Origin of the sequence: uncultured Clostridium sp. (assembly GCF_963527835.1) — a bacterium.
Taxonomy (GTDB): domain Bacteria; phylum Bacillota; class Clostridia; order Clostridiales; family Clostridiaceae; genus Clostridium.
Genome location: NZ_CAURTC010000001.1, coordinates 115,344 through 173,014, shown reverse-complemented (window position 1 = coordinate 173,014; position 57,671 = coordinate 115,344). Strand labels below are relative to the sequence as shown.

General features: G+C 26.4%; 52 protein-coding genes (2 of these 52 cut by a window edge). 38 read left to right on the top strand and 14 right to left on the bottom strand.

Going from position 1 to position 57,671, the window contains the following annotated elements; translation table 11 throughout:
* Nucleotides 1-415: the 3' portion of a LacI family DNA-binding transcriptional regulator gene (locus RYM86_RS00935; RefSeq protein ID WP_315076587.1), read on the top strand. Its footprint begins 581 nt before the window's first position; only the last 415 of its 996 coding nucleotides appear in the window; its start codon lies beyond the left edge, outside the window; it ends in the stop codon at nt 413-415.
* Between the two features lie 105 nt (nt 416-520).
* On the opposite strand, the gene RYM86_RS00930 is transcribed toward RYM86_RS00935, so the two are convergent.
* The 4 genes from RYM86_RS00930 to RYM86_RS00915 all read right to left on the bottom strand — a co-directional run bounded on the left by RYM86_RS00930 (nt 521) and on the right by RYM86_RS00915 (nt 3,680).
* Nucleotides 521-949: a gamma-glutamylcyclotransferase family protein gene (locus RYM86_RS00930; RefSeq protein ID WP_315076584.1), complete on the bottom strand. Its 429-nt coding sequence runs from the start codon at nt 947-949 to the stop codon at nt 521-523.
* Nucleotides 949-1,590 (bottom strand): pyroglutamyl-peptidase I, encoded by a 642-nt coding sequence (pcp, locus tag RYM86_RS00925; protein WP_315076582.1) that lies wholly within the window; start codon nt 1,588-1,590, stop codon nt 949-951. The genes RYM86_RS00930 and pcp overlap by 1 nt, the downstream gene beginning before the upstream one ends.
* Nucleotides 1,591-2,060: 470 nt before the next feature.
* Complete coding sequence (locus tag RYM86_RS00920; protein ID WP_315076580.1) at nt 2,061-2,990, bottom strand: DUF979 domain-containing protein; 930 nt, start codon at nt 2,988-2,990, stop codon at nt 2,061-2,063.
* Nucleotides 2,991-3,008: 18 nt separating this feature from the next.
* Nucleotides 3,009-3,680, bottom strand: a complete 672-nt coding sequence (locus tag RYM86_RS00915; RefSeq protein ID WP_315076578.1) for a DUF969 domain-containing protein — start codon at nt 3,678-3,680, stop codon at nt 3,009-3,011.
* A 383-nt stretch (nt 3,681-4,063) separates the two neighbouring features.
* Between RYM86_RS00915 and RYM86_RS00910 the strand changes: the two genes are divergently transcribed.
* Complete coding sequence (locus RYM86_RS00910; RefSeq protein ID WP_315076575.1) at nt 4,064-4,588, top strand: GNAT family N-acetyltransferase; 525 nt, start codon at nt 4,064-4,066, stop codon at nt 4,586-4,588.
* 84 nt (nt 4,589-4,672) lie between these two features.
* On the opposite strand, the gene RYM86_RS00905 is transcribed toward RYM86_RS00910, so the two are convergent.
* Together RYM86_RS00905 and RYM86_RS00900 are read right to left on the bottom strand one after the other, a co-directional pair.
* Entirely contained in the window at nt 4,673-5,128 is a 456-nt protein-coding gene (locus RYM86_RS00905; RefSeq protein ID WP_315076573.1) for a DMT family transporter, read from the bottom strand.
* Nucleotides 5,129-5,148: 20 nt separating this feature from the next.
* Complete coding sequence (locus RYM86_RS00900) at nt 5,149-5,571, bottom strand: DMT family transporter (protein WP_315076570.1); 423 nt, start codon at nt 5,569-5,571, stop codon at nt 5,149-5,151.
* Nucleotides 5,572-5,698: 127 nt separating this feature from the next.
* Between RYM86_RS00900 and RYM86_RS00895 the strand changes: the two genes are divergently transcribed.
* Nucleotides 5,699-6,385 carry a cyclic nucleotide-binding domain-containing protein gene (locus RYM86_RS00895; protein WP_315076568.1) on the top strand — a complete coding sequence of 229 codons (687 nt, stop codon included), beginning with the start codon at nt 5,699-5,701 and terminating at the stop codon, nt 6,383-6,385.
* Nucleotides 6,386-6,449: 64 nt separating this feature from the next.
* On the opposite strand, the gene RYM86_RS00890 is transcribed toward RYM86_RS00895, so the two are convergent.
* Nucleotides 6,450-7,409 (bottom strand): cation transporter, encoded by a 960-nt coding sequence (locus RYM86_RS00890; protein WP_315076566.1) that lies wholly within the window; start codon nt 7,407-7,409, stop codon nt 6,450-6,452.
* 573 nt (nt 7,410-7,982) lie between these two features.
* On the opposite strand from RYM86_RS00890, the gene RYM86_RS00885 reads away from it, so the two are divergent.
* The 4 genes from RYM86_RS00885 (at nt 7,983) to RYM86_RS00870 (ending at nt 12,151) form a co-directional block, all read left to right on the top strand.
* Nucleotides 7,983-8,849, top strand: coding sequence for a radical SAM protein (locus RYM86_RS00885; RefSeq protein ID WP_315076563.1), 867 nt, complete (start codon nt 7,983-7,985; stop codon nt 8,847-8,849).
* Between the two features lie 245 nt (nt 8,850-9,094).
* A complete protein-coding gene (locus RYM86_RS00880; RefSeq protein ID WP_315076561.1) occupies nt 9,095-9,997 on the top strand; it encodes a chemotaxis protein in 903 nt (300 codons plus the stop codon).
* 253 nt (nt 9,998-10,250) lie between these two features.
* Nucleotides 10,251-11,435, top strand: coding sequence for an SAM-dependent methyltransferase (locus tag RYM86_RS00875; RefSeq protein WP_315076558.1), 1,185 nt, complete (start codon nt 10,251-10,253; stop codon nt 11,433-11,435).
* Nucleotides 11,436-11,620: 185 nt separating this feature from the next.
* Complete coding sequence (locus tag RYM86_RS00870) at nt 11,621-12,151, top strand: DUF5662 family protein (RefSeq protein WP_315076555.1); 531 nt, start codon at nt 11,621-11,623, stop codon at nt 12,149-12,151.
* 122 nt (nt 12,152-12,273) lie between these two features.
* Here the strand turns inward: RYM86_RS00870 and RYM86_RS00865 are convergent, their stop codons facing one another.
* On the bottom strand, nt 12,274-12,420 hold the full coding sequence (locus RYM86_RS00865) for a hypothetical protein (protein ID WP_315076552.1): 147 nt from the start codon (nt 12,418-12,420) through the stop codon (nt 12,274-12,276).
* A 99-nt stretch (nt 12,421-12,519) separates the two neighbouring features.
* Complete coding sequence (locus RYM86_RS00860; protein ID WP_315076549.1) at nt 12,520-13,368, bottom strand: AraC family transcriptional regulator; 849 nt, start codon at nt 13,366-13,368, stop codon at nt 12,520-12,522.
* A gap of 199 nt (nt 13,369-13,567) precedes the next feature.
* On the opposite strand from RYM86_RS00860, the gene RYM86_RS00855 reads away from it, so the two are divergent.
* The 5 genes from RYM86_RS00855 (at nt 13,568) to RYM86_RS00835 (ending at nt 18,204) form a co-directional block, all read left to right on the top strand.
* Nucleotides 13,568-14,800, top strand: coding sequence for a dicarboxylate/amino acid:cation symporter (locus RYM86_RS00855; RefSeq protein WP_315076547.1), 1,233 nt, complete (start codon nt 13,568-13,570; stop codon nt 14,798-14,800).
* Nucleotides 14,801-14,930: 130 nt separating this feature from the next.
* Complete coding sequence (locus tag RYM86_RS00850) at nt 14,931-15,746, top strand: RelA/SpoT domain-containing protein (protein ID WP_315076545.1); 816 nt, start codon at nt 14,931-14,933, stop codon at nt 15,744-15,746.
* A gap of 242 nt (nt 15,747-15,988) precedes the next feature.
* Complete coding sequence (locus RYM86_RS00845; protein ID WP_315076542.1) at nt 15,989-17,074, top strand: HD-GYP domain-containing protein; 1,086 nt, start codon at nt 15,989-15,991, stop codon at nt 17,072-17,074.
* Nucleotides 17,075-17,096: 22 nt separating this feature from the next.
* Entirely contained in the window at nt 17,097-17,312 is a 216-nt protein-coding gene (locus RYM86_RS00840; protein WP_315076540.1) for a hypothetical protein, read from the top strand.
* A gap of 19 nt (nt 17,313-17,331) precedes the next feature.
* The gene (locus RYM86_RS00835; RefSeq protein ID WP_315076537.1) at nt 17,332-18,204 is read left to right on the top strand and encodes an NAD(P)-dependent oxidoreductase; all 873 of its coding nucleotides are present in this window, start codon (nt 17,332-17,334) and stop codon (nt 18,202-18,204) included.
* Nucleotides 18,205-18,364: 160 nt separating this feature from the next.
* Here RYM86_RS00835 and RYM86_RS00830 read toward each other — a convergent pair whose 3' ends face one another.
* Nucleotides 18,365-19,372, bottom strand: a complete 1,008-nt coding sequence (locus RYM86_RS00830; protein ID WP_315076534.1) for a PLP-dependent cysteine synthase family protein — start codon at nt 19,370-19,372, stop codon at nt 18,365-18,367.
* A gap of 489 nt (nt 19,373-19,861) precedes the next feature.
* On the opposite strand from RYM86_RS00830, the gene RYM86_RS00825 reads away from it, so the two are divergent.
* Nucleotides 19,862-21,250: a L,D-transpeptidase family protein gene (locus RYM86_RS00825; RefSeq protein WP_315076531.1), complete on the top strand. Its 1,389-nt coding sequence runs from the start codon at nt 19,862-19,864 to the stop codon at nt 21,248-21,250.
* Between the two features lie 218 nt (nt 21,251-21,468).
* On the opposite strand, the gene alr is transcribed toward RYM86_RS00825, so the two are convergent.
* Together alr and RYM86_RS00815 are read right to left on the bottom strand one after the other, a co-directional pair.
* Entirely contained in the window at nt 21,469-22,629 is a 1,161-nt protein-coding gene (alr, locus tag RYM86_RS00820) for an alanine racemase (protein ID WP_315076529.1), read from the bottom strand.
* Between the two features lie 126 nt (nt 22,630-22,755).
* Nucleotides 22,756-24,216 carry a PLP-dependent aminotransferase family protein gene (locus tag RYM86_RS00815; protein ID WP_315076527.1) on the bottom strand — a complete coding sequence of 487 codons (1,461 nt, stop codon included), beginning with the start codon at nt 24,214-24,216 and terminating at the stop codon, nt 22,756-22,758.
* A gap of 238 nt (nt 24,217-24,454) precedes the next feature.
* Here RYM86_RS00815 and RYM86_RS00810 point away from each other — a divergent pair, with 238 nt between their 5' ends.
* The 3 genes from RYM86_RS00810 (at nt 24,455) to RYM86_RS00800 (ending at nt 27,230) form a co-directional block, all read left to right on the top strand.
* A complete protein-coding gene (locus RYM86_RS00810; RefSeq protein WP_315076524.1) occupies nt 24,455-25,837 on the top strand; it encodes a L,D-transpeptidase family protein in 1,383 nt (460 codons plus the stop codon).
* A gap of 133 nt (nt 25,838-25,970) precedes the next feature.
* Nucleotides 25,971-26,258 carry a DUF503 domain-containing protein gene (locus RYM86_RS00805; RefSeq protein ID WP_315076522.1) on the top strand — a complete coding sequence of 96 codons (288 nt, stop codon included), beginning with the start codon at nt 25,971-25,973 and terminating at the stop codon, nt 26,256-26,258.
* Nucleotides 26,259-26,273: 15 nt separating this feature from the next.
* Complete coding sequence (locus RYM86_RS00800; RefSeq protein ID WP_315076520.1) at nt 26,274-27,230, top strand: aromatic acid exporter family protein; 957 nt, start codon at nt 26,274-26,276, stop codon at nt 27,228-27,230.
* A 243-nt stretch (nt 27,231-27,473) separates the two neighbouring features.
* On the opposite strand, the gene RYM86_RS00795 is transcribed toward RYM86_RS00800, so the two are convergent.
* Nucleotides 27,474-28,208, bottom strand: a complete 735-nt coding sequence (locus RYM86_RS00795) for a GntR family transcriptional regulator (protein WP_315076518.1) — start codon at nt 28,206-28,208, stop codon at nt 27,474-27,476.
* Between the two features lie 686 nt (nt 28,209-28,894).
* Between RYM86_RS00795 and udp the strand changes: the two genes are divergently transcribed.
* The 8 genes from udp to RYM86_RS00755 all read left to right on the top strand — a co-directional run bounded on the left by udp (nt 28,895) and on the right by RYM86_RS00755 (nt 36,899).
* Nucleotides 28,895-29,677: a uridine phosphorylase gene (udp, locus tag RYM86_RS00790; RefSeq protein WP_315076515.1), complete on the top strand. Its 783-nt coding sequence runs from the start codon at nt 28,895-28,897 to the stop codon at nt 29,675-29,677.
* A 187-nt stretch (nt 29,678-29,864) separates the two neighbouring features.
* Nucleotides 29,865-31,067 carry a nucleoside transporter C-terminal domain-containing protein gene (locus RYM86_RS00785; protein WP_315076511.1) on the top strand — a complete coding sequence of 401 codons (1,203 nt, stop codon included), beginning with the start codon at nt 29,865-29,867 and terminating at the stop codon, nt 31,065-31,067.
* A 183-nt stretch (nt 31,068-31,250) separates the two neighbouring features.
* Nucleotides 31,251-32,441 carry a phosphopentomutase gene (locus RYM86_RS00780; protein ID WP_315076508.1) on the top strand — a complete coding sequence of 397 codons (1,191 nt, stop codon included), beginning with the start codon at nt 31,251-31,253 and terminating at the stop codon, nt 32,439-32,441.
* 229 nt (nt 32,442-32,670) lie between these two features.
* The gene (locus RYM86_RS00775) at nt 32,671-33,486 is read left to right on the top strand and encodes a transketolase (RefSeq protein WP_315076505.1); all 816 of its coding nucleotides are present in this window, start codon (nt 32,671-32,673) and stop codon (nt 33,484-33,486) included.
* Nucleotides 33,487-33,499: 13 nt separating this feature from the next.
* Entirely contained in the window at nt 33,500-34,426 is a 927-nt protein-coding gene (locus tag RYM86_RS00770) for a transketolase family protein (RefSeq protein ID WP_315076503.1), read from the top strand.
* 73 nt (nt 34,427-34,499) lie between these two features.
* The gene (gene deoD / locus RYM86_RS00765) at nt 34,500-35,207 is read left to right on the top strand and encodes a purine-nucleoside phosphorylase (protein ID WP_315076500.1); all 708 of its coding nucleotides are present in this window, start codon (nt 34,500-34,502) and stop codon (nt 35,205-35,207) included.
* 175 nt (nt 35,208-35,382) lie between these two features.
* Complete coding sequence (gene fsa / locus RYM86_RS00760) at nt 35,383-36,027, top strand: fructose-6-phosphate aldolase (protein ID WP_315076497.1); 645 nt, start codon at nt 35,383-35,385, stop codon at nt 36,025-36,027.
* Between the two features lie 557 nt (nt 36,028-36,584).
* The gene (locus tag RYM86_RS00755) at nt 36,585-36,899 is read left to right on the top strand and encodes a hypothetical protein (protein WP_315076494.1); all 315 of its coding nucleotides are present in this window, start codon (nt 36,585-36,587) and stop codon (nt 36,897-36,899) included.
* A 266-nt stretch (nt 36,900-37,165) separates the two neighbouring features.
* Here RYM86_RS00755 and RYM86_RS00750 read toward each other — a convergent pair whose 3' ends face one another.
* Nucleotides 37,166-38,539: an MATE family efflux transporter gene (locus RYM86_RS00750; RefSeq protein ID WP_315076491.1), complete on the bottom strand. Its 1,374-nt coding sequence runs from the start codon at nt 38,537-38,539 to the stop codon at nt 37,166-37,168.
* 435 nt (nt 38,540-38,974) lie between these two features.
* On the opposite strand from RYM86_RS00750, the gene RYM86_RS00745 reads away from it, so the two are divergent.
* The 14 genes from RYM86_RS00745 to RYM86_RS00680 all read left to right on the top strand — a co-directional run.
* Nucleotides 38,975-40,639, top strand: coding sequence for a ribonuclease J (locus RYM86_RS00745; protein WP_315076748.1), 1,665 nt, complete (start codon nt 38,975-38,977; stop codon nt 40,637-40,639).
* Nucleotides 40,640-41,006: 367 nt separating this feature from the next.
* Nucleotides 41,007-43,514: a dynamin family protein gene (locus RYM86_RS00740; RefSeq protein ID WP_315076487.1), complete on the top strand. Its 2,508-nt coding sequence runs from the start codon at nt 41,007-41,009 to the stop codon at nt 43,512-43,514.
* 26 nt (nt 43,515-43,540) lie between these two features.
* Nucleotides 43,541-44,299 (top strand): viral A-type inclusion protein, encoded by a 759-nt coding sequence (locus tag RYM86_RS00735; protein ID WP_315076485.1) that lies wholly within the window; start codon nt 43,541-43,543, stop codon nt 44,297-44,299.
* Between the two features lie 6 nt (nt 44,300-44,305).
* On the top strand, nt 44,306-46,075 hold the full coding sequence (locus RYM86_RS00730) for a dynamin family protein (protein ID WP_315076482.1): 1,770 nt from the start codon (nt 44,306-44,308) through the stop codon (nt 46,073-46,075).
* 250 nt (nt 46,076-46,325) lie between these two features.
* A complete protein-coding gene (locus tag RYM86_RS00725) occupies nt 46,326-48,128 on the top strand; it encodes a dynamin family protein (protein WP_315076480.1) in 1,803 nt (600 codons plus the stop codon).
* Nucleotides 48,129-48,693: 565 nt separating this feature from the next.
* Nucleotides 48,694-49,878, top strand: a complete 1,185-nt coding sequence (locus RYM86_RS00720) for a DegT/DnrJ/EryC1/StrS aminotransferase family protein (RefSeq protein WP_315076478.1) — start codon at nt 48,694-48,696, stop codon at nt 49,876-49,878.
* Nucleotides 49,879-50,348: 470 nt separating this feature from the next.
* Nucleotides 50,349-51,509 (top strand): methyltransferase domain-containing protein, encoded by a 1,161-nt coding sequence (locus RYM86_RS00715; protein ID WP_315076475.1) that lies wholly within the window; start codon nt 50,349-50,351, stop codon nt 51,507-51,509.
* Nucleotides 51,510-51,916: 407 nt separating this feature from the next.
* On the top strand, nt 51,917-54,082 hold the full coding sequence (locus tag RYM86_RS00710) for a transcriptional regulator (protein WP_315076470.1): 2,166 nt from the start codon (nt 51,917-51,919) through the stop codon (nt 54,080-54,082).
* A 66-nt stretch (nt 54,083-54,148) separates the two neighbouring features.
* Nucleotides 54,149-54,577: a membrane-associated protease 1 gene (locus RYM86_RS00705; protein WP_315076467.1), complete on the top strand. Its 429-nt coding sequence runs from the start codon at nt 54,149-54,151 to the stop codon at nt 54,575-54,577.
* Nucleotides 54,578-54,590: 13 nt separating this feature from the next.
* Nucleotides 54,591-55,016, top strand: coding sequence for a membrane-associated protease 1 (locus RYM86_RS00700; RefSeq protein ID WP_315076465.1), 426 nt, complete (start codon nt 54,591-54,593; stop codon nt 55,014-55,016).
* A 354-nt stretch (nt 55,017-55,370) separates the two neighbouring features.
* Nucleotides 55,371-55,817 carry a DnaJ domain-containing protein gene (locus RYM86_RS00695; protein WP_315076463.1) on the top strand — a complete coding sequence of 149 codons (447 nt, stop codon included), beginning with the start codon at nt 55,371-55,373 and terminating at the stop codon, nt 55,815-55,817.
* Nucleotides 55,818-55,865: 48 nt separating this feature from the next.
* The gene (locus RYM86_RS00690) at nt 55,866-56,423 is read left to right on the top strand and encodes an FHA domain-containing protein (protein WP_315076461.1); all 558 of its coding nucleotides are present in this window, start codon (nt 55,866-55,868) and stop codon (nt 56,421-56,423) included.
* A gap of 14 nt (nt 56,424-56,437) precedes the next feature.
* The gene (locus RYM86_RS00685) at nt 56,438-56,947 is read left to right on the top strand and encodes an FHA domain-containing protein (protein WP_315076459.1); all 510 of its coding nucleotides are present in this window, start codon (nt 56,438-56,440) and stop codon (nt 56,945-56,947) included.
* A gap of 14 nt (nt 56,948-56,961) precedes the next feature.
* A protein-coding gene (locus RYM86_RS00680) for a protein phosphatase 2C domain-containing protein (RefSeq protein WP_315076457.1) crosses the window boundary here: on the top strand, nt 56,962-57,671 show its 5' portion. It continues 121 nt past the right edge of the window; the window shows 710 of its 831 coding nt (coding positions 1-710); its start codon is at nt 56,962-56,964; the stop codon falls past the right edge of the window.

The following is a 57,671-nucleotide window of genomic DNA, read 5'->3' as shown; positions in this document are numbered from 1 at the left end:
TACACGTATTGATTATTTTAAAGAACTTGCATCAGATTTAGAAATTTTAAATGAAGATATTATTGAAGAAGAGAACTTTTCCATGAATGGAGGAATAAGAGCTACTGAAAATATAATTAAGAAAAATAGAAATGTTGATTGTATTTTTTATAGTAGTGATGTAATGGCCATAGGGGGAATAAAGTATCTAATTAGAAATGGATATAAGATTCCCGAAGATATAAGTATATTAGGTTATGATAATATACACATATGTTCATTCATAGAGCCAGAGCTTACAACTATTGCTCAACCAATATATAAAATGGGGGAAGAATCATTTAAATTGTTACTTAAATCAATAAATAGTGATGAAAGTATAAAAGAGAATATAAGTTTAGCACCTTATTTGGTAGATAGAGAAACTGTAAAATAGAAAATAGTCATATTGGAATGAATAAGTGATATGAAAAAGAGACTTCATTATATTACATATTGCGAAGTCTCTTTTTACTATAGCTAGAATTAAATTTAATTCTAGCTATTTGTCATTTATCATATAATTTTTCCAATTACCATCTGGAATATGTACAGCTTTTTTATGGAATATTGAATCTATATCTTTATTGTAAAAATAAACATAACAGTTTTCTTTATTTTTAGTATTTGAATTTTCTACTTCTAAAAGAATTTTATTATATTCATTATTAGGGTTATCTGTGCTTATAAAGCCTTCCATATCATCAATAGCTTTAATTGTATTATCATAATCTTTAACGCTGATTATTTCTCCAATTACTTCACCATCACCAGGTAATATAGCAGGATAACCTTTATAAGGCATATGATATAAATGCATTCCTTTAAGTATAGCAGGTTTAACTTCAATTACTTTACCATCTAAATACTTGTTGTAGTTAAAAAAGCCTTCTCTTAAACTACCGTAAACGAAGATATTAATATTGCTCATTAGCAAATTTCTCCTTGAGTAGTTCTTATATCTGTGTTATTTTCAACTGCTGCTTTAACACTTAATTCTAATCCTTTAGAAATATCTTCAATTGACATAGAAGGCATATTTGCTTTATTAACCACTTGAGATGGTATATAAGGAACATGTATAAAGCCACCTTTTATATTAGGATATTTTTTATTTATCATATATAATACTCCGTACATAACGTGGTTACATACAAAAGTTCCAGCACTATTTGAAACTGAACTAGGAATTCCAGCGTCTTGCATTTCTTTAACCATAGCTTTTATTGGAAGAGTAGTAAAATATGCATTTTCTCCATCTTCAAATACTTTTACATCTATTGGTTGATTTTTCTCATTATCTTCAATTCTAGCATCATCAATATTAATGGCAACTCTTTCTGGAGTTATTCCAAAACGACCACCAGCTTGACCTATTGAGATTACTATATCAGGTTTATGAGCTAATATATTTTCTTCTATTTTTTCTAATGATTTTTTAAAAACAGTAGGGATTTCTAATTTTATTATTTCAGCATTGCTTATTGTATTTGGTAATTGTTTTACAGCTTCTAATGCTGGGTTTATACTTTCTCCACCAAATGGGTCAAAGCCAGTTATTAAAACTTTCATTTAAATTCACGTCCTTTTAATATAATGTTAATTTGTAGCTGTGTTTTAGTAGCGTGTTGATATATGCAATGTTATTTTTGCATATATCAACACATATTTAAAACACAGCATAATTTATAAATAGTTAAGCTTATATATAGAATGTAAAATACAATCTATATATAAGCTTATAAACACTTTAGTATTAAGAAACTTATAATAAAAAATTGTATTTTAAAGTTTCTTAAATTTATTTAATAACTAATTATAAAAAATAAATATTTTTATATAATATATTTTTAGCATAAGTAATTAGTTTTATTATTAAAATTTAAAAAGTGCAAATATTATTTATACTATAAAGTGTAATTATAATAAAACTTAGATTATTTTACAATACGAAAATAATTAAAAAGAGTATATAGTATGTTAAATTACTTTATATATTGTACTTATAAAGATATCAATATCATGTAAAAAATAACCATTATTTAAAACCCTAATGTATACATAAGAACTATATGTACTAATAATAAAATTAAAGCTAGTGGTGCTTGAGATTTTATTACTGCATTTTTATCTTTTATTTCTAATAATGCAGCTGGCAACATATTAAAGTTAGCAGCCATTGGAGTTAATAATGTTCCACAAAATCCAGCTGTTAAAGCTAGTGCTGAACATATTACAGGGTCTCCACCTTGAGCGAATACAAAAGGAACACCAATTCCAACAGTTATAACTGAAAATGCTGCAAATGCATTTCCCATTATTGCTGTAAATATAGCCATACCTAAGCAATAAGCAACAACTCCAGCTAAAGGATTACTTTGAGGTATAACCCCAGAAATAATGCTAGATATTCTATCACCAACTCCAGCAACAGTAAATAAAGCACCTAAAGAAGCTAAAAGTTGAGGTAATATTGCAAACACACCTACTGATTGGAACATTCTATTACTATCTTCAACAAATTCAATAGGCTTAGCTTTAGTAAGAATAAATGTAATAAGTAAAGCAGAAGTAGCTGATATACCTATAGCAACTGTTCCTGATAAAGGAGTAAATGAAGCAATAATCATTGCAATTATAGCTATTGTTAATGATGGTACAAATATCTTTAATCCTAATTGTTCTGCTTTTAAATTAGTAAATGTACTATCTAATTGTTTTAATGTACCCATATTAATTTGCTTGAATGCTGATAATAAAGCAATTACCACAATAAGAATACCAGTAACAATAGATGGTATTATTTTACCGAATATAAAAATTACAGATATTATTCCCCAAAACAATGCAGTACCAATTCTAGTTTTATGATTTTTGTCTTTTAAAGTAAATATCATTGTAATAGCCATATATAGACCTAGCATGATATAAAATACTTCTAGTAATATATTAGAAATTTGTTTAATATCCATTTAGCATTTCCTCCATAATTATTGATTTTTAGAACTATATTTTCTCTTTAGGTTTCTATCTAAAAGATAGTTTTGTACTATACACAAAATAAATGCAACTATTGCAACTGGTATAGATGCTTTAGCAATTTGAAGTGTATCAACATTTAAACCTAGAGTTTCTAAAGTACTAGCTATTAAAAGTACTCCGGGATTAGCCATGAATACATTTTGTCCAAAGAAATTCCCAATATTATCAGCAGCTGCTGAATAAGCTTTAATTTCATCTAAATCTTTTTCATCTAAATCTTTATATTTAGCAATTGAAGCACCTTCGGCCATTGGGCTAATAAGTGGTCTAACAAATTGAGGATGCCCACCAAGCGTAACTCCCATTGCAATTGTTGCTTCTCTTATAAAAGTATATCCACTTAAAAGAATTCCAGTTGATAGTCCTTTTGCCTCTTGAATAAGCATTATAGCCTTTGCTTTCAATCCATATCTTTCACATAAACCTATTACAGGTATAGTAAGCATAAATAGACAAGTTGTTCTATTGTTTATAAACGCATCACCTAAAGTAGTAAGTATTTCTGTAATATTCATTCCAGAAACTAACCCAGTTATAACACCAGCTGAAACTACTACAGCTATTGTGTCTAGTTTTAGTGCGAAACCTACTATAATTATTAAAATTCCTATTAATTCCATAAATATTTTGTCCTTTCAAATTATGTTTTTTTATTATTATACAGAAGTTCTTTATAAAAATCCATTAAAAAAATTAACCAAATTTAAAAAACAGTTAACAAAACAGTGTATTTAATTAAAAAAATATCAAAATAGAGCGTAAAATATCAAAAAACACCATTAAGTTTAATAAGAAGGAATTATATTCTTATTAAGTAATATTTAAGTTCATTTTTGGCAGTTTTAACAATGAATTGCAAGATATTATAATGTCAAAAATTACTATAATTTAAGTATAATTAAGGCGTTTCAATATCATTTTTAATAAATACAATTATTGTATAAATACATATTGCTATGGTATAATATGTAAAATTATATATAGAATTAAGGGGGAAGATATTATGAATAGGATTGAACTTATTTTACCAAGCAAAGAATTAAAAGAAAAAATTATGGATTACAAAAAGGAATTTATCATAAATAGAGATAATATGGATGGTACTGCAGGCTTAAAAAATGCTCCGAATTTTGAATCTTGGTTAGATGCAATTAAGGATAATTCAACAGAAGAAACAGTGAGAGAGGGATTTGTTCCATCCTCTACATATTTAGCCATAAGAAAATCAGATAAAAAAATTGTTGGAATGATAGATATTCGTCATAGTTTAAATGATTATTTATTAAACTTTGGAGGTAATATAGGATATAGTATTAGAAAATCTGAACGTAGAAAAGGATATGCAAAGGAAATGTTAAGTTTGGCATTAGATGAATGTAGAAAATTTAACATAGATAGAGTGCTAATTACATGTTATAAAGATAATATAGCATCAGCTAAGACAATTATTTCAAATGATGGGATATTAGAAAATGAAGTTTTAGAGAAAGATAAAATTACTCAAAGATATTGGATTGATTTATTATAAGTGAATATTAGTTATATGAATATAAAAAATATTAATATTTGTATATATAAAGTAGTAAAAGCCTTTGAAAATTTTTCAAAGGTTTTAATTTGTTTCACTTTCATTTACTTTGCTATCACTAAAATCTACATGCATATTATAAGCTAAGCCTGCAACTACTATTAATCCACCTATTATTTTGCTAAGAGGAAACTGTCTAGAAATCAACCAATCTAAGGCTATTCCAGTAAAAAGTTGGGCTACAAATATAAGCAATGTAACATAAAAAGCTGACATCTTTGGTGTTACTACACTGTTAAGGATAACAATAGCTACACCTAAAAGACCTCCTAAATAAGCATAAAATGGAACGTTATTTAATAAGGTAAATATAAATTTTTCTCTCATAATAAAAAAGAATAATATTGAAGTTATTGATCCTGTAAAATAATTAAAATAACTTGATTCTATAAGACCTATTTCTTTAGAAAGTTTTGTATTTAAAATTCTAGAAACTACTATAATTACGCCTGCTAATATAGACATTAATATATATATCATAAATTATCCTCCCTTTAATTCTAGAAGAAAGTCATAATACAGACACCAATTGTTATTATTGTAATGCCGATTATTTTTTTCTTATTAAATTTAATTTTTTGCATTCCTAGTAGTCCATATTGATCAAATACTATTGAGGTTAATGTTTGACCCAAAAGCCCAAGTGCCACTGGTAATGCTACTCCAATAACAGAAAAAGTTATATTGTTAAATAATATTGTAAAAATTCCAAGAGCACCAGCACTATAAAGATATAATGGTAAATGCATTTTAAAAGGTATTTTTATTTTTTTATAAAGCATAATTATAACTAAAGCAAAATAACCTAAAATGTGAATCACCATTAAAGAGGAATAATTTCCAATACCAGAAGATAAATCTCCATTACAAACAATCATAACTGCAATAAGTACACCGATTAATAAAGATAATAAATTATACATAGTCTCTCCTTATAAAAATATAATTCTTGATTTCTAAATTTAGTTTAAGCTATTATAAAGGAAATGGTATAGGACATATGTCATATTATAATGAAAATTATTAATGTCACAAAAAGGGGAGAAATTTTTGATTAAAGTAAATGATTTTGAAAAAATGCAAGGGTATATAGAAAAACACAAAATAAATGATATGTTTAGCAGAGATATGAGAGAATATATGTCTTTATATATGTTTGGTAAGAATGAGCATATATGTAAAGAAGAAGAGATTTTAAATAAAATGTTCTTTGTGGTTGATGGTAAAGCCAAGGTATATAAAAATTTAGAAAATGGTAAATCTGTATTATTATCATTTTATAATCCATTTACTGTAGTTGGAGATATTGAATTTTTAGATAATAATAGTGTAGATTGTAGTGTCCAAGCCATAAAAGATACATATTGCATTGGTATTGAATTTTCGATAATTAAAGATAAACTAATGGATGATTGTAAGTTTTTAAGAAATAGATGTAAACATTTAGGGGAAAAGCTAAGATGTAATAGTAAGAATAGCTCAATAAATTTGCTTTATCCTCTTGAAAATAGATTAGCAAGCTATATTTTAGCATTTGTAAATGGAGATAATAATCTAAGCTTTACATTTGAAGGTGGGTATAATGAAACAGCAGAATTATTAGGTACTAGTTATAGACATTTAAATAGAACACTAAATAAATTTTGCAGTGAAGAAATTATAAAAAAAGATGATAAGTCATACATAGTAAATGATATTGATAAACTTAAATATTTATCAGGTGATTTATATAGATAATTAAATACTTTAATAAATGAAAAGATAGCTTTATGCTACCTTTTTATCTGTTAAAAATAATAAATTATAAAATTAAAAATAATAAATAACAAGTAATTATACCTATTGAGGATATTATATAAGTAAAATTCTTTTTTCCTTTCAATAAGAAAAGCATAAGGGGAGTACCAATTGTCCCACATATAAGTAGATTTACTGTTTTAGGATCATTAAATAAATAAAGATTTCCCTTCATATAAATAACATCTGCAATAAATAAAACTAAAAAGTTAAATATATTACTACCTAAGATATTTCCAACTGCAATATTAAAATTACCTATTTTAGTAAGAGAAATACATGAAGTAACTTCAGGAAGGGAAGTAGCTATTCCTAAAAATAAAGCTCCAGCAAATCCAGTTCCTAAATTTAATCTTGCAGATATAATATCAGTGATATAAGTTATAAGTACACTAAATACAACTAATCCAATGCTTGTAAAAATGAATCTAATAATAATTTGCTTTAAAGTTAAATCAATAGAAGCAGCAACTTCATCAGCCTCTTTTTCTTTATATTCACTGTTATCATTAGCCATTTCTCTTAATCCAAAGCCATATAAGATAAGTATCAGTATAGATGTAAAGCTAATTGTTAAAATTTCAAAATTAAGTATATTAAGCATATTTAAAACAATTACTATGTAAATAAGGCATAAAAATATAGTAGTCATAAAATGACTCTTAGATATTTTAGATTTTTTAAATGAATTAATTCCAAATAAAATTAGCGCTGCGAGTATTGTTAAGTTAAAAAGGTTACTTCCTAGAATATTTCCAAGTGAAAGTCCAGGATTATCTAGCAACACAGTTGCAGATATACTAGTTAAAAGTTCTGGCAATGATGTTACTGTTGATAATAATATACCACCTATAAATGCTCCGGATAAACTTGTTGTTTTATCAATTAAATCAACATATTTTGCTGCTTTAATTGATAAGAATACAACAATTGATGCTACAATAGCATAAGATAAATAAATCATAAAAATCCTCCTAAGTATAATATTTTTTATGTATCTGCCATGAAATAAGTGTATGAAAAAATTTATAAGATGAATACATCCTCTTTTCATTCTTTGAGTTTATTACTTAAAACACAGCCTTATTTTATTACAATTTTAATTAAGCATTATATAATTTCCTAAAGAATAAAAAATGAGACCCATAGATAACATATTATTAATAAATATGCTATCTATGAGTCTCGTTTATTAAGATAATACCAGGCTTTATAGTCCATTATGTTGATATTATCACAACTTCATTGTTGCAAACTACTCCCCCATAGGATAAAGTACTAAGTCAGTATATCATCATATTTAAAGTAATGCAATTACAAAATAATATAATATTATTTAAATTTAATTAAGATAAAACGTTAGTTTAAGAATTTCACTATGCTTTAGCAGAATGTTGATGTATAAGTAAGTAAAGTGGGCTTCGTAACTATATTAATACTATTTTTAAATATAAAGTTATATTAAAATAGTAGTATAAATAAAACAGAATGTAGTTTAGAGATTTAAAACATAAAATATTAAGAGGAGGATATAGGCATGTATGATTATCCATTATATAGACCACCAAGTGAAAGTAACAGTCTTATAATACAAGCTACTTTAGGCTGCTCTCACAACAAATGTAGTTTTTGTAGTATGTATAAATCTAAAAAGTTTACTATAAAATCTGTAGAAAAGATGAAAATGGAGATTGATTATTTTAGGCAAATCTATGGTTATGCAGAAAAAATATTTTTAGCTGATGGAGATGCCTTGATTATTCCTATAAATGATTTAAAAGAAATATTGAAATACATCAAAAAAGTATTTCCTGAATGTATTAGAGTAACTTTGTATGGTTCTCCAAAATCAATTTTATTAAAAAGTATCCAAGAATTAAAAGAGTTAAAAAGTTTAGGATTGTATATGATTTATATGGGGATTGAAAGTGGTGATGATGAGGTTTTACTTGATATAAATAAAGGAGTTAGTAGTAAAGAATTAGTTGAAGCCACTAAGAAAGTAAAGGAATCAAACGTATTACTATCAGTAACTGTAATAGCAGGTATAGGTGGAAAAGAAAAGACCATGAATCATGCTATAAATACTGGTAAAATAATAAGTGAAATAGAGCCTGACTATTTAGGCGTACTTACTCTTATGCTAGAAAAAGGAACTGAGTTATACAATAAAATATTAAATAAGGAATTTAATATTTTGAATGATAAAGATATATTAGATGAAACAAAACTATTAATAGAGAATATAAATGTAAATACCCCAGTTGTATTTAGATGTAATCATGCGTCAAACTACATTTCATTAAAAGGAACATTGCCTATAGATAAAGAAAGGCTATTAAATGAAATTGTGTATTATCAAAATACAAATAATTTAAAACAAGAAGAATATAGAAGATTATGATTATATAGATAATGGAGGAATTAAGTATGATAACAATAGTAGCTAAATTAATAATAAAAAATAATAAAACGTAAAAATATGTTAATATAAATATATAATGTTTTGTACAAACGTAACTTTATTTTCAATATTCGATAAACTTAGATTAACTTTATACGAAAATTAAATAGAGACAATGGAATTTAATAATATTAAAAATAAATTATATTGGTTTCAATATTAGTTAAAAAAAAGGGGATGACAATGTGAAGAGTAATATACTATTAGAATCAGGTACAGGAGAATTAGAGATTATTGATTTTGTTGTTAATGGAACTCATTATGCAATAAATGTAGTAAAAGTTAAAGAAATAATTAAAATGCCAAATGAAAGTTTAACTAAATTACCAGATCCTAAACCTGAAGTAGCAGGACTTATATTATGTAGAGATGAAATTCTTACTTTAATTGATTTAAAATATACATTAACAAAACAAAGAAATCATGAATTAGGATCTAAAGTTATAATTTGTGAATTTAATAAAATTAAAGTTGCCTTTAATATTGATGATGTAGTAGGTGTACATCGTATTAAATGGGGAGACATAAGAAAGCCAGATGATTTATCTGAAAATTCATTATCTGTTGGAAATATATTATTAAACGATAAGGTTTTAATTATGTTAGATTTTGAAAAGATAGTAACAGATCTTTGTCCAAGCGTTGGAATAAGTGAAGATAGACTTGTAAAAGTAAAATATCAAGATAGATCTGATATAAAATTAGTATTAGCTGATGATTCTGCTTTAATAAGAAAGCTTTTAAAAGAAACGCTTACAAAAGCAGGATTTGCTAACTTAAGATTATTTAATGATGGGCAACAAGCATTAGCTTTTTTGAAAAATATAGCGGAAAACCGAGGAGAAAACTTTAGAGAAGATGTAGATCTTCTTATTACTGATATAGAAATGCCACAAATGGATGGTCTTACTCTTACAAGAAGAGTAAAAGAAGATGAAATTTTATATAAATTACCAGTAGTAATATTCTCATCATTAATTACTGATGAATTGAGACATAAAGGTAAATCTGTTAAAGCAGATGCACAATTAAGTAAACCTGAGATAGAAGAACTTGTTCTTGTTATAGACAAATTATTAAGCAAGTAGTTTGACGAAATAAAGGCAGAAAAGATTTAAATCATCTTTTCTGTCTTTTTATATTCACAAATTTTGAGGATTTTAAATAGAGCATAGAAGAAATCGCATAAGTCTTTAGCTTCCAGGTAATTCAAAACTATAAGATTTCATGAAATCTTAAGTAAAAGAGATTTTGTTCTATATCTTGTGTAAGGCGTATTTTTATAATATTATTAACTGTATATAATTTAAAGTTAAAATAAATGATAAGGTGTGTAACGATATGGAAGAATTTAAAAAAGTTATTAATGAGATTTTACAAGAAGAGATTATAAAATTAGTTGTTAGTAATAAAATGAACAAAGATGTTAAATACAATAAAATAACGTTTATTCTTAAAGAAAATGATAAGAGTAAGTATTATCAAATAGAGAAGTTTACTGATAAACAAGTTTTTCATGAAAATATAAATATAGATGATTTAGATAATAAAATCATGGAATATGTTGAAAATAATTATAAGCAACTTTCAGCATGGTCAAATGCAACTACATTTGATTTAAAGATATCTAAAAAAGGTAAGATATTTTTAGGAAAGAAAAAATCTGATAATAAAAGCCTTGCAAACAAATCTCATAATAAAGAGAAAAATTATATTTTAAAAGAAGGACTGATAATAGAGCCACTTATAGATTTAGGGGTATTTACTAAAGAGGGAAAAGTAGTTAACTCTAAATATGATAAGTATAAGCAAATAAATAAATTTGTAGAGATTATTGATGATGAAATTAAAAAGAATGACTATAAAGAACTTACAATTCTAGATTTTGGATGTGGAAAATCATATTTGACATTTGTACTTTACTATTACTTTGTAAAAATTAAAAATATTAATGTGAAAATGATAGGATTAGATCTTAAAGAAGATGTCATTAAAAAATGTAATGAAATTGCTAAAAGGTATAAATATGATAATTTACATTTTGAACTTGGAGACATAAATGGATTTAAGTATAATAATAAAGTAGATATGGTTATAACACTGCATGCTTGTGATACAGCAACTGATTATGCTTTATATAATGCAATAAAATGGAATAGTAAAATGATTTTTTCAGTTCCATGCTGTCAACATGAATTCAATAGTCAAATAAAAACAGAGTCTTTATCTATATTAACTAAGTATGGAATAATTCAAGAGAGAGTTTCAGCACTTATGACAGATAGTGTTAGAGCTAACCTTTTAGAATGCGTAGGATATAAAACTCAATTATTAGAATTTATAGATATAGCTCATTCGCCTAAGAATATATTAATTAGAGCTTCAAAAGCTAATATATCTGATAATAAAAAAGAAAAGTCTTTATCAGAAGTTAAGAATTTAATGAAACAATTTAATGTTAATCCAACATTGTTTAATTTACTAAAAAATGATAAATTAATATGCACAGAAACAAATGAAGCTTAATATAATAAATTAGAATGATTTAATGCTATAATATCAATACTCATTAAAATATAATTATTAAAAATAGAAAGCAGGCTTTTTAAGTTTGCTTTCTATTTTGGTTGTTTGTTTATTATAAAAAATGTTATGATTTATAAAAAGGACAAATAAAAATTAGTTAGACAATTTTATAGGATGTGGGAATAATGAATTCAATTAATCATTTTAGAACAATAACAAATCATAAATTGTTAGTTATGAAATATTGCTTTAAAGTTGGTTTATATAAACAAGGACTATTACATGATTTATCTAAATATTCTTGGGTGGAATTTTCAGCTGGAATAAAATATTATAGAGGTGATGTTAGCCCTAATGGAATACAAAAGATAAAAGAAGGGTACTCAAAAGCATGGCTTCATCATAAAGGACGCAATAAACACCATTTAGAGTATTGGATAGATTATGGAGTAAACATAAAAGAAGGTCTTGTTGGAATGAAAATGCCAACAAAATATGTAGTGGAGATGTTTATTGATAGAATGTGTGCTTCAATGAATTATCAAAAAGAAAGATATAGTGATAGAAGTGCATTAGATTACTATAATTTAGGCAAAGACCATTATATTTTACATGAAGAAACAAAAAAAATATTAGAATTCTTACTTAATAAACTTGCAAATGAAGGAGAAGAGACAACACTTTATTATATAAAAAATAACCTATTAAAAAAATGAGGTTATGTTTTAGTAGAATGTTGATATATTAATTATGATAAAGTTAGTGCTAAATTCATTTAATTTAACACTAACTTTAAAACTATTAACTAAAAATAGTTTTAAATATAAGGTTAGATACTTTAAAAATGAGTATCTATTTCTTTTCTTCTAATCTTTTTTAAGTCTTTTAATCTTAAATTAGTTTTTTCCATGATTGTATCAAAAGAATCTCCTGCAATCATCATTTCTTTAGCTTTTTCACGAGCCAATAGTTTATCATTACTCATATTTTAAATTCCTTCCTATAATAATTTAATCAGTATTTATCTTTTCCTTAGAAAAATAATATATACATTACATTAAATGGGGTTTTATGTATGGAGAATTTATTTCAGAAGTTCTCTTGGTGATTTGTTAAATAGTTTTTTAAAAGAACGCAGAAAACTAGAATAGTCATTAAAGCCGCATTTAATAGATGCTTTTAAAACAGCTTCACCATTTTCTATAAGGTCTTTTACTATTAATAATCGTTTTTGCAATATATAATTATGAAGAGTATAGCCGGTTTCTTTTTTGAATTTATGCATTAAATAATATTTACTTATAAAAAATTCCTTCGCTAAAAATTCAATAGAAAGATCTTTTGAGATATTAGTATTTATATATTTTAATATTTCTTCAATTTGTTTATCATATTTAAGAGATGATTCATCACTTATAAACATGTCTTCTAAGTAAATCCTATTTAAATAAATTAAGAACTGAATAAATAATGCATTATTTAAAAGTTTACTTCCAAAATCATTTGAATTTAATGAAGAATCTAATGAGCTGATAATGCTTTTTAATGAACTTTGCAATTTAATATCAAGTCTAATAAGATTAAAACTTTTTTTATTAGCCAATTTAAAACAAGTCATCAAATCACAATTATTATAATTGTGAGATTCTATGAAATTTGAATTAACCCAAATTACGATTCTTTCATAAGCTTCTGATGAATCTATTAGTGGTTTATGCACATCATGGTTATTCACAAGAAGTATATCCCAAGGCTTTAAAAAATAAGCTTTTCCTTCTATAAGGTAAGTTACCTTTCCAGATAAAAATATAATTATTTTGTTAAATTCATGATAGTGAAATTCAAATTCTTGATTTTTTTTATCCTTTATATGAAATAATTTAAAATCACTATGTAAATATCCAGATTTATTTCCATAATCAATTGTATTCATTCAAATGACAACCTTTCAAATAAGATATATAAATCATAGAGCACTTTTTACAATATTTCAAGCAATATATGCACTATTTATAGTTAAAATTTTGTATATAATAAAATTAATAAAGATATATTTTATGTAAAGAAATTAAAGGAATTATATTTTATTAAGAAAAGCAAAAAATAAAAATTCAATTAAGGAGGAATACACTTTGAAGTTTATAAAAAACTATAAATATTCAATAATTTTATTACTATCAATTTTACTTGGTGGTGTTATAGGACTTATAATGGGGGAAAATGCAAAAATATTTGAACCATTAGGAAAATTATTTTTAAATTTGATATTTACAGCATTAATACCAATTGTATTTTTCAGTATATCTTCATCAATAGCTAATATGGAGAGCTCTAAGAAGCTAGGTAAACTACTGGGGACAACTGTTATAGTATTTGGAGCAACTGCTCTCATTTCAGGAATATTAGGCGTGGCTAGTTTCAAATTATTTGATCCCACAAAAGGACTAGATTTATCTACATTTGGGAACTTAATTAATTCCAATCAAAATGAAACTATGAATTCAGTTGGAATATTAGAAAAGATTGTATCTAGTGTCAGTGTTGGTGATTTTTCAGAACTTTTAACAAGAAGTAACTTGCTTGCATTAATTTTATTTTCAATAATAGTAGGATTTGCCACAATGCTTTGCAAAGAAGAAGGCAAAGTGTTTGCAAAATTTTTAAATAGTGGTGCAGCAGTTACTATGAAAATTGTAAGTATAATTATGTATTATGCACCAATAGGACTTGGAGCATATTTTGCAAGCGTGATAGGAGAATTAGGTGGTCAAATTTTAACAGGATATTTGAAAGTATTTGTGCTATATACTGTTCTTTCAATATTATATTTCGGAGTATTTTTTACAATATATGCATATATAGCAGGTGGGAAAAGAGGAATTAAAAGTTTTTGGAAGAATTCAGTTGAACCATCAGTAACAGCAGTAGCAACATGTTCAAGTGCAGCCTGCATACCTGTCAATATAAAAGCAGCTAAAAAGATGGGAGTACCAGATAGTATAGCAAAGATAATAATGCCAATAGGGGTTAATATTCATAAAGATGGCTCAGTTATAGGTGGAGTATATAAAATTATGTTTTTATTTGGAATATTCGGACGTGATATGGAAAGTATGAGCTCATTACTAATTATATTAATTTTAGGGTTATTAATTGGAGCTGTTGTAGGAGCTGTTCCAGGAGGTGGAGCAATAGGAGAAATGCTTATATTAAGTATGTTTAACTTTCCACAAGAAGCACTTGCAATAATGCTTGTAATAGCTACAATAATTGATATTCCAGCTACACTATTGAATTCATCTGGCAATACTGTTTGTACAATGATGATTTCAAAATTTATGGGTAATAAACAAAATGAAATATAAATTCTATAATAGAATTTACTTAAATAGAGATATTTAGATAATAAAATGTTTAAATATCTCTATTTATATTATGAGAAAATTAGTGTAGTATTAACTTATAAGAAATTTTTTGGATAAGGGGAGTGTATTTATGAAAAAGGATTTTAATATAGATGAATTTTTATTAGAGTATCCACATATAAACAAAACAATAGAGAAATATAATATTAATATTGAAAACATGAAAGCAATATATAATGATTATATTGAGTATAAAGATTCTTATGAAAATCAAGCAGGATTTATAGCTAATATATTACGTTCTCAAGAGGTTATACATTCAGTAAAATCAAGAGTTAAAGAACCTATTAGACTTATAGAAAAAATTATAAGAAAAACTGAAGATAGAAAAGAAAAATATGGCGATGATTTTGAATTTACGGTAGATAATTATAAACAAGAAATAAATGATTTAATAGGAATAAGGGTTATACATATATTTAAGGAGCAGTGGAGAGAAATACATGAGTATATAATAAACACATGGAAAGTAGTAGAAATAACTGCTAATATTAGAGATGGAGATAATATTGAGGTCTTTGAGGAATTAGATATAAAAGTGAGATCAAGAGCTTCGGGATATCGTTCAGTACATTACTTAGTTGAATTCTGTCCAACAAATGAAAAAGTAGTTGCAGAAATTCAAGTTAGAACAATATTTGAAGAAGGATATGGAGAGATAGATCATATTTTAAGATACTCACACAATGAAATTCCAGAAATTTTAAAATCAAATTTATTATTATTTAACAGAATAGTTGGAAGTGCAGATGAAATGGCATCATTAGTTAATAATTTAAGTAAAGAATGGTGTGAAAAAGAGAAAAACTATATAAAAATGATAGAAGAACAAGATGCTGAAATAAATAGACTGAAAAATAAAATGACATGGATAGATGTAGAATAAAATTAAAAAAACATGGAGATTCAAAATAAAAAGTTTTAAATAAATGTAAAATATAAAAATTAAAATTTTGAGAATATATTGAGGAAAATACTATGGCTACATAAATGTACCAATAGTATTTTTCTTTTTTATTCTTTAGTATTTTTTCTGATAATTATTAGTAAAAAATATGTTAAATTTTACTTTAAAATGATAGAATATTAAAGTAAAAAGAAAAGTAAACTGGTTTAGGAGTGATTTAATTGATATTTGTACCTTATTACGAATTGAAAGCTGGAATGAAATTATCTAGCAATATACATCTAGGTAACAATAAAAAATCAAAAGCTTTTTTATTAAAGAAAGGTATGATACTAACAAATGAAAAAATAAAGAAAATAATGAATTTTAATGTTTTAGGTGCATACATTGATGATGGCAGAAAAAATCCAATATTAGATGATAACTTAAGAAAAAAATCTGTAGCAGCAATTAAAAATATTTTTGATATGTGTGAAAACAAGTATAAAATTATAGAAGAAAGTACTATAAAAGAAATAGAAGATATATCTGTAAAGCTTGTTAACAATATGTGCAAAAATGAAAAAACATCTATAGGTATAGCAGATTTACAATCATATGATGTCAATACATATCTTCATTCTTTAAGTGTTACAGTGATATCGATTGCAATAGGAAGTGCATTAGATTTAAGTAAGAAAGAATTATGCGATTTAGGTGTTTGTGGTTTGTTACATGATATTGGAAAAGTAAAAATACCAATAGAAATAATAGCTAAGCCATCAAAACTTACGGCAGAAGAGTTTAATGTTGTTAAAACGCATGCAGCATTAGGTGGGAATTACATTGAATCAAATAAATATATAGATAAGGACATATATTTAGGCGTTATAAGTCACCATGAAAAATTTGATGGGACAGGTTATCCTAATAAGCTAGAAAAAGAAGATATACCTTTGTTTGGGAGAATAATAGCTGTAGCAGATGTATATGACGCTTTAACAGGAAATAGACCATATAGAAATCCTATAAAACCTTTAGAAGCCATAGAATATATTATGGCAGGTGTTGGCAATAGCTTTGATTATAATGTTGTAAAGGCATTTTTAAAAAAAATAGAACCATATCCTATTGGATCATGCATAAAATTAAGTGATAACAGGCGTGCTACAGTTATTGGAGATAATATTACTAATCCATTAAGACCAATTATAAAAATATTACAAGAAAATGGAGATGAAGGAGAAGTAATAGATCTTCAAAATGATTTAAATGCAAGGAATGTTATAATTTTAGATATAGATTATAATTATCTTATTAAGAAATAAGAAAGGATTTATATAACTATTAATGGAAGATAAAGAATATATAAAAAAAGAAGCACAAATCTTATATAATTATATTTTAAATGATGGAGAAATTTTTGATAATAAAAAGCAGATATATGCAAGGATTTTTAATAATATAAAAGATACTGTTAAATGTCAAATTGGAGGATTAGAGTATTTAGATATATCTATAAGTGAAATTAAAGATATAATTAAAGAAGTAGTTAACAAATATTAAATTTAGGAGGCTATATAATATGAAAAAAATTGGATTTATTGGTGTTGGAGTAATGGGGAAATCTATGGTTAGAAATTTAATGAAAAAAGGTCTTGAAGTTTCTATCTATACGCGTACAAAGAGTAAAGTACTTGATGTTATTGAAGAGGGTGCTAAATGGTGTGATGACGTAAAAACGTGTGTACAAAATAAGGATTTTATAATAACCATAGTTGGATATCCTAAAGATGTAGAAGAAGTTTATTTTAATGAAAATGGTATTTTAGAAAATGCTAAGGAAGGTGCTTGTATTATAGACATGACAACTACAAGTCCTAAACTTTCAGTGAAAATATATAATGAAGCTAAAAAAAGAAATATACAAGCATTAGATGCTCCAGTATCAGGTGGAGATACAGGGGCTAAAAATGCAACATTAGCCATAATGGTAGGTGGAGATTTAGAAACCTTTAATAAATGTCATGATGTATTAGCTAGTATGGGAAACAATATTATATATGAAGGAAAAGCTGGAAGTGGTCAACATACTAAGATGGCAAATCAAATAGCTATTGCAGGGGCTATTTCTGGAGTTTGTGAAGCAATTACATATGCTAAAGGTGCTAATTTAGATGTTCAAAAGATGTTAGATAGTATAAGTACAGGAGCAGCGGGAAGTTGGCAAATGAGTAATATGGCACCTCGTATGTTAAAAGGAGACTTTGATCCAGGATTTTTTATAAAGCATTTTATAAAAGATATGAAATTAGCACTTGAAGAATCAGAAGAAGCATCATTAAATTTAGAAGTATTAAAAAAAGCTTTAGATATGTACAATACTTTGGATAAAAATAATCTAGGAGACTTAGGTACACAAGCTCTTATTAAGTATTATGAAGATTATTCTAAATAGATAACAATTTATATATGTTCATACATTGTATATTTTAATAGTAATTTCAATATTATGCTATGTTTTAAATATATGTTGATATATGCAATAGGTAAAGTTCAGTTACTTCCTTCACTTTGCTTATGTATATTTAAACATTCTGATAAAACATAGCATAATTTTATAATCTTTTTAAATCTATTAATTCAATATCGGAAGAAATAAAGTTATCTTTAATTGGTTCACATTCCATTAAATCCGTACTTAAATATTTTTTATTATCATCAGCAAATATTGTAACTACATTTCCTTTATAATTATTTAATTCAAGTGCTTTTATAGCTCCTAAAAAATTAGCGCCAGATGATATGCCAACCCCTAAACCTAAAATTTCAGAAAGTTTTTGTGCCATTATTATAGCATCACCATCATCAACACTTATTACTTCATTTAATGCTTTTAGATTTAATATAGGTGGAATAAATTCATCTACAATTCCTTGAATTCGATGTTCACTTACTTGAAATCCAGTTGAAAGTGTAGGTGAGTTTGATGGTTCTAAAGGATATATTTTCATGTTATCATTATTATCTCTTAGATATTTACCTATTCCCATAATTGTTCCCCCAGTTCCAACACCAGCAACAAAAGCAGTAGGAATAATTCCAATGCTATTTAAAGTGTTCCATATTTCTGGGCCTGTAGACAGGTAGTGAGCTTCTACATTATTTTTATTAGAAAATTGACATGGAAGAAATACAGTATCAGAATTTAATTTTCTTTTTTCTGCAAGTTCTAAACATTTTAAAAAGCCACCTTCTTTTTTAGAAACTAATATTAAATTAGCATTAAAGCTTGATAAAAGTCTTTTTCTTTCATCGCTCATCCAATCAGGCATATAAATATCAATAGAATTTCCTAAGTAAGTGCCTATAGCTGAAAATGATATCCCCGTGTTTCCACTAGTAGTTTCAACTATGGTGTAGTTTTGTTTTATAGAATTATTCAAATAAGCTTTTTTCAAAATATATAAAGCCATTCTATCTTTTATACTTCCAGTGTAATTGTAATATTCAAGTTTTGAATATATTTTTAGTTCTCTCTCTTTATATTTAAATAATATTTCTATAAGGGGAGTGTTACCAATAAGTTTTTCTAAGTTATTTATTTTATCAAGTATATTCTTCATAAAAAACTCCTATTCTAAATTTAGTGTTATATTATAGACTATGTAATTTTTAAGGAATGTTCTCGTTATATGGAGGTAAATTATTAACACTATAATATATAATATTTAAATGGATTAATAATTATTAGTAGTTGTTATGAAAAAATAAATTCAATAAATCAGGATATATTCAGCTTATAAAAACTTTATTAAGAATTAGTTATTTACAGAAGTAATCAGTATAATAAGAAATTTCGATATTTATCAGGGGAAAACTTCATTCTCAAATAACAAAAAAATATATTATAAAATTTAAATTTAGTCAATAAAGTAGTAAAGTGTATTGTAATAACAATAATTACCACAAATATAAGCTGATTTTATTAATATATAGAGTTATTATAATAAGCATATTTGTGATATAATCATTAGAATAATGTATATATTTAAAGTTTATATATGTAATATATAATTTAAAATTTTTCTTAATATAAAGAGGGGACAAAAAACATGAGAAAACGAAGGCACAAACCTACCAAAAATACTACAAATATGAAAGCTATTATAGTAGGTGTTACTATTTTACTTGCTATTTATTTGGGAGGATCAGCATATTTTGCAAAACATTTTTATTTTGGATCACAAATTAATGGGATAAATGTTGGAGGGACAACTGTTGAAGAAGCAACGGAATTATTGGCTTCTAAAATTCCACAGTATAAACTTGAACTTGAGTTAAGGGATGATAAAAAGGAAGAAATTAAAGGTGAAAGCATAGAATTGACTTATGATCCTAAAGATAAAATAGAAAATTTAAAGAGTAATCAAAAAGCATTCTCTTGGCCAAAATCTATATTTAGTAAAAGCCATTCTACATTAAATGATATAGTGACTTTTAATGTAGATTTATTAGATAAACAATTAGACAATCTTTCTTGCATTAATGAAAATGTAACAGAACCTGAAAATCCTGTTTTTGAATATACAAGTAATGGTTACAAAATATTACCTGAAGTAAAAGGGAATAAAATAAAAAAAGAAATATTTTCTGATGTATTAAAAAACGCTATTATTAATGGTGAAACAAAAATAAATTTAGAAGAAATGAACTGTTATGAAAATCCAAAATTTAATTTAGATTCAAAAGAAGTTAGTGAAGCAAAAGATGTACTTGATAAATATTCAAAATTAGAAATAACATATGATTTTGAAGATAGTAAAGAAGTATTAGATGGTTCTACAATACATAATTGGCTTTATGTTAATGATGATATGGAAGTAATGATTAGTGAAAAAAACGTTAGTCAATATATTTATTCTTTAGCAAGTAAATATAATACTTTTTCTAAAACAAGAGAATTTCATACATCGTTAGGAGAAACAGTAAATGTTGATGGTGGAAATTATGGATGGATTATAGACAAGCAGGCGGAAGTAACTGCACTAATTGAAACGATAAAAAAAGGTGAAAGTGTTACAAAAGAACCTGCGTATTCTCAAACAGCTATATCACGTGGAAAAAATGATATTGGTGATACATACTTAGAAATTAATTTTGATAAGCAACATATATGGTATTATAAAGAAGGTCAATTAATAGCAGATGGTGATGTTGTTACAGGCAATGTTAATAATAATTGGGGAACTCCAGTAGGAACATATAGATTAAACTATATAGAACGAAATGCTACATTGAAAGGTGAAAATTACAGCTCTCCAGTTAATTATTGGATGCCTTTTAATGGGAATATAGGACTTCATGATGCAACTTGGAGAACAGAATTTGGTGGACAAATCTATTTAGCAAATGGTTCGCATGGATGTATTAATGCTCCATATGAATTAGCTCAAAAAATATTTGAAAATATAAAGGCAGGAACTCCTGTAGTTTGCTATTAAATATTTTCAAGCAATATAAAAAATCATAAAAACACACTGACTAATATTAAAAAGTTATTGTAAATATAATAATATCCCATAGGAATAATCCTATGGGATATTTAAGTTTATCTTTGTTTTAAATGTGTGTTGATATATATTACTTGGTATAAAATTTTGATTATGGATCTTAAAACACACCTTTGCAAAATAACTTTGACTTTAAACCTATTGCAGTATTAAAGATAATTTCTAACATTAAATATTTCACCATTTTTCATATAAACTCTAGGTATTCTATATTTAAGCATACAAAGAATCTCATAATTTATTGTTCCCATAGATTTAGCAAGATCATTAGCAGTTAATTTTAAATCACCATCTTCACCAAGAATTATTACTTCATCACCAACATTGACATTATCCATATCAGTAACATCAATCATACATTGATCCATGCATATTCGACCAACAATTGGAGCGAATTTTCCATTTATTATAACTTTAGCACCAGGAGCAAGTAATCTAGAATATCCATCAGCATATCCAATAGGTAAAGTTGCTATAATGCTTTTTCTTTCAGTTTTAAATGTTTTACCATAGCTTATATAGCTGTCTATATCTAATTCTTGTACACGTGTTAAACTAGCTTTTAGAGTTAAAGCTGGCTTTAATTTAATATTTTCTTTATTTATTTCATCAGATGGATAATATCCATAAAGTATTATACCAGCTCTTACGCTGTCTAAATAAGTTTTTGGCATATCTATAATAGCACCACTATTAGATATATGCTTTATTGGAATTTTAACTCCAACCTTTGAAAGCATATTTATAAAAGATGTAAACTTATTAAATTGTTCATTAGTATATTCTTTATCAGTTTCATCAGAAGTTGAGAAGTGAGTAAATATACCAATTACATCTAGACCTTTTAAATTATATATTTTTTTAATATCTTTAATTGCTTTTTCATTTGGAATAAATCCAATTCTCCCCATACCTGTATCAATAGCAACATGCACTTTGGCTTTTTTGTTAAATTTTATAGCTAAGTGTGATAATTTTTTTGCATATTCTAAATCATAAACAGTTTGCTCTATATCATAATTAACGACTTCCTCAAATAAATATTCAGGAGTATATCCTAAAATCATAATTGAAGCAGTTACATTGTTGTTTCTAAGCTCAATTGCTTCAGTTAAAACAGCAACAGCAAGTCTAGAAGCACCATTTTCAAGTAGAGTAGGAACTACATCTAAAGCCCCATGTCCATAACAATCAGCTTTTACAACTGCAATTACATCCTTGTTTTGTGCTAATTTTTTTATGTTTTTCATATTATACGCTATTGCATCTAAATCTATTTCTGCCCATACTGGTCTCATTATTTTTTCCATAATTATCGTCCTCACTAGTATTTAATATTAATAAAGTATAGTTTATCCTATAATATTATTTTATTAAAGTAGCTACTATAATGAAAGAACCACTAAGTTTTTAATTTGCATAAAGAGTGGTTTATCCTATACTTTAGATTTAATTGATAGAAGTTTTATGTTATCTCCTATGATTTTAATACCTCTTCTTACGTCATCATCAGTTACTCTACCAAATCCAATTCTAAAAGTAGTCTCATCAGCATTACCTTCATAAAAAATATCTCCAGGCATAAACATAACTCCATCTTTATAACATAATTCTAATAGTTGTCTGGAATTTATATGATCTTTTAATTTAATAAAAACATGAAGGCCACCTTCACCAGTTATATACTCATAAGAAATATGTTTATTTATCATTTCAATAACAAGATTATATTTATCTTTATAATATTTCCTGACATTCTTCAAGTATTTATTAAAAGAACCACTTTTCAAATAATAATAAAAAGCACTTTGATCTAAAAAAGAAGAATGAATAGTTTTTCCACGTTTTACACTTTCTAAAATATCTATAAGCTTTTGATCAGCAAATATCCAACCAATTCTAAGACCAGGAAATAAAATTTTTGAAAGGCTACCTATATATATAATACCATTGCCTTCTCCAGCTAAAGATGCTATAGGCTCAATTGGGGAACTAGAATATAAAAGTTCTTCATTAAACCCATCTTCTATTATTGGAACAGAATATTTTCTAAAAAGATTATATATTTCTTTTCGCCTTTCGCTCTTAGTCACAATACCAGTTGGATTATTATAAGAAGGTATTAAGTATCCAAACTTAGGTTTGCACTCACTTAATCCTTTTTCAAGTTCAATTAAATCTAAACCATCCTTATCCATATTAATTTGTACAACCTTTAAACCATATGATTTCATTATTTTTATTGCAGTATTATGCGTTGGCTTTTCGCAGATTATAGTATCACCTTTGGTAGTTAAAGAAGACATTACTATATCAAAAGCTTCTGTAAAACCATTTGTTATTAAAATATCTTTACTATCTACATTAACTCTTTTTTTTATCATATAATCAAAAAAATAATCAATTAGTGGTTTGTATCCTTTAGCATATCCATAATTTAAAAGGTTGGTATTTTCATATGACCATGCATCTAATAAAGCTCTTTTAAAATCATCAAGATTGAAAAGATCACTTTCAGGTGCTATAGATTTAAAGGATATTAGACCTTTTTTATAAGGAAATTCATTTTTTATTATATCCAAATTTCTAAGATTATTAGAATAATCATTTGTCATAGAAGAGTAGTTTATATTATAGGCATAACATTTAGTTTCACTTTCTATTGCAATAAAAGTACCAATACCTCTTTTAGTAACGATAATGCCATTACTTTCCAATTCTTCATAAGCAGAAATAACTGAATTTCTACTTATATTTAAAAATTTACTTACTTCTCTTGTAGAAGGAAGTTTACTATCTCTTTTTAATTCACCTTTTTTTATTCCATTAATAATATGTTGTTTTATTTGTAAATAAATAGGTTTATCTTTATTGATATTAAGAGTAGAAAATATCAAATTTAATCACCTCGTGTTTAAATACATTTTGTTTTTATACAATCTATAGAAGTATTTATTGTCAATTAGTATTATATCAATTTATTCCAAATTAGTACAATTAAAGCTACTTATTAAATACAAAAACACCTTAAAAATAGAATAAATATTTTAATAGTTTAATATAATGAAAAGAATTCAATTCAGATTAAGTACTTTTACATTATACTATTTTAAGAAAGGAAAGGAAGTAATTGTTGTGGATAAGCAATATAAAGTAAAATACTTAAAGAATATAGGTATTATTTTTTTTATTATTATTATTATATATCTTAGTTTATCTTTTTATTTTTTTAATCATTTTTACTTTGGAACTATAGTAAATGGCGTTAATATTTCATGCAAAAATTTAGAGGATTCTAATACAAAGCTTTCAAGTGAACTAAAATCATACAAATTAGAATTAAAAGAACGTGATGGGAATAATGAAGAAATTTTAAATAGTAACATTGATCTAAAATACAATCCAGAAGATAAACTGAAAGACTTAAAAAATAAGCAGGAACCTTTTCAATGGATTTTTAAGTTTTTCAAAACAAGTAACTATAACAGTGTGAATTTAGTTTCATATAATGAAGATTTATTAAATGAATGTTTAAATAAGTTATCATGTTTTGATGAAAATAAAGTAGTAGAATCTAAAAATCCTACTTTTAAGTATGTAGACCATGGATATGTGATTATAGATGAAGTTTATGGTGATAAAATAAAACGAGATGTTTTATATGAAAACATAGTTAAATCAATAATTAATGGAGTACGTATTTTGAATTTAGATGAGATTGATTGCTATGAAAATCCTAAATACACATCTGATTCATCTAAAGTTATAGCTGTTAATGATAAACTTAACAAATATATATTAACAGAAATAACTTATGATTTTAGTAATAGAAAAGAAGTAATAGATGATTCTATAATAAATGAATGGATTGGAGTAGATGATGATTTAAATATTATATTCGATGAGAAAAAAATAAGACATTATGTTAATGAAATAGCAAATTCTTATAATACTGTAGCAAAAACTAGGGAGTTTTTGACCTCTACAGGAACGACAGCTAAAGTCACAGGAGGAAATTATGGATGGATTATCAATACAGAAGAAGAGATTAAGACTTTAATAAATTTAGTTGAAAATGGAGAAACTATTACAAGAGAGCCAATATATCGCCAAAAAGCAGTAAGTCGTGATGTTAATGATATTGGAAGAACTTATGTGGAAATTAATTTTACAAAACAATATTTATGGTTTTATAAAGATGGAACAATGGTTGTACAAGGTAATGTAGTAACTGGAAATGTAAGCTTAGGGCATGCAACTCCTGTAGGAGTATATATGTTAAATTATAAGCAAAAAAATGCAACTTTAAAAGGAGAAAACTACGCTACTGATGTTAATTATTGGATGCCTTTTAATGGGGGAATTGGTATACATGATGCAATTTGGAGAGGTCAATTTGGTGGAAATATATACAAAACAAATGGATCACATGGATGTGTGAATGCACCATCGTATTTAGCTCAAAAGATATTTGAAAATATTGAACCAGGAACTCCAATAGTATGTTATTATGAATAAGTAAATAAATGATTTATTTTTGTGATTATTAAACAAAAGCGGATAACAAATGGGTTATCCGTTTTTAGACATTAAGATGATTTTATAATAATATTTATAAGTATTTATAAAAGAAAGGTGTTGATTTATAATAATGAAAATTTTAATACTAAAGATTACATTAAGAGCTTCGTGGGTGTCTTCATTAAAAGAAAAGAGAATGATTGTAAAAAGTTTAATACAGAGGTTAAAAAATAAATTCAATATATCCGTATCTGAAATAGATAAGCAAGATATTCATAAAACTATAGCTATTGGTATGGTTGGGATATGCGGAAATTCAGCACAAGTAGATTCAACAGCAGAAAATATAATAGAATTTATAGATAGCAATACAGATGCAGAAATAATACATATAGAAAAAGATGAGGATATATTATAGGAGAATAATAAATAAATGAAGAAATATTTTCAATCAAAAACAGTTAAATCAGCATTATCAGCAACAATAGCGATTTTTATATCTAATTATATGGGATTAGAATTTTCAGTAACATCAGGAATAATAGCAATTTTGAGTATTCAAGATACCAAAAAAGAAGCATTACTTATTTCAATTAGAAGAATCTTAGCATCAATGATAGCAATATTATTATCATTTGTATTGTATTTAGTATTAGGAAATAATCCTATGATATTTGGACTCTTTTTGCTTATATTTATACCAATAACTAAATATTCGAAAATAACAGAAGGAATGATAGTTGGTGCCGTATTGTCAACGCATCTTCTGAGTAGTGATAATATAAATTTTTATTGGATTTTTAATGAAGTAACTTTAACTATAGTTGGTATTGGTGTTGCAATGATATTTAATTTATATACAATGTCATTAGAAGAAGAATTTGATAAGAATAAGGATAAAATAGAGGAATATTATAGAATAATATTATCTAATATGGCATTAAGTTTAATTACTCAATCAGTACCAATATATGAACAAAGGATATTAAGGGATGCTGAGGATTTAATAAAAAAAACTAAGGTAATAGCTCATAAAATAGATAATAACTATATTTTTAAAAGTGATGATTATTATATACGATATATAGATATGAGGATATTACAATTAAAAACTATAAAAAGAATGAAAAATCATTTTTCAAAATTCTATATGACATATGAGCAAACAAAATTATTATCGGATTTTACAAAGGATGTTTCAATAAATATTTATGAATATAATGATTGTATTAAACTAATAGATAAGTTGAGTTTGTTAAGAGATGAATATAAATTAATGGAATTACCTGTAAATAGAGATGAATTTGAAAATAGAGCACTACTATTTCAATTTTTAAATGATTTAGAAGAGTTCTTAATTGTAAAGAAAGAATTTAAATCGAACTTTTAAAATAATAATTTAAGAAAAATTTGGATTAATGGCATACATAATTTAAAAGTTTGCATACTAATTAGCAAATAAAAATTCGTTAGTGTTATTTCTTATTTGTTAAATTATATTGGTGTAAAAAATATATATAAATTGAATCACAATAGTCCTATTTATGGATATTGATATCTAGTAGTTCATATAACAGAATCACCTATTGCTAAAAATATTTTAGCAATAGGTGATTCTATTATTATTATCTTTTTATTTTGTAGGATGTAGCTTTATAGACGTTGACTTTATAGGAAGATAATGTTTGTTTGATACTATTGGAAATTCATTATCTTTAAATATTGTTTCTTGAATTAAGTAAAATTTATCTTCAGATGCAATGGGATGCTGTTTTGCAGCAAAATTTCCAGAAGTTGAATATTTTATTTCAATTAATACATCATTAGTTATTTCATAAAGTTCCTTTTCTAAAAATTCTAAGAGTTGTTTTTTATTATTTAAATCGATATTAAGTGCTGATATGGTTTCGATTGGTATCAAAGTAAATGTGTAAGCAATAGCTTTTCCTTGATACTTATACCATCTATCAATAAGTACAACGGCAGCAGTACTTTTAACTAAAACTTTATTAAAATAATCCGTAGAGGGTTCTATACGTAAAATAATTTCAACATCATCAATTGGGTCGTCTAAAGACTTGTAAACAGGATGTCCTATCTTTTCAAGACCGATGTCTTTGTGTGTTTCAGATTTTATTATAAAATTACCTTTACCTCTAATGTTTTTTATTAAGCAATCATCTTGAAGTAGAGCTAAGGCCTGCCTCAAAGTTGTTCTACTCACACCAATGAATTTTGCTAATTCAGGTTCTGATGGAAGTCTGCTACCTTCTTTAAATGTACCTTCATTTATCATTTTAAAAAGTTGATTATATACAGTAACATATCTTAATTCTTTAGGTTTTACACTTAAGTTAATATCATTCATAAAATTCACCTTTCATCAATAACTAGCGTAGGCTATGTATTATGCTGATTAAACTAGCATATTTTTTCATAAACTACCTAGCAAAGTATTAATACAATTTTTAAATGCATAAGCATGATATAAATCGTATGCTATATTTTATAGAATAGTTTTGATCTAAGATAACGATTTCTGTTTTGCAAATAGTACTTAATAACTAGAAAGTATTATCCTAGAAAAATTCCAATTAAATTTCAAAATTTAATTTACGTATATAATTTTATAATAGATTATTTGAAATATTAATTAGACAAGTTTAATACAAGTAGATAAATAAAAGTCTAAATAAAAAACATATTATAAAATCTATACTTTATTATAACATTAAAACGCTCAATTTGAACATAAGGTAATCATTAAGATTATGTTGAAATTTATATGTATAAAACTCAATAATATAACTAATATATCTAATATATCAATATTTTAACACAATTGCTATACTCTTATAAAAAACTTGACATACAAATAATAGACATGATATTATTTAGGCACAGACAATGATACAATAAAATAGACAAGTAGAGTAAATGTCTAAAGCGATGTTTTATAACAAACATGTAATCGTCTTCCCGGTATATTACAAAATAGATCGGGAATACTAATAAAAACTAAAAAATACATAAATAAAAAATGGAGGGATTGAAGTGAAATATTCACAAGGATCAGGTAAACAATATCATATAGACGTTGCAGAGGGAGAAGTAGGGAAATACGTGATTCTTCCAGGAGACCCTAAGAGATGTGCAAAAATTGCTGCATATTTTGATAATGCTGAATTAGTTGCTGATAAAAGAGAATACGTTACTTACACAGGATACTTAGATGGTGTTAAAGTAAGCGTTACCTCAACAGGAATTGGTGGCCCATCAGCTGCTATAGCATTAGAAGAATTGGTGAAATGTGGAGCAGATACTTTTGTTAGAGTAGGCACATGTGGTGGAATGGACATAGATGTTAAAGGTGGAGATATGATTATCGCTACTGGAGCAATTAGAATGGAAGGAACTAGTAAAGAATATGCACCAATTGAATTCCCAGCAGTTGCTAATATTGATGTAGTTAATTCATTAGTACAAGCATCTAAAAGCTTAAAGGAAGAATATCATGTAGGAGTTGTACAATGTAAAGATTCTTTCTACGGTCAACATTCACCAGAGACAAAACCTGTTAGTTATGAATTAATGGATAAATGGAATGCATGGTTAAGATGCGGATGTCTTGCATCTGAAATGGAATCAGCTGCTTTATTTATAGCTTCAAGCTACTTAAGAGTACGTGTGGGTTCAGTATTTTTAGCTATAGCTAACCAAGAACGTGCTAAAGCAGGATTAGAAGATCCACAAGTTCATGATACAGATGCTGCAATAAAAGTTGCAATAGAAGGTATTAGAAATTTAATAAAAGCAGATAAAGAAAATAATAAATAATAATTACTTAGAGAAAATTTCATGGTTTATAAATTACTAAATGTAGTGTAATTATGTTATTAGCATAAATAGTTAAAATTTACTGATGAAATTTTCTCATAACTTAAGGTATTGGAATGAGATTTAAAAGAAGTATGAGGTTTTATGGGGAAGATTTAATACCATAACAAAAGATAGGAGAAAAATTATGAACATAGTTATAAATTTAATAGGAATAATTTTATTATTAGGAATAATGTATATTTTATCTGCCGATAAAAAAAGTGTTCCTCACAAAACAATATTAAAAGCACTTGGTATACAATTTATAATTGCATTTTTATTAGTAAAATTTCCATTAGGAAGAACCATAATATTAAAAGTATCTGATGTAGTTACTCAAGTACTTGATTATGGTAAAGAAGGAATCGGTTTTTTATTTGGAACTATAGGTGATGCAGGCGCACCTACAGGAATGATATTTGCTATTCAAGTATTAGGAAATATTGTCTTCATCTCAGCATTAGTTGCGGCTTTATATTATTTAGGAATATTAGGATTTATAGTTAAAATTATAGGTAAAGCTATTGGTAAAGTATTAGGTACAACACAAGTTGAAAGCTTTGTTGCAGTTGCTAATATGTTCTTAGGTCAAACAGAAAGCCCAATATTAGTTAGTAAATATTTAAATAGAATGACTGATAGTGAAATAATAGTTGTATTGGTTTCAGGAATGGGAAGTATGTCAGCTACGATCATAGGTGGATACACAGCATTAGGTATTCCGATGGAATATTTATTAATAGCTAGTGCTTTGGTACCAATGGGAAGTATTGCAATCTCAAAATTATTATTACCTGAAAGAGAAGAAACTCAATTAATTGAAGATGTTAGCATGGATAATAAAGGTGATAATGAAAATCTTATTTCTGCAATTTCAGAAGGTGCTATGAGTGGATTCCAAACAGCTGTAGCAATAGGTACTTCATTACTTGCAATTATTTCTTTAGTAGCACTAGTTAATGGTATACTTGGAATTTTTGGTGTAAGTTTACAACAAATATTCTCTTATATATTTGCACCTATTGGATTCTTTATGGGATTAAATGGATCAGATATACTTACAGCAGGTCAATTATTAGGAAGTAAGTTAGTATTAAATGAATTTGTTGCATTCCAAGATTTAGGTAACATATTTGGTTCATTAAGTTATAGAACAGGTTTAGTACTTACTATATCACTTTGTGGATTTGCTAATATTTCAAGTATGGGAGTTTGTATTTCTGGAATAGCAGCGTTATGTCCAGAAAAAAGAAATACACTTGCTAGATTAGCATTTAAGGCAATGATTGGTGGATTCGCAGTTAGTGTTCTAAGTGCAATGATCGTTGGACTTCTTACTTTAATATAAACTATAGTACATACTAAAATTATAAATTAATAAGATTTTACATTATGTTAAAGTTATAAAGATTTTCTTTATAACTTTAGCATTATTATATAAAATTTATTTTAAATTATATTTTACAGAATAAACAAAAATACAGTAAAATTAGTATTAAAACATAGTCTAATTTGGAAAGGAATTGAAGATATGAAAAAGTATAATAGAATTTTCACAATTGTAATAGACTCACTTGGAATAGGCGGCATGCCAGATTCAATGGAATATGGAGATAAAGGAGTAGATACTCTTGGACATATTGCTGAATCAGTAGAAAAATTTAATATACCAAATTTAGAAAAGTTAGGTATATCAAATCTACATTCTATAAAACATGTAAAAGCAGCAGATAAGCCTTTAGCTCATTATATGAAAATGAAAGAAGCAAGTGTTGGTAAAGACACTATGACTGGTCATTGGGAAATGATGGGTTTACACATTACAAAACCATTCCAAACATTTACAGATACAGGTTTTCCACAAGAACTATTAGATGAATTAACAAAAAGAACAGGACATAACATAGTAGGAAACAAAAGTGCAAGTGGTACTGAGATATTAGACGAACTTGGAGAACATCAAATGAAGACAGGAGATATGATAGTATATACTTCTGCTGACTCTGTTTTACAAATTTGTGGTCATGAAGAAACTTTTGGTTTAGATGAACTTTACCGTTGTTGTGAAATAGCAAGAGAACTTACTCTTAAAGATGAATGGAAAGTTGGAAGAGTAATTGCTAGACCATATTTAGGATCTAAAAAAGGCGAATTTAAACGTACAAGTAACAGACATGACTATGCGTTAAAGCCATATGGAGAAACAGCACTTAATGCATTAAAAGATAATGGATTTGATGTGATATCTGTAGGAAAAATAAGCGATATATTTGATGGAGAAGGAATTACTGAATCAAATAAATCAAAGAGCTCTGTTCATGGAATGGAACAAACATTAGAAATAATGGATAAAGATTTTAAAGGATTATGTTTTGTTAACTTAGTTGATTTTGATGCTTTATGGGGACACAGAAGAAACCCAGTAGGTTATGCAGAAGAAATAGAAAAGTTTGATGTTAACTTAGGAAAAGTATTAGAGAAATTAAAAGAAGATGATTTATTAATAATAACAGCTGATCATGGAAATGATCCAACTTATGTTGGTAGTGATCATACACGTGAATTTGTTCCATTTATAGCTTATTCACCATCTATGAAGGAAAATGGATTAATGGATACGGTGGATAGTTTTGCTACAATTGGTGCAACTATAGCTGATAACTTTAAATTAAAAATGCCTCAAAATACAATTGGAAAATCAGTATTAGAAAAGTTAGTTTAATTATATTAAAAAATGAATAGATATTTTAGTATGAAGATAGCTCTAAACTTCATGTAGAGCTTGTCTATACCTGAATATGGACAACTATTCAGGTATAGACATCCATAAATGACTTATTAGATTAAAATTTTATAGATACAGAAATTTATTTTAAGAATTCTAAAATATCAATATTTAAAACAAAGTTAATTATATATGCTACAAATTGAAAGATTGGTTGGTGAAAAGTATGAATAAAGAAAATTTAATTTCTACATTAAAAGAAGTAAAAAAAGACATAATAGAAATGATTTATGCAGCAAAATCAGGACATCCAGGTGGTTCTCTATCTTGTTCAGAAATAGTAACATACCTATACAATGAAAAGATGAATGTTGATGTTAAGAATCCTAAGGATCCTAATAGAGATAGATTTGTATTAAGTAAGGGACATGCAGCTCCAGCTCTTTACTCTGTATTAGCTGAAAAAGGATATTTTCCAAAAGAAGAATTATATAACTTAAGAAAAACAGGAGCACTTCTTCAAGGACATCCAGATTCTAAGCATGTGCCAGGCGTAGATGTGTCAACTGGGTCACTTGGTCAAGGAATATCAAATGCAGTAGGAATGGCATTAGGTCTTAAAACACAAAAGAATGATGCTAAGATATATGTTGTTTTAGGTGATGGAGAATTACAAGAAGGATTAGTTTGGGAAGCTTCAATGGCAGCAGCTCATTATAAATTAAATAATTTAGTTGCTATAATTGATAACAATGGTCTTCAAATAGATGGTAAAAATGAAGATGTAATGGGAGTTTCTCCTTTAGATAAGAAATTTGAAAGTTTTGGTTGGAATGTTGTTATTTGTGAAGATGGTAATAACTTTGACAAAATAAATGAAGCATTTTTAGAAATAGAAAAGTGCAATGATAAGCCAAGTGTTATTATAGCTAAGACTGTAAAAGGTAAGGGAGTTAGCTTTATGGAAAATGAAGCAGGTTGGCATGGTCAAGCACCTAACGAAGAACAAAAAAATCAAGCAATCAGTGAAATTGAAAGATAGGAGGAATTTTAAGATGGGTAAGGCAACAAGAGAATCATACGGAATGGCGTTAGTTGAACTAGGACATGAAAATGAAAAGATAGTAGTTTTAGATGCGGATCTTTCTAAATCAACAAAAACTAATGGATTTAAAGAAGAATTTAAAGATCGATTTTTTAATGCAGGTATAGCAGAACAAAACTTAATGGGAATGGCTGCTGGTTTTGCTAATGTAGGAAACATACCTTTTGCAAGTACATTTGCTGTGTTTGCAAGTGGAAGAGCTTTTGAAATAATAAGAAACTCTATTTGTTATCCAAAAGTTAACGTAAAAATAGCAGCAACTCATGCAGGAATTACGGTTGGCGAAGATGGTGGATCACATCAATCAGTTGAAGATATAGCACTTATGAATTCACTTCCTAATATGACAGTAATAGTTCCAGCAGACCACAGAGAAGCAATGGCTGCAACAAAAGCTGCTGCTGAATTTAATAGTCCTATTTACTTAAGATTTGGAAGATGTAATACAGAGGATATATTCGATGATAATTATAAATTTGAAATCGGAAAAGGTGTTGAGGTAAGAGAAGGTAATGATGTAACTATTATAGCCACAGGAATGATGGTTCAAAAAGCTATAGAAGCATCAAAAGAATTAGAAACTCAAGGAATTAAAGCAAGAGTTATAAATATTTCTACTATAAAACCGATAGACAGAGAAATAATATTAAAAGCTGCTAAAGAAACTAAAGGAATAGTTACAGCAGAAGAACACTCTATCATAGGTGGACTTGGAGCAATGGTTTCTCAAGTTGTGTGTGGAGAATTTCCTACTTTAATTAAAATGGTAGGAATTAAAGATACATTTGGAGAATCAGGAACACCAGATGAACTTATGAAAAAATATAATTTAACTAGTGAAGAAATAATTAGAGAAGTTAAATCAATATTAAAATAGATTTTACTTATATAAAGCCTAAACGGAAAAATATAACAATTAATTAAATTATAATAAGCGGAGGTAAGACACAATGAGTATTCATATTAATGCACCAGAAGGCGCTATAGCAGAAAGCGTATTATTACCAGGAGATCCTTTAAGAGCTAAATTTATAGCAGAAAACTTCTTAGAAGATGTAGTTTGTTACAATGAAGTTAGAGGAATGTATGGATTTACAGGAACATATAAAGGTAAGAGAATATCAGTACAAGGAACAGGAATGGGTATCCCATCAATGTCTATATATTCTACTGAATTAATAGAAAGCTACGGAGTTAAAAATCTTATAAGAGTTGGAACTTGTGGTGGTTACCATGAAAGAGTTAAAATCAGAGATCTTATAATTGCAATGTCAACTTCAACAGATTCAAATCTTAACTTAGTAAGATTCCAAGGTAGAACTTATGCACCAACAGCAAGTTTTGATTTATTAAAACCTGCTTATGATATAGCAGTACAAAAAGGATTTGAACCTAAAGTGGGTAGCGTATATAGCTCAGATATATTCTACGGAGACGATAATGAAGATTGGAAGAAATGGGCTGACTTTGGTTGCTTAGGAGTTGAAATGGAAACTGCAGCATTATATACAATAGCAGCTAAACATAAAGTTAATGCATTAACTTTATTAACAGTAAGTGATCACTTTATAACAGGTGAAGTAACAAGTGCAGAAGAAAGACAAACAACATTCAAAGCAATGATGGAAGTCGCTCTTGATACAATAGCTTCTTTATAAGAAATTAAAATTCTAAGTTTTAGGTGGAGTAATGCTTCATCTAAAACTTAGAATAGTTGCTTAAACGAGTGCAAACGTTGTATTTTATAAAGTAATCGTTAACTTTTGAAGTTAAAGGATTATGCATACTAATTATAGAATAAATAAATTAAGAAAAGATTAGGAGGATTAATCGATGAAAATTTTTGTTGATACAGCTAATATTGAAGAAATAAAAAAAGCTAATGAGTTAGGAGTTATTTGTGGTGTTACCACAAACCCTTCACTTATAGCAAAAGAAGGAAGAGACTTTAAAAAAGTGATTAAGGAAATCACAAGCATTGTTGATGGTCCAATAAGTGGAGAAGTTATTTCAATGGAATGTGAAGGTATGGTTAAAGAAGCACGTGAAATAGCTAAAATTCACAAAAACATGGTAATAAAAATTCCTATGTGTGCAGAAGGATTAAAAGCAGTAAATATTCTTCATAAAGAAGGAATAAAAACAAATGTAACATTAATCTTTTCAGCAGTACAAGCATTACTTGCAGCAAGAGCTGGTGCAAGCTATGTAAGTCCATTCTTAGGAAGATTAGATGATATCGGAAGTACAGGAATTACATTAATAGAAGATATATCTGAAATATTTGCAGTTCATGGAATAGATACTGAAATTATATCTGCAAGTGTTAGAAATCCAATTCATGTATTAGAATGTGCTAAAGCAGGATCCGATATAGCAACAATACCATACAATGTTATTATGCAAATGATCAAGCATCCTCTTACAGATGCGGGAATTGAAAAATTTTTAAAAGATTATGAAGGCATGAATAAATAGAATATTTATTGGCTCTGCTTTATCTATTATTGATATATGCATAAGCAAAGTCGGACAGAGTAATTGAACTTAGGAATACTAAAAATGAGTATAGTCCAATTTCAGCTTGTTCCCAATATAAAATTGAGACAAGCAGTAAATGTGACAATACTCATTAAGAATTCTCAAAGTTCAACTACAATGCCGCTTTACATATTGCATATGTCAACATTGATTTAAGGAAGAGCCAACTTTTTTTGCACTTTTATATTAAATTTATCTTAATCAAATGATTTACTTTACTTTTATTAAGCCCTATTTTCTTTGATTCTGAAATTATATTCTTTTTTTACAAATAAAAGAAATAAATAACTAATAAAATTTTCAAAATATTATAATAATATAATTATGAGGTTTATTTATAGAAAGGAGAGTCTAATCAAAAAGTTATATATTTACAGAGGGATAATATTAGAAAGTTACGATTGTGAAGATTCTATATAAAATTGTAGTAATTGAATGCAAGACAATTGTACGAATAAGGAGTAAAAATCATGTTTTAGAAAAGTGGAGGAAATATGAGTGATATTATAGGGTACATTATAATCATAGTATTTATTGGTGGATTATCATATGGATTTATACGGCAAATAAAAGAAACAAGCTATGTAATGAAAATGAATAAATTCACTAATAGAGCCGTAATTGGAAATTTAATTTGCAGTATTTCATATGGTACGTTTCTTATATCATATATATTAAATGTATTAATAACTTTAGAAGGGTTAGAACTTTCGATTATTACATGTGAGAATACTTCTTTTAGTTGTGGAATTTTTCTTGTGATTTCACTAATAAGCAAATATATTATTGTTCATGGAAATCAGAAATAAGTTAAAATCCTAAATGTTATTATTAAAATTGTGTGAATTATGTTTTAGAGTAAATTAAAATTTAACAATTAATCTGTATTAATATAAAAATGAATGAGTTATAATCTTAATATGAAGTAAAATTATAGAAATGTTATTTGAAGTGAATAATTAAGAATACAAGTTGGACCTTTATAATAATATTATGAGGTAGTAGATAAGTATATAAAATAAAATTCCTTGGAATGTTTATTTTATCCAAGGAATTTATTTAAGATATTATTTTTTTATCCAAGAAGCTGAGTTGATTCTGTTTTTGAAAAATCTAAATCATTAATACTCATCTTATTTATAGTTTTATAATATTTTATGGCTAAAGGAAGGCAAGCTGCCATCCAAGCTATTGGACTAGCTAAACATATGCCAGTATATCCAATTATAGAAGGCAATGTAAATGCTACAATAACTCTTACTAATAATTCAGCTACACCAGCCATCATAGGGACAAATCCATCGCCAATTCCTTGCAAAGTATTTCTATATATAAATAGTAATCCAAGGAAAATAAAAAATACAGAAACTATATTAAGGTAATGTTGTGATGCTGCTAAAACATTAGGGTCTGGAGTATCAATAAATAATTTAGTGAAAGATTTCCCAAACAATGCAACTATTATTCCAGCTATAATACTTATAATGGTTGAAATAATACAGCATTTTTTGACTCCTTCTTTTATACGATCAATTTTTCCGGCACCTAAGTTTTGACCAGAATAGGTAGCCATAGTTATTCCAAAAGTAATAGCAGGTTGCATTACAAGCTGTTCAACTTTAGAAGAGGCTGTATATGCTGCTATAATAGTTGAACCAAAGGCATTAAGAGATCTTTGGATAACCATAACTCCAATTGCTGTGATTGAAAATTGAAGAGCCATAGGTAGTCCTATATTTAGATGCTCCATTGCAAACTTTCTATCAAATTTCCAATTATGTTTTTTTAATCTTAAGATGGGGAATTTTCTATATACATAGATTAAGCATAATATGCCAGAAATAGCTTGAGAAATTACTGTAGCATATGCTGCACCAGCTACCCCCATAGATAGATTAAGTATGAACACTAAGTCTAAGACTATATTTAAAATTGAAGAAATAATTAAAAAGTATAACGGTGTTTTACTATCACCAAGAGCTCTTAATATACCTGAAATCATATTATAGAAAAAGGTGGCGCCAATTCCCGCATAAATTACACTTATATAAGCATTAGCACTATTTATAATATCTTCTGGTGTATTTAGTAAGTTTAACATTGTTTTAGAAAATAAAAGACTTAAAGTAGTTATTATTATGGTTATAATGATACATAGAATTATAGAAGTTGCAACGGAATTCCTTACTCCTTCTTCATCATTAGCACCAAATTTTTGAGAAACAATAACTGAAAATCCACTGGCAATTCCCATTATAAATCCTATTATTAAAAAGAATATAGAACCTGTAGCTCCAACTGCAGCGAGAGATTGTATACCTAAAAATCTTCCAACAATAATAGTATCAACCATACTATAAAGTTGTTGAAATATATTTCCGATTAATAAGGGAATAGAAAAAAAGAGTATTAATTTAGTTGGATTTCCATTTGTCATATCTTTTGTCATAAGTTATCTCCTTTCGAAAAAATTATTAATAAATATAATAGCTAAAATAAAATTACTAGTAATTCTATTTATACAAGTTAGGTTATGTATTAAACAATAATATGTTCTAAAAGCTTTAATAACATGAAGACATTAGATACAATTAAATAGTACTATTAATTATGAAATTAAAAATTTAGAACTCTGCTTATAAAGAATATCATTTTTAATAAATTTATACAATATTTTTAAAACTCACTATACTGTAAAATTACATTTATATGTTAGTATAAGGAGTATACAAAGAATTCGAAATCGAATAACTTAAGTTTTAGGTTATATATTTAACTATATATGTAAATACTTAAAATAAGTAATAAAATTATAATTAGGGGTGAAAGCGTGGAAAATATTACAGAAAAAAAATTAAAGAGTTACAAACCAAAGAAGGTTTCATTGAAAAATAAGGAGAAATTAAAAATAATTCCATTAGGTGGACTTGGAGAAATCGGAAAGAATATTACAGCATTTGAATATGGTGATGAAATAATTGTTATAGATTGTGGTTTAGCATTCCCGGATGAAGATCTTTATGGAATTGACATCATAATTCCTGATGTTACATATTTAATAAGAAATAAACATAAAGTAAAAGCCTTTTTTATAACTCATGGTCATGAAGATCATATAGGTGGAATACCTTATGTATTGCAACAAATTAATGTTCCAGTATATGCACCAAAACTAACATTAGCATTAATTGAAAGTAAATTAGAAGAACATCATATGCTAAATGATTGTAAACTAAATCTTGTTGAAATTGGTGAAACTGTAAAATTAAAGAATTTTAATATCGAATTTATTAGAATGAATCATAGTATTCCTGATGCTTGTTCTATAGCGTTGCATACACCATTAGGAATTGTTGTACACAGTGGAGATTTTAAGGTTGATTTTACTCCAATAGATGGTCATGTAATAAATCTTCAAAGATATGCAGAACTCGGCAGAAAAGGTGTACTATTATTGATGGCAGATAGTACAAATGCATTGCATAAAGGATATACAATGTCAGAAAAAACAGTTGGAGAAACGCTAGATAATCTTTTTAGTAAAGCAACAGGAAGAGTTATAGTATCTACATTTGCATCAAATGTTCATAGACTTCAACAAATCAGTGATTGCTCTATAAAAAATAAAAGGAAAATAGCTTTTAGTGGTAGAAGTATGGAGAAAATATCAGAGATCGCAATGAATTTGGGATATTTATCTATACCAAAAGAAATGATAGTATCATTAGATGAAATAAAGAATTGTCCAAATGACCAAATTACTATTGTGACAACGGGTAGTCAAGGTGAATCAATGGCAGCTCTTTCTAGAATAGCAGCTTCTACTCATAAATATATAGAAATACAAAAGGGAGATATGGTTATAATTTCCGCATCTCCAATACCAGGAAACGAGAAAGCTGTATCAAATTTAATAAATGACTTGACTGAAAAAGGTGCCAATGTAATATATAAAACCATAGAAGACATACATGTCTCAGGTCATGCATGTGAACAAGAACTTAGAGTGATTCAAAGCTTGTTAAAACCTAAATTCTTTATTCCTGTGCATGGTGAATATAAACATTTGATTACTCATGCTAAAATTGCTCAAAGCATGGGGCTTGAAGAAGAAAATATCTTTATATTAGATACAGGTGATGTATTTGAATTGTCAAAAAACAAGGGAAAAGTTATTGGAAAAGTACCATCTGGAAGAGTCCTTATAGATGGTCTTGGAATTGGCGATGTAGGAAATATGGTCTTACGAGATAGAAAAAATTTAGCTGAAGATGGAATTATAACTGTAGTAGTAGCAATAGATAGAAGAAATAAAGTGATATTATCAGGACCAGATATAGTATCAAGAGGTTTTGTATATGTTAGGAATTCTGAAGATTTAATTAACAATGTAAGACGTATAGTTACAAAAGTTGTAGAGAAATGTTTAGATGATAATGTAACACAATGGGCAGAAATTAAAAATAGGATAAGAAGAGAAGTAGATAGTTTTGTATATACTACAATGAAAAGAAAGCCTATGATTTTACCAGTAATAGTTGAGATATAATTTACTTACATTTTGAATAATTGTTAATATTAATGAGTATTGTCTCGTTTACTGCTTGTCTCAATTTTATATTGAGAGCAAGCTAAAATGGGACTATACTCATTTTTATTATTCCTAAGTTCAATTACTCAGTCTATTTTGCTTTAATAATCAAATAAATAGTAAGAAAAGATAACATATATATCTAACAAATTTTTCTAAAATATATTGTAAAAGGTAAAAACTTAGAAAAATCTGTGGTTTCACATTTGTTTGGTGATTTTTTTGTAAATAGAAATTAGATAAATGTAGTCAATTGTGGTAATATAACAGTAAATGATTATTTATGAATACATAACATAAATTAGCATAAAAGATGGAGAAAATTATGAATAAAGATAACTATATATTAGAAACAATTGAAGATATAAAAAATATATTAGGACATAATGAATACAGAAAAAATAGATATAGTAATGATGTTGAATGGTTAAATCAACGTAAAAAACAAATAAAAAGTAATATAATAAGAATTGCTATTATGGGAATAACAAGCAGTGGAAAATCAACATTAGTAAATTCATTGCTAGGAGAAAAGCTATTACCAGTAGCTATTTTACCAAGCTCAAGTATAATAATAACAGTCTCTAAAGGCGAAAAGAGACAGGCTACTATATACTTTAAAGATAAATCTCCAGAAGTTTATGATGATACTAATTTAAATATGCAAGTTATATCTAAGTATGCCGATGAAAATAGAAATTCTAATAATAAGTTTAATGTAGCTCAGATTGATATAAAGTCACCTAACTTTTTATTAGATGACAACATTCAGTTAATAGATAGTCCAGGTTTAGATGCTTATAATTTAGAAATGCATGAAAAGTTAACTTTAGAGATTCTATTGCCAACAATAGATATTTGTGTATTTTTAACTACTGTTAAAGCTAATAGCGACCAAATTAATTTAGAAAAAATAAAAATAGTAAATGATAAAAAGAAGCAAATAATATTAGTTCAAAACATGATAGATTCTATAGAAGAAAAGATAGGTAAATATGGAATTGTTGAAGAAAATAAAGATATCATATTAGACAAGCATAAAAAAAGGGCAGAAATATTATTAGAAAAAGCAACAAGCAATAAAGGGTTTCATGTTATTCAAATTTCTTCTCTCAATGCTTTAAATGGAAGAGTAAAAAATAACAAAAATTTATATAATGAATCTAATATTGAAGGCTTTATAAAATCTATATATAGGTGTGTTAAAAACATTACCCCAAAACTAAATATTCAAAGACAAGGGAGTATTATTGAAAGAATTGATAATATAATTGATACTGACAAAGAAATTATAGATGGAAGCAATTTAGAGGATACAAGTTACATAAAAGAAATACTTAATGATATTGATGACCTTAATTATGATTTTAGGGTATCTAGAGATAAAATAACATCTAAAATTAATCTAATAGATAAGATAACACTTAATACAATAGAAGAAATAAATGATTCGGATTCAAAAGAAATAAGTAGCTATTCAGATATAGTAGAAAATATAAATAATAAGAGCAAGAAAATAGAAAATCAAATTTTAAGTATTGTAAGAGAGTGCGAAGAAAAGAAAAAGGAAATATACGAAAAACTAAATATTGACATTAGATTTTCATATTCATTACCTAGTATGGAAAGTGAAGATATATATGTTGAGCATAAATACGAAGAGAAAGTAAAACTTATAAAAAAAGATGGATTCTTTAATGTAGGAAAAAGAATTTTATCAGATATATTTGAAACCGATTGGGGATATGAAAAGCAAGAATATGATGAAAAAGTAGTAGATAAAGAAGCCACTATACTTATGGTTAAAAAGGTATGTAATGAAAGTAGTAGAAAATATATGAGTATACTATATGATTGGAGCGAACAGTATAGTAATTCTTTAAGTCTTTTTTATAGTGAAATAAGTAATATAGAAGAACAGTTTAAAAAGAAGAAAGAACAAAATATAGAGCTTTATGATATAGATAATGTTATAAAAGACTTAAAACTTATAAGAAATAAGCTGAAAAATAAATACAGCAATATAGAAGAAATAGCTTTAACATTAGATGAAGAAATAAAACATGAAAATGAAGATGGAAATCTTAACATAGAGGAAATGGAATTAACTAATGTTTCTTATAATCTTTATAAGTTAAGTAATGAAATATTTAAGAAAAGTTATTCAATAATTAGAAATTATATAGAAGAAGAAGCTTATTCTATAGCTCAAAAAGAAGTTCATCAAATATTTTGGGCTTGGGATTTAGAGGCTGCATCTAAATTTATTTCTAGGATGTATGATGTGTATTTGAATGAAGAAGAATTCGATCTTATAGAGAAACAAGGAATATATACTTTAAATAATATAACAATAGTATATGGGCTATCTCAAAATAAATTAGAAATAAATAAAGTATTAAATATTGATTCTTCAAAAGAATATAATATGTATTTACTTTTTAATGGAATTCAAATAGGTAGTTCTGAAAAGCAAATAATTGAAAATATTAATCTTAAAAATATTATCTTAAAGAATAATATGATGATAAATTTAGTTATAGATTCTAGTAGAGAATTTATAAATGCTAATAATATAAAGGAAATACTTACAGCTACTTATTCGTTTAAGAAAAAATTTAGAAATAGAATAAATAATTCTAAGATTGGCTATGTATTAGTTAATTCTAAAAATCCTATTTATAATTTAGCATTAATAGAGGGTCAAGAAAATAATGGATTTTTATTAAGTCAATATAAAGATATAAAAACTAAGCTGTTTGGAAATATATTATCTCGTGGTGATGAAGAAAAACAAACATTAGAAGAAATATTGAGCTATTTTTTAAAGTAATATTATAAAAACTAAGGAGCAAAGAAATGGATAAGAAATCTTTATTAATACAATGTGATGAAGTTACAAAAAATATGATGGATGAATTGCAACAAGACATGATAGAGTCTTTATCAAAGATATCTAAAAATATAAATGATGAACTTAAAGAAAACTTAAAACCTCTTGAAAAGAAAATCAATATATTAAAAGATGAACTTGGAGAAGATAATGAGGATATAGAAGAAAAAATAGAAGAAATAAGTGGTAATATATCAAAAATTTCAAAATGTGTAGAAGAAATTGCTGAAGAACATAATAAGCTTTTAAATGGTGGTTTAAACAGAATTGCTATAACTCTAGAAAAGTTAAAAGATCGTGTTGAAGATTCAGATAAACAATTGGAGGTTAAGTTATCAGAGGGTGTAGGAACAATAGAAAAGAAAATAAATGATTTAAATATAGAATCTTTAGAAGATAAATTAGCTATTTTAGGAGTTAAAGTGGTTAAGAATTCTGGAAATAATAAAGAAGAAATAATAAAGAAGATAGAAGAAATTAATATTGATGAAGTTGGAACAAAAGTAAGCTTGTTAGAAGATGCTATTAAGATTAATATAAATAATAGTTGTGAGGCTATAGAAAAATTAGATACAGTACATGAAAAAATGTTAGAAAAATATGAAGTAATAAATCTTATAAATGATATGGAAATTAAATTAAATAAGAAAATGAGTAATATACAAGAAGAAGTTGAATGGGGAAATAGATCATTCTTTGCAAGGATTTTTGGAAAGAGGAGATAATATTTAATGAAATATGCAGATTTAATAAATGATTCTAGATTTAATTTTTTGCTGGAAAAGTATCTTAATAAAGATAACACCGCAAATTATATAGATTATTTTAATCATTTTATTGATAACTTGAATGAAAAAGAAATAATAATACCTGTACTAGGCATTCAAGGTGCTGGAAAAAGTAGCTTTCTTAATTCTGTTTTAATGGAAGATAATATATTACCAACAGATGTTGATGAAACAACTTGTGTACCTGTAGAAGTAAGATACGGAGAGGATACTGAAAAAGCTATAGTACATTTTTTAGATAAAGAATGTAAAGAAATAAAATTATGTGATTTAGAAAAGTATGTTCATAATGATTATAATAAAGCAAATGAGCTTAAGGTATCTAAAATAATCTTATATAATAGGAATTATGTATTAAAAAACAATGTAGTACTTGTTGATTTGCCAGGAGTAGGTAGTTTAACGCCTGAAAATCAAAGAACTACATTAGACTATGTAAATAAATTAGTTTCTGGAATATTTATGTTAAGGACAAACCCTCCAATTACGAGAACGGAGAGAAATTTTATAAATGCATTATGGCCTAAATTATCAAATACGATTTTTGTTCAAAACAAGTGGAATGATGAAAATAATGAAGATGCACTTGAAGCAAAAGAACATAATGAATATGTTTTAAATAGTATATGTGAGGAACATAATGAAGCTAAAGAAATTAATGTAAATGTGGTTAATGTTTATGAAGCTGTAAAAGGTAAATTTACTAAAGATGATACACTTTATAAGGATTCAGGAATATTAAGTGTTATAGAAAATATAGGAAATGTATCTAAGGAATATAGTATAGGTTTAGAAAGGTCTTTGAATTCAAAAATAGTAGGGGCATTAGAAAATATTAACGATAATATAGAAGAATATAAGACATTATGTTTAAATGAAAAGAAACAAAATGATTTAAATAAAGAAGAAAAGATTAAAGAAATAAAAACTATACTTTTAGATAATAAAAAGAACTTTAGAAGAATTAGAGCTTATGCATACGATGAAATGGAAAAGATTATTGATTATGCATCAAGCATTATAAAAGAAAAAATAACAAATTTAAGAGCTAATTTAAAGGACATAATAAATAGAGGAATTGTAGATGGAGAAAGATTAAGCTCAATATACAAAGAATCATCTGATAAAGCTATAAATGATATTATGGATGAAGTATTGGATAAAACAAGTGAATTAATAAAAAACCTTAACAAAGAATTAAATGGCATAACAATAAAAGGTTTTTATGGTGATTATGAAAATATATCATTTTTTAATAAAGAAAGTGAATTTAAATTTGAAAAATCGCTGCCATCATTATTAGGGGTTTCTGGTGGAGTAATAGGAACACTTGGAACTGTAGGAACATTAGGTGGTCCTCTTGGAATACTTGTTGGAATGGGAATTGGAATGGCATTTTCTTTGATAGGTGATTTTGTTCGTAAGGAAATACTAGAAACTAGAGCAAATTATACATTACGAGATTTAGAGCCTATGGTTGAAGATTTAGAGAACTATTTAAAAGAAGAAATACTTGATGATTTAAGAGCAAAACAACAAGATATGGATGATTCAATAAAAGAGCTAAGAAAGAATTTAGAAAATAGCTTTAAAGATGATATTCAAAGTATAGAGAAACAATATGACTATACATATAGTGAAAACAATATATTAGAATTTGAAGATGACTTAAAAATATTAAATGAAGTCAAAGAAGATGTAGGGTTAATTTAAAGCAGGTAGTATATTTTATATGTGGAATATATATGCATAGGCAAAGTGGCATTGTAATTGGATTTTGAGAATTCTTAATAAGTATTGTCACATTTATTGCTTGTCACAATTTTATATTGGGAGCAAGCTAAAATGGAACTATAGTTATTTTAGTATTCCTAAGTTCAATTACTCAGTCCACTTTGTTTATGCATATATAAGCACATATTTTAAAATAATAGTAAAATTATTAAAGCAAGGGGATGAATATATGAATAATTTTGAAAGATGTATAAGTAGACAAAAGAGTATTGATTCAATTGTTAAAACTTTAGGAAATGATGATATTACTGAAAAGAATTTTTTAGTTAAAGATAAAATAATGAATCCTTCACATTATGTTGTTATGCTTGGAGAAACAAGCTCAGGAAAAAGTACATTAATAAATGGATTATTTAAAGATAAAATTTTATTAGAAAGTGTTAAACCAACAACTGGAGTTGTTACTGAAGTTGTTATATCTGATAAAGAGGAAGAAAAATTAATAGCTGTAAATAAGGATTCTAGCACACAAGTTATAGATAAAGATATTTTTGATAAGTTACTAGTAAACTATGATAAGGATTTACATAAGCTTAAATATGTTGGTAAGGCTAATAATTCTAAATATAATGGAATGAGAATTTTTGATACTCCAGGTTATGGATCACTTGTAGAATATCATGAGGAATCATTAAAGGGTTTTATTCCACAAAGTGATTTTATTGTATATGTAGTATCTTATAAAGTTGGAATTGGTGATGATGATTTTCAATTTTTAAAATATGTTGGAGAAATAATAAGTGAAGATGTAGAAGTTATTTTAGCCATTAATATGTGTCCAAAAGACATGTCAGAAGATAATAAGAGAATATTAGAAATTAAAAAAAGTGTTAATAAATGTATTAAAAAAGATGCAAAGACATTTTTCATAGAAAGTAATAAGGAAAAACATCCTGATACATATATGCTTTGGGAATATGTATATGAAAGAGTTAATGATGAGGATAAAAAAGAAGAACTTGCTAATAGTTTGAAAAATTATCAAGATTATATATTAAATGAATGTAATATAAAGATTAACTCTAAGGTTGCTAATGTAGAATCTAAAAAAGAAGGTATAGAAGAAAGATTAAATATACTAGGGGAATTTTTAGACAGAAAACATGAAATCTTAACAACTATAGATAGAGGATTTACAAAGATAAAAGTAAGCTCAATTAAACTTATAGATAAATCTGCAATAGATGTAAAAAATAAAATTACTGAATATGTTCATGATGAAAGCAAATGGACTAAAAAAGAAGAGACTTATACATTAATGCAAAATTATTATGTTCCAAATTTAATAAATGAAGAAACAGAAACTTTAATGCGAGATATTGAAAGTGAGATAATACTTTTAGATAAAAGAATTGAAGAAATATTAAAAGAGGCTATAGCTAAATTAGAAGAAAAGATAAAAGTAAGTATTCCATCTTACACAGAAGTTATAGAAGGTGTATTAAAGCAACACATAGGAGATGAAATACAACAAGCAACTGGAGAAATGTTTAGAAAAGCAACTGCAAAAGAAGACAAAGATAGTATAAGCAATCCAGAAGATGTGAATTTAAATAAATTAGGTCATATATTAGATACTAAATCATATAAACATACACATGAAAATTTAAAACATTTATTAAAGGCTATAAAAGCTTCATCAATAAAAGCTATTACTAAGTATCTAACTGTTTTTACTGAATCAATATTTTACTTATATGATTCATTAACATGGCAAAAGAAGATAAACGAGATTTCATTAAAAGCCATAGACAATTGGGCAGAAGATGTAGAAATGTCTATAAGAAGATACTTGGATTCTTTAAGAGAAACTAATAAGGATGAGATAATGTCTTTATTTGATGCATTAAATGAAGAATTTAAAGAAGATGAAAAGAAGTTAGAAGATATTAGCGGAGAAGAACTAATAAGACTAAAAAAAGAAATAGAATTCTTATTGCATAGATGCCTTTATATATCAATGAATAAGTAAATTTATGTTTTATTTTGAGCTAGTGCTGACATTTTAGCATAAAGCTCGTAGACTGAGGAATTTACTTTAAGAACACTAAAATAGATACTAGTCTAATTAATGCATGCTCCCAATGTAAAATTGTACTGTGTGAAAGTTCGTGTAGTCAAATGTAAAATTTGGACACTTACTTTTGACAAGCAATTAATTCAACAAATATCTATTAAGAGTTCTAAAAAGCAAATTCCAATGCTACTACGCTCTTATACTAAAATATCAACATTCATTTAAAACACAACCTTATTTAAATAACGTTAGTATATAATATTATAATTATAAAGAATTTAATTAAACATTACTATTGACTCATACCTTAGGTAGGAGTTTATAATAAATATTGAAATAGGAAATACTTAGTATAGGATGTTAAATTATTAATAAAAAATTACTAGAGATAAATTTGTTTAGGAATGATAAAAATAAAAAGTAGTATCATTAATTAAAAACAGATTTTAATTAAGAATTTACAATTATACTAATAGATAGATATTTAAATAATTTTGATATTAAGAGAGGATGAATTTTAATGACTAAGATAAAGAATATACCTTTTTCACCACCAGATATAACTGAAGAAGAAATTGAAGCAGTTTCTAATGTTTTGAGATCAGGATGGATAACATCAGGACCTCAACTTGCTAAATTTGAAGAAGGAATACAAGAATATTGTAATGTTAATAAGGCTTTAGCATTAAATAGTGCAACAGCTGCTATGGAATTAGTGCTTAAGGTTTTTGATATAAAAGAAGGAGACGAAGTTATAACTACTCCTTATACTTATACAGCCACTTCAAGTGTTTCTATACATAGAGGAATTAAACCAGTATATGTTGATGTAAAAAAAGATACGTTTGAAATGGATATAGATAAAGTAGCAGAAAAGATAACTGATAAAACAAAAGTTATTATGCCAGTTGATATTGCTGGAGTGCCTTTTGATTATGATGGACTTAAAAAAGTTTTAAAAGAAAAAAATAGAGAAGATATAATAATACTTTGTGATTCTGCACATTCTTTTGGAGCTAAATACAAGGGTGAAAGAGTTGGGTCTCAATGTAACTTCCATTCTTTCTCATTCCATGCAGTTAAGAACTTAACTACAGCAGAAGGCGGAGCAGTTACTTTTAATGATAACAACTTTGGAAATCATGAAGATTTACAAAAATATATGAGATTTACCGCTATGCATGGTCAATCAAAAGATGCATTAACAAAGCTTAAAGCTGGAGCATGGGAATATGATATCATTAATGATGGATTAAAGTGTAATATGACAGATATAAGTGCTGCAATAGGTTTAGTTCAACTTAAGAGATATGAAGATATGTTAGAAAAGAGAAGAGCTATCTTTAAAGTATATAACGATATATTATCAAAAGAAGATTTTTCAATAATACCATTTACTAAAGATGATAATGGTACAGAAACTTCTTATCATTTATATCTTTATAGAGTTAAAGGATTCAATGAAGCTAAGAGAAATGAAGCAATAAGCAGATTAGCAGAAAAGGGAATAGCAACAAACGTTCACTATAAGCCACTTCCAATGCTAACACTTTACAAAAACCTTGGATATGATATAAAAGATTATCCAAATGCTTATGCACAATATGAAAATGAAATTTCTCTTCCTGTATATACAAAATTATCTCTAGAAGATGCTGAATATGTAGCAAGAGAAGTTGTAAAAGTTATTAAAGAATTAATATAGTAATTTTAGATTTAAATTGTAATATAAAGTTTTTAGTACGTAAATTATATAACTTTGAAAAAATTAAACTAAAATAACAGAGTTAAAAATTACTTAACTATAGATTTAGTTTATATGAAAATATTAATAACAGACAATTAATTAAAAGTAGCATATTTAGTGAAAACTATTGTATGCTACTTTTTATAGTTAGTACAATTTAGTTAAAATTTAAAATACACATTTGTTTTAGAGCTATGTTTATATATACAATAGGTAAAGTGGCATTGTAATTGAGCTTTGAGAATTCTTAATGAGTATTGTCACATTTACTGCTTGTCTCAATTTTATATTGGGAGCAAGCTAAAATGGGACTATAGTCATTTTAGTATTCCTAAGTTCAATTACTCAGTCCACTTTTCTTATGTATATATAAACATTTTAGCAAAACATGTTTATGTAATTTCATTAATAAATTGGAGGGATTAATTTTGAAAATAGGGGAGTTTGCTAAAAGATCTGGAGTTACTGTAAAAACACTTTTGCATTATGATAAAATAGGACTTCTTAAACCATCTGAAAAAACAGAAGCTGGTTATAGAATTTATTGCGAAGATGATTTTTTAAGACTTCAACAAATAACTACTCTAAAGTTTATTGGGATATCATTGAGTGATATATCTCATATATTAGATGAGAGTGGAGAAAATTTAGAAAGTATGGTAAAGATCCAAAAAAAAGCTTTAGAAGAAAAAAAGAAACATATAGATTCTGTTATAGAAATATTTAATAATGCTGAGAATACTGCAAAACAAAATGGATTTTTAGATGTTAATAATTTAGTTAATATAATAAAAATAACAAATATGCAAAATAGCATAAAGGAGCAGTATAATAGCGATAAAAATTTGAATTTGAGAACTAATCTTCATAGTTATAATACAAATAAGATTGATTGGGATAAATGGTGTTTTAACAAAATGAACTCGATTAAAGGTTTAAAAATATTAGAACTAGGGTGTGGTGTAGGGAAGCTATGGCTAAAAAATCAGGAATTTATAGATGAAAATTCTGAAATTATTTTATCTGATTTTTCTCCTAATATGTTAAAAGCAGCAAAAAATAATTTAAAGAATTTAGATTATAAGTTCAAGTATAAAAAGATAAATGCAGAGGATATTCCTTATGATGATGAATGTTTTGATGTTGTTATTGCAGAACATATGCTTTATTTTGTCGCAAATATAGAAAAGGCATTAAGCGAAATAAAGAGAGTTTTAAAGTCTAATGGTGTTTTTTATGTAACAACTAATTCATGTAATTCTATGATTGAATTAAACAAATTAGCTGAAAAATTCGATTCTAATTTAGATATTAGTAATAATGGTCTTTCATCTAGATTTGATTTAGAAAATGGCAAGGAAATATTAAAAGAATATTTTAATAATATTGATTTAGACATATTAGAAGGAAAAATAATAGTAGATAAAGCAGAGCCCGTTGTATCATATAAAGCATCAACGATTCAAGGAAATTCAATACTTGTTGGAGAAAAGAGAGAAGAATTTACAAAGTATTTAGAAAAGTATATTAAAGAAAACAAAAATATAGAAATCACAACAAAGGCAGGAATATTTAAGGCTTCAAAGTGATTTGTATAGTTTTAGTAATATTATTTATATTTTTTTAGATATTTATCGTTAAAATATAATAAAAAATTCAAAAAAAGAGTAATTTATAAATGGCTTTAAAGTTGTTTTAAATTACTCTTTTTTAACGTTTATAAACTAAAAATGAAAAATAAATAAAAAAATTACAAAAAGCCCTATATTTTCTTAAATAGTTTAAGTATAACGTTGACAATTAATAAATTATCAAAAAAATATATTAAAATATATTTAAAATTAGAAAAATGTTAAAAAAATTACAAAAAAATGCTAGAAATTAAATGTAAAAATAGAATTAAATTTAAAGTTATGGTAAAATGATCCGAAAAAGGAAATGTGATTTAATTTAAGTATGAAAAGTAGCATAAAATAATTTTTGGAGGAAATATATTATGGATGTTATTCAACAAACGAATAGAACAATATTATTTGAGGAAATAAATCCTGAAAGATTGGATTTGATTTCTGTAATTGGAGATACTAAGGGATTAAGCAGCTTAAATGATGACAAAATAAAAGAAATCAACGAAAATTTTTTAGTAAGTAGTTTTGATGAATTTTTAGATAAATTCTCACCAGTTGTATATTCATTTTATAATGCAACGAATCAGAAGGTAATGTATACATTAAAAAAACCTGAAAATCTTCCAGATAACTTTGTAACAGAAATCCCTATAAACCAATCAAATGATTTTCTAAAAATGCTATTCACTTTAATAGATACTAAAAGTGCTCAGGGAATAGCAAATGTAGATTTTAAATTTGAAAATTTATTAGATATGATTTCACCTAAAAAAGTGATGGATGATATAAGACAATCTAGAAAAGAAATACAATATTTATATAGTAAATATGATGAACTAGATGATGAAGATCCAAGTAAATTAGATTTAGGAGATAAATTAAATAATTTATTTGAGAATGCTGGTGAAAATTACAATAACATAATGGCAATGCTTCCATTAGCTATTGAAGATATAAAAACAAGATTACTTTTAGGACAAGATGATAGCCAAAATGGCGGAGAAGCATTAAAAATAGGTGTATTAAGTATGGGACAAGATGGAGAACTTAAGGTTCTTGAAGCCCCTAAGAGTGAAGAAAAATCATTAATTGCAATAGATGACAAAGCAAATATAGGATTAATTGAAGCCTTTGAAGATGACTATGATGAAGTGAATGAAACAAAATCTGATTATGTAAAAAGTTTAGTTGTTAGAACTTTTTGCCCGCTTGCATCTACAATGGAAAGTGAAATAGATGTAGAACATGAAGTTGAAAATTATAATACATACCTTGAGTTCTACAAAAATTCCAAAGATGATTTTATAAAGACTGTGAAACCATTAATAGAAAAAATTGTTGGAGTAAAGATGTTTTTTGATCAATATAAGACAAAAAATAAAGGTATGAAGCCAACATTACTTGTGGTAAATAATAAGCTTAATAGATTAGTTAATTCAGCTAATTTACCAAGACTTGAAGCATATTTAAGTACTGTAAATGATAAAAATGATTTTGACAATACAATTTGGTTTGGAATAGTACCATCAATTGAATTAGAAGGTCAAAATAAAAGTGGAGCTAAAAGAGAAAGATTTAAAGGTAATAAAAAAGTTGAAAAGACAGAATGTAACACTATGGAAGATTTATCTTTACTTCTTGATACAGTACAAAAATATAGAGTACAAGTTTTCTTTAGCTTTGAAGCAAGAGAAGATACTACTTTTAATCATGTAGCAACAGCAGGTGTAGATAAATTTATGGACAGATGTGCTCCTCTTATGAGACAAACATACAGCGAATTTGCAATTCCATGTGTTCCAAACATTACAATAATTCCAAAGGAAAAATCAGGTGTAATACTTGATAGCAAAATGCTTATGACAGATGAGGGAAATGCCCAATTGTCAAAGGCAAAGGAAGATTTGTTTAAGTTATGGATTGAAGGAGTATATATTGGAAGTTCATATATTGCAGCAGGAATAGTTGCAGCATATCAATGTCCAGAATACTTAAGAGAATATTATGGCAATGTATTTTTTGATTATCCAGGAGTAAGATTTGATATTGAATCTGGAGATAATTCATTAAGAATTACTTCAACTTTAGCAAAAGAGATATCAGGGTTTACTAACGAAATCAAAAATTTAATAAATAGAAAAAACTTTGGGTTTGTATTCTCATCAGAAAATGCTAAATACCAAGGTAAAGATATAAAGCAAATTACAGTTTACAAGGCAAGAAGCCTTCAAGCGACTGAAAATGATTTTGAATCAATGTATAAGACTTTAGTTACAACTTATATAGAAAGAATGCTAAGATTTTATACCAATGACTTTAAAGAAGATAATATAGTTAAATTCTTTAGTAATAATCCTAATAGCGTTAAGAGTAAATGGATGTCAAATAAAGAATTTATTAATGCAATAATACAAGATGGAGATGACATTAACTTTGTTATAAATGATAAGAGTGGAACATGCAACATTGATCTTGTATTTAATGGTAATGTGAAAAATCTTGAAGTTGAAATTACTAGAACTGAAGCTAGCTAATTCTAATAGATATTAATTAAATATCTATTTTAATTATAAATAAATTATAAAAAGGGAGATGACAAAATGGGATTTAAAGTAAAAGTTGAAGGTGCAGAAACTATTGATTTAAGCATTGAAAGTGTTGAAACAGTAGAATTTAAAACTGATACACCTGATGATTCAAATGCCCGTTCTACAGACCAAGGTACAACATTAGTTATAACAGGAAAAATATTAACTCCAGTAGGAGGAGAGGCTGCTGATAGCACTATAAAATTAGCACAATGGTCTCTTGTACCAGCTGAAAAAGCTGATTGTTACAGAAATGTAAAGGTAGATGTTATTTCAGCATCACAAATAGTAAGACAAATTACATTACCTAATGCATTTGTTGTAGACTACGAAGAAGACTTCGGAGATGCTGAAGGTATTGGTACTTTCAAGATATGTGTGAAACAAAAGAAAGATAAAACAGCTTTTGTAAAATTTGAAGGTGGATTTGGACAAGAATAGGAGGAATTAAAAAATGGGATTTAGAGTAAAAATTGAAGGCGCAGAAACAATTGATTTAAGTATTGAAAGTGTTGAAAAAGTAAGATTTACAACAGATACTCCAAAGGATGCTAACGCACGTTCAAAAGACGTAGGAAGTACAATGATCGTAAGTGGAAAAATATTAACAGCTGTAGATGGGGATCCATTTGATAGCACAAGACAAATGGGACTTTGGTCATTAGTACCAGCAGAGAAAGCTGATTGTTATAGAAAAATAACTGTAGAAGTTATTTCAGCTGACCAAATTATAAGAAAAATTACTTATCCTAATGCTTTCGTTGTAGATTACAAAGAAAACTTTGGTGATACTGAAGGTATTGGTACATTTACACTTGTAGTTAGACAAAAGAAAGATAAGCTAACTCAAGTTACAATTGAAGGCGGATATAGCGCTTAATTATACCTAAAATAATAAAATAGCAATATATCTAATTTTACTATAGTTGCAGAGGATTTAAATTTGACTCACTAACAATTTAAATCCTCACATGCAACTTTTTTAAAACAAATATGAGTATTTTAGTTTTATATACCTTCAGCATCACTAACTATAGTATACTAAAATATTTCAATATTAGTCTATAGAAATTAAATATAGTATGAAAATAAAATCTTAATTTAAGTCTATGTTTTATTAGATTGTTATATATGCATAAGTAAGGGTGTATGAAGTAATGATGATACTTTGTTTATTGCTATATCAAAATATATTTAAAACATATTCTAATTTAAAGAAAAAGCGAGTGATAAAGTGAAAAATTATTATAAAATACTTGGAGTTTCAGAAAGTGCTAATAAAGATGAAATAAAAAAAGCTTTTAGGAACTTAGCTAAAAAGTATCATCCAGATAAAAATAAAGATAATCCAGATGCAATAGAAATGTTTCAACAAATAAATGAAGCATATGAAATTTTAAGCAATGAATCATCTAGAGAAGAATATGATAAAAAGCTAAATAAGCAAAATTCTAATAGTCAAAAAAATGAGAATAAAAATAACAGTAAAAAATCACAAGGTAAATCTAAAGAAAACTCAAATAAAGGTGATGCTTTAAATGATTTAAATCAATATTTTGAAAGCTTTTTTGGATTTAAAGCAAACAGTGTTGATGTTGATGGGAGCAAAATAAAAAAAGATAGTAAAAATCCTATTGATACGAGTAGTATATTTAATAATTTCTTTAATGTAAAGAAATAAGGATTTATATAAAGTAAAAAGTATTAAGAAAGTAATGGAGTGGTTACTTTGAAAGATAATCAAAATAATAAATTGATATTTAGTATTCAATTAATAAATGTTTTTATAGGCATAACAATAACATTAATATTTGGAATAACTTATATGACTATAGAATCAAGGGAACTTAAAGGTTTACTTTTAGGTTTATTAATCATATTTGGAATTATAACATTTATAACTTTATATAAAAAAATACATAATGAAAGTTATATAAAAGAAAGTAAAGGTATAAATACCATTGAACTAGTAAATGAAGATAATGAAATAATAAAACAATGGCCAATTGAAGATAAAATATCTTTTCTTATTGGAAAAAATAATAAAAGAAACGATGTATTTGTAGATTTAGATAAATCTATTTATTCAACATTAGTTGAAGACAATCATGCAGTGTTAAATTATGCTGCTGGAACATGGTATATAGAAGATCTATCTGTAGATAGTGGAGTTTGTATACAAAAAATAGACGATGGTAAAAAGTACAGAATTGTAAAAAATACTCCTTGTAGCTTGAAAAGAGGAGATATTATATTTATTTCAAAAGTAAAATTATTACTTAGATGAATGGAGTGATTTATATGTCATTAATCAGATGTCAAAATGGTCATATGTTTAGTGAGAGACGTTATGGTCCAATATGCCCTTATTGCAATATAGATACAAGTAAAAAAGAAAATAAAAAGGAACTTATACCAGAGGTAGAGGAAGTAGAAACAAATCTTTTATACCAAGAAATAGATCCAGTATGTGGATGGCTTGTATGTATTGAAGGTTGTAGAGTAGGAAAAGATTACAAAATAAAGAATGGGAAAAATTTTATTGGTAGAGCTGATGATATGGATATACAAATACTTGGAGATAACTATATAACAGCAAGAAATCATGCAGTTGTAGTATATGATCCTAAAAAGAAAAACAATGTATTGCTTCCGGGAGATTCTTCAGGAATTGCTTATTTAAATAATGAACCAGTATATATGCCAACAGAACTTACAAATTATGATGTTATAGAGCTTGGAAAGAGTAAATTTTTATTTGTTCCATTTTGTGGCGAACATTTTGAATGGCAAGATAAAGAACAGAGGTAATTTAAATGTTATTTATGAGTAGATATGATCCCAAAGAAGCAGTATTTATATTAATAATATTATTATTTTTATTATGTGTGATAAAGCACATATTGTTTAAGGTTATGAACAAAGAAAATATAAGTTTAGTTAAATATTCACATATAGGTCATGAAGAAATACAAGAAGATTATTTTAATATAAAGAAAAAAGATAATGCAATTTTAGCAGTTATCGCTGATGGTTTAGGAAAAAATGAAGCAGGAAGAATTTCTAGCATTACTGCTGTAAAAACAATATCAAATATGTTTTTAAAAGAATATAGTAATGAAAAAGTGAGTTACTTTTTAAAAAAAGCCATTAATAAAGCAAATCATGAAATACTTAAAAGAGTAGAGAAAAATAAAGGTGGTACAAGCGTTTTAATGGCAATTATTGATGAAGAAAATTTATATTATACTTCTTTAGGCAATTTGATGTTAACTATTTTTAGAAAAGGTGAACTTATAAAATTGAGTGAAGGTCATTGTATGAATGAAGTTGCAAAAGAAAAATATTATGAAGGAAAACTTGAGAAGGTTGAAGCACTTCAAGTTTTAAATAACAAAAAGGTTTTATATTATCTTGGACAAGAAAATCTTAATAATGTAGAAATGAAAATCGATAGTATTAAATTAGAAAAAAATGATTTACTTTTGATTATGAGTAAAGGGATTTATGAAGAAATAAGATGGGTAGATTTTGA

Excerpts from the sequence above, each read along its gene's own strand:
- RYM86_RS00930 (WP_315076584.1), bottom strand. The coding sequence starts at position 949 with ATGAGCAATATTAATATCTTCGTTTACGGTAGTTTAAGAGAAGGCTTT.
- pcp (WP_315076582.1), bottom strand. The coding sequence starts at position 1,590 with ATGAAAGTTTTAATAACTGGCTTTGACCCATTTGGTGGAGAAAGTATA.
- RYM86_RS00920 (WP_315076580.1), bottom strand. The coding sequence starts at position 2,990 with ATGGATATTAAACAAATTTCTAATATATTACTAGAAGTATTTTATATC.
- RYM86_RS00915 (WP_315076578.1), bottom strand. The coding sequence starts at position 3,680 with ATGGAATTAATAGGAATTTTAATAATTATAGTAGGTTTCGCACTAAAA.
- RYM86_RS00910 (WP_315076575.1), top strand. The coding sequence starts at position 4,064 with ATGAATAGGATTGAACTTATTTTACCAAGCAAAGAATTAAAAGAAAAA.
- RYM86_RS00905 (WP_315076573.1), bottom strand. The coding sequence starts at position 5,128 with ATGATATATATATTAATGTCTATATTAGCAGGCGTAATTATAGTAGTT.
- RYM86_RS00900 (WP_315076570.1), bottom strand. The coding sequence starts at position 5,571 with ATGTATAATTTATTATCTTTATTAATCGGTGTACTTATTGCAGTTATG.
- RYM86_RS00890 (WP_315076566.1), bottom strand. The coding sequence starts at position 7,409 with ATGATTTATTTATCTTATGCTATTGTAGCATCAATTGTTGTATTCTTA.
- RYM86_RS00885 (WP_315076563.1), top strand. The coding sequence starts at position 7,983 with ATGTATGATTATCCATTATATAGACCACCAAGTGAAAGTAACAGTCTT.
- RYM86_RS00875 (WP_315076558.1), top strand. The coding sequence starts at position 10,251 with ATGGAAGAATTTAAAAAAGTTATTAATGAGATTTTACAAGAAGAGATT.
- RYM86_RS00870 (WP_315076555.1), top strand. The coding sequence starts at position 11,621 with ATGAATTCAATTAATCATTTTAGAACAATAACAAATCATAAATTGTTA.
- RYM86_RS00865 (WP_315076552.1), bottom strand. The coding sequence starts at position 12,420 with ATGAGTAATGATAAACTATTGGCTCGTGAAAAAGCTAAAGAAATGATG.
- RYM86_RS00860 (WP_315076549.1), bottom strand. The coding sequence starts at position 13,368 with ATGAATACAATTGATTATGGAAATAAATCTGGATATTTACATAGTGAT.
- RYM86_RS00850 (WP_315076545.1), top strand. The coding sequence starts at position 14,931 with ATGAAAAAGGATTTTAATATAGATGAATTTTTATTAGAGTATCCACAT.
- RYM86_RS00840 (WP_315076540.1), top strand. The coding sequence starts at position 17,097 with ATGGAAGATAAAGAATATATAAAAAAAGAAGCACAAATCTTATATAAT.
- RYM86_RS00835 (WP_315076537.1), top strand. The coding sequence starts at position 17,332 with ATGAAAAAAATTGGATTTATTGGTGTTGGAGTAATGGGGAAATCTATG.
- RYM86_RS00830 (WP_315076534.1), bottom strand. The coding sequence starts at position 19,372 with ATGAAGAATATACTTGATAAAATAAATAACTTAGAAAAACTTATTGGT.
- RYM86_RS00825 (WP_315076531.1), top strand. The coding sequence starts at position 19,862 with ATGAGAAAACGAAGGCACAAACCTACCAAAAATACTACAAATATGAAA.
- alr (WP_315076529.1), bottom strand. The coding sequence starts at position 22,629 with ATGGAAAAAATAATGAGACCAGTATGGGCAGAAATAGATTTAGATGCA.
- RYM86_RS00805 (WP_315076522.1), top strand. The coding sequence starts at position 25,971 with ATGAAAATTTTAATACTAAAGATTACATTAAGAGCTTCGTGGGTGTCT.
- RYM86_RS00800 (WP_315076520.1), top strand. The coding sequence starts at position 26,274 with ATGAAGAAATATTTTCAATCAAAAACAGTTAAATCAGCATTATCAGCA.
- RYM86_RS00795 (WP_315076518.1), bottom strand. The coding sequence starts at position 28,208 with ATGAATGATATTAACTTAAGTGTAAAACCTAAAGAATTAAGATATGTT.
- RYM86_RS00785 (WP_315076511.1), top strand. The coding sequence starts at position 29,865 with ATGAACATAGTTATAAATTTAATAGGAATAATTTTATTATTAGGAATA.
- RYM86_RS00780 (WP_315076508.1), top strand. The coding sequence starts at position 31,251 with ATGAAAAAGTATAATAGAATTTTCACAATTGTAATAGACTCACTTGGA.
- RYM86_RS00775 (WP_315076505.1), top strand. The coding sequence starts at position 32,671 with ATGAATAAAGAAAATTTAATTTCTACATTAAAAGAAGTAAAAAAAGAC.
- RYM86_RS00770 (WP_315076503.1), top strand. The coding sequence starts at position 33,500 with ATGGGTAAGGCAACAAGAGAATCATACGGAATGGCGTTAGTTGAACTA.
- deoD (WP_315076500.1), top strand. The coding sequence starts at position 34,500 with ATGAGTATTCATATTAATGCACCAGAAGGCGCTATAGCAGAAAGCGTA.
- fsa (WP_315076497.1), top strand. The coding sequence starts at position 35,383 with ATGAAAATTTTTGTTGATACAGCTAATATTGAAGAAATAAAAAAAGCT.
- RYM86_RS00755 (WP_315076494.1), top strand. The coding sequence starts at position 36,585 with ATGAGTGATATTATAGGGTACATTATAATCATAGTATTTATTGGTGGA.
- RYM86_RS00750 (WP_315076491.1), bottom strand. The coding sequence starts at position 38,539 with ATGACAAAAGATATGACAAATGGAAATCCAACTAAATTAATACTCTTT.
- RYM86_RS00740 (WP_315076487.1), top strand. The coding sequence starts at position 41,007 with ATGAATAAAGATAACTATATATTAGAAACAATTGAAGATATAAAAAAT.
- RYM86_RS00735 (WP_315076485.1), top strand. The coding sequence starts at position 43,541 with ATGGATAAGAAATCTTTATTAATACAATGTGATGAAGTTACAAAAAAT.
- RYM86_RS00730 (WP_315076482.1), top strand. The coding sequence starts at position 44,306 with ATGAAATATGCAGATTTAATAAATGATTCTAGATTTAATTTTTTGCTG.
- RYM86_RS00725 (WP_315076480.1), top strand. The coding sequence starts at position 46,326 with ATGAATAATTTTGAAAGATGTATAAGTAGACAAAAGAGTATTGATTCA.
- RYM86_RS00720 (WP_315076478.1), top strand. The coding sequence starts at position 48,694 with ATGACTAAGATAAAGAATATACCTTTTTCACCACCAGATATAACTGAA.
- RYM86_RS00710 (WP_315076470.1), top strand. The coding sequence starts at position 51,917 with ATGGATGTTATTCAACAAACGAATAGAACAATATTATTTGAGGAAATA.
- RYM86_RS00705 (WP_315076467.1), top strand. The coding sequence starts at position 54,149 with ATGGGATTTAAAGTAAAAGTTGAAGGTGCAGAAACTATTGATTTAAGC.
- RYM86_RS00700 (WP_315076465.1), top strand. The coding sequence starts at position 54,591 with ATGGGATTTAGAGTAAAAATTGAAGGCGCAGAAACAATTGATTTAAGT.
- RYM86_RS00685 (WP_315076459.1), top strand. The coding sequence starts at position 56,438 with ATGTCATTAATCAGATGTCAAAATGGTCATATGTTTAGTGAGAGACGT.